The sequence below is a fragment of the Micromonospora sp. WMMD710 genome, from assembly GCF_029626045.1.
Classification (GTDB): Bacteria; Actinomycetota; Actinomycetes; order Mycobacteriales; family Micromonosporaceae; genus Micromonospora.
On sequence record NZ_JARUBD010000001.1, the window covers coordinates 6572431 to 6628959 of the forward strand.

The 56529-nt window shown below is 72.3% G+C and carries 56 protein-coding genes (2 of these 56 cut by a window edge); 32 read left to right on the forward strand and 24 right to left on the reverse strand.

Translation table 11 applies throughout. The features are described 5' to 3' along the window. Positions 1 to 412, reverse strand: the start of a protein-coding gene (locus tag O7620_RS30550; protein WP_278126593.1) for a diacylglycerol kinase family protein. It extends 539 nt beyond the left edge of the window; 412 of the gene's 951 nt are visible here — the first part of the coding sequence; its start codon is at positions 410 to 412; its stop codon lies off the left edge, out of view. 43 nt (positions 413 to 455) lie between these two features. Here O7620_RS30550 and O7620_RS30555 point away from each other — a divergent pair, with 43 nt between their 5' ends. Beyond that, positions 456 to 845: a hypothetical protein gene (locus O7620_RS30555; RefSeq protein WP_278126594.1), complete on the forward strand. Its 390-nt coding sequence runs from the start codon at positions 456 to 458 to the stop codon at positions 843 to 845. Between the two features lie 22 nt (positions 846 to 867). On the opposite strand, the gene O7620_RS30560 is transcribed toward O7620_RS30555, so the two are convergent. The 3 genes from O7620_RS30560 to sodN are packed head-to-tail and all read right to left on the reverse strand — an operon-like array spanning position 868 to position 2227. After that, positions 868 to 1272, reverse strand: a complete 405-nt coding sequence (locus tag O7620_RS30560; protein ID WP_278126595.1) for an ATP-binding protein — start codon at positions 1270 to 1272, stop codon at positions 868 to 870. Next, positions 1269 to 1826 (reverse strand): GNAT family N-acetyltransferase, encoded by a 558-nt coding sequence (locus tag O7620_RS30565; protein WP_151491577.1) that lies wholly within the window; start codon positions 1824 to 1826, stop codon positions 1269 to 1271. The genes O7620_RS30560 and O7620_RS30565 overlap by 4 nt, the downstream gene beginning before the upstream one ends. Next, a complete protein-coding gene (gene sodN, locus O7620_RS30570; RefSeq protein ID WP_151491578.1) occupies positions 1823 to 2227 on the reverse strand; it encodes a superoxide dismutase, Ni in 405 nt (134 codons plus the stop codon). The genes O7620_RS30565 and sodN overlap by 4 nt, the downstream gene beginning before the upstream one ends. A gap of 84 nt (positions 2228 to 2311) precedes the next feature. Between sodN and O7620_RS30575 the strand changes: the two genes are divergently transcribed. From O7620_RS30575 to O7620_RS30585, 3 genes are all read left to right on the forward strand, one after another. After that, entirely contained in the window at positions 2312 to 2662 is a 351-nt protein-coding gene (locus O7620_RS30575) for a S24/S26 family peptidase (RefSeq protein ID WP_151491579.1), read from the forward strand. A gap of 142 nt (positions 2663 to 2804) precedes the next feature. Beyond that, positions 2805 to 3983: an NADP-dependent malic enzyme gene (locus O7620_RS30580; RefSeq protein WP_151491580.1), complete on the forward strand. Its 1179-nt coding sequence runs from the start codon at positions 2805 to 2807 to the stop codon at positions 3981 to 3983. Between the two features lie 97 nt (positions 3984 to 4080). Further along, on the forward strand, positions 4081 to 5043 hold the full coding sequence (locus O7620_RS30585) for a zinc-binding dehydrogenase (RefSeq protein ID WP_151491581.1): 963 nt from the start codon (positions 4081 to 4083) through the stop codon (positions 5041 to 5043). A 136-nt stretch (positions 5044 to 5179) separates the two neighbouring features. Here the strand turns inward: O7620_RS30585 and O7620_RS30590 are convergent, their stop codons facing one another. The 3 genes from O7620_RS30590 to O7620_RS30600 all read right to left on the reverse strand — a co-directional run bounded on the left by O7620_RS30590 (position 5180) and on the right by O7620_RS30600 (position 7707). Then, on the reverse strand, positions 5180 to 6145 hold the full coding sequence (locus tag O7620_RS30590) for a dienelactone hydrolase family protein (RefSeq protein ID WP_278126596.1): 966 nt from the start codon (positions 6143 to 6145) through the stop codon (positions 5180 to 5182). A 114-nt stretch (positions 6146 to 6259) separates the two neighbouring features. Then, positions 6260 to 6784 (reverse strand): aminoglycoside adenylyltransferase, encoded by a 525-nt coding sequence (locus O7620_RS30595; protein WP_278126598.1) that lies wholly within the window; start codon positions 6782 to 6784, stop codon positions 6260 to 6262. 26 nt (positions 6785 to 6810) lie between these two features. Continuing rightward, complete coding sequence (locus tag O7620_RS30600) at positions 6811 to 7707, reverse strand: alpha/beta hydrolase (protein WP_278126600.1); 897 nt, start codon at positions 7705 to 7707, stop codon at positions 6811 to 6813. Positions 7708 to 7863: 156 nt separating this feature from the next. On the opposite strand from O7620_RS30600, the gene O7620_RS30605 reads away from it, so the two are divergent. Beyond that, positions 7864 to 8037: a hypothetical protein gene (locus O7620_RS30605; protein ID WP_278126602.1), complete on the forward strand. Its 174-nt coding sequence runs from the start codon at positions 7864 to 7866 to the stop codon at positions 8035 to 8037. Positions 8038 to 8061: 24 nt separating this feature from the next. On the opposite strand, the gene O7620_RS30610 is transcribed toward O7620_RS30605, so the two are convergent. Both O7620_RS30610 and pta read right to left on the reverse strand, forming a co-directional pair. Further along, complete coding sequence (locus O7620_RS30610) at positions 8062 to 9177, reverse strand: acetate kinase (RefSeq protein ID WP_278126604.1); 1116 nt, start codon at positions 9175 to 9177, stop codon at positions 8062 to 8064. Next, positions 9174 to 11243, reverse strand: coding sequence for a phosphate acetyltransferase (gene pta, locus O7620_RS30615; protein ID WP_278126606.1), 2070 nt, complete (start codon positions 11241 to 11243; stop codon positions 9174 to 9176). Before pta ends, O7620_RS30610 begins: the two co-directional genes overlap by 4 nt. 77 nt (positions 11244 to 11320) lie before the next feature. Between pta and O7620_RS30620 the strand changes: the two genes are divergently transcribed. From O7620_RS30620 to O7620_RS30635, 4 genes are all read left to right on the forward strand, one after another. After that, complete coding sequence (locus O7620_RS30620; RefSeq protein WP_278125338.1) at positions 11321 to 12214, forward strand: IS982 family transposase; 894 nt, start codon at positions 11321 to 11323, stop codon at positions 12212 to 12214. A 138-nt stretch (positions 12215 to 12352) separates the two neighbouring features. Then, positions 12353 to 13216, forward strand: a complete 864-nt coding sequence (locus O7620_RS30625; RefSeq protein ID WP_278126608.1) for a ParB/RepB/Spo0J family partition protein — start codon at positions 12353 to 12355, stop codon at positions 13214 to 13216. Between the two features lie 152 nt (positions 13217 to 13368). Next, entirely contained in the window at positions 13369 to 14280 is a 912-nt protein-coding gene (locus tag O7620_RS30630) for a hypothetical protein (RefSeq protein ID WP_278126610.1), read from the forward strand. Beyond that, positions 14280 to 16070, forward strand: a complete 1791-nt coding sequence (locus O7620_RS30635) for a hypothetical protein (RefSeq protein ID WP_278126613.1) — start codon at positions 14280 to 14282, stop codon at positions 16068 to 16070. The genes O7620_RS30630 and O7620_RS30635 overlap by 1 nt, the downstream gene beginning before the upstream one ends. Before the next feature lie 48 nt (positions 16071 to 16118). On the opposite strand, the gene O7620_RS30640 is transcribed toward O7620_RS30635, so the two are convergent. After that, the gene (locus O7620_RS30640; protein WP_278126614.1) at positions 16119 to 16667 is read right to left on the reverse strand and encodes a recombinase family protein; all 549 of its coding nucleotides are present in this window, start codon (positions 16665 to 16667) and stop codon (positions 16119 to 16121) included. A gap of 567 nt (positions 16668 to 17234) precedes the next feature. On the opposite strand from O7620_RS30640, the gene O7620_RS30645 reads away from it, so the two are divergent. After that, the gene (locus O7620_RS30645) at positions 17235 to 18059 is read left to right on the forward strand and encodes a site-specific integrase (RefSeq protein ID WP_278126617.1); all 825 of its coding nucleotides are present in this window, start codon (positions 17235 to 17237) and stop codon (positions 18057 to 18059) included. A 203-nt stretch (positions 18060 to 18262) separates the two neighbouring features. Here the strand turns inward: O7620_RS30645 and O7620_RS30650 are convergent, their stop codons facing one another. Continuing rightward, positions 18263 to 18526, reverse strand: a complete 264-nt coding sequence (locus O7620_RS30650) for a hypothetical protein (RefSeq protein ID WP_278126619.1) — start codon at positions 18524 to 18526, stop codon at positions 18263 to 18265. Positions 18527 to 19845: 1319 nt separating this feature from the next. Here O7620_RS30650 and O7620_RS30655 point away from each other — a divergent pair. Both O7620_RS30655 and O7620_RS30660 read left to right on the forward strand, forming a co-directional pair. Continuing rightward, positions 19846 to 20193 (forward strand): hypothetical protein, encoded by a 348-nt coding sequence (locus O7620_RS30655; protein WP_278126621.1) that lies wholly within the window; start codon positions 19846 to 19848, stop codon positions 20191 to 20193. A gap of 145 nt (positions 20194 to 20338) precedes the next feature. After that, positions 20339 to 20827 (forward strand): hypothetical protein, encoded by a 489-nt coding sequence (locus tag O7620_RS30660; protein WP_278126622.1) that lies wholly within the window; start codon positions 20339 to 20341, stop codon positions 20825 to 20827. Between the two features lie 30 nt (positions 20828 to 20857). Here the strand turns inward: O7620_RS30660 and O7620_RS30665 are convergent, their stop codons facing one another. The 3 genes from O7620_RS30665 to O7620_RS30675 all read right to left on the reverse strand — a co-directional run bounded on the left by O7620_RS30665 (position 20858) and on the right by O7620_RS30675 (position 21671). Beyond that, positions 20858 to 21244 (reverse strand): hypothetical protein, encoded by a 387-nt coding sequence (locus O7620_RS30665; protein WP_278126624.1) that lies wholly within the window; start codon positions 21242 to 21244, stop codon positions 20858 to 20860. Then, positions 21241 to 21426 (reverse strand): hypothetical protein, encoded by a 186-nt coding sequence (locus O7620_RS30670; RefSeq protein ID WP_278126626.1) that lies wholly within the window; start codon positions 21424 to 21426, stop codon positions 21241 to 21243. The genes O7620_RS30665 and O7620_RS30670 overlap by 4 nt, the downstream gene beginning before the upstream one ends. 89 nt (positions 21427 to 21515) lie before the next feature. Further along, entirely contained in the window at positions 21516 to 21671 is a 156-nt protein-coding gene (locus tag O7620_RS30675) for a hypothetical protein (RefSeq protein WP_278126628.1), read from the reverse strand. 271 nt (positions 21672 to 21942) lie between these two features. Here O7620_RS30675 and O7620_RS30680 point away from each other — a divergent pair, with 271 nt between their 5' ends. After that, the gene (locus O7620_RS30680) at positions 21943 to 23406 is read left to right on the forward strand and encodes an NF041680 family putative transposase (RefSeq protein WP_278121188.1); all 1464 of its coding nucleotides are present in this window, start codon (positions 21943 to 21945) and stop codon (positions 23404 to 23406) included. Positions 23407 to 23439: 33 nt separating this feature from the next. Here O7620_RS30680 and O7620_RS30685 read toward each other — a convergent pair whose 3' ends face one another. The 3 genes from O7620_RS30685 to O7620_RS30695 form a co-directional block, all read right to left on the reverse strand. Further along, positions 23440 to 24333, reverse strand: a complete 894-nt coding sequence (locus O7620_RS30685) for an IS982 family transposase (protein ID WP_278125338.1) — start codon at positions 24331 to 24333, stop codon at positions 23440 to 23442. A gap of 183 nt (positions 24334 to 24516) precedes the next feature. Further along, a complete protein-coding gene (locus tag O7620_RS30690; RefSeq protein ID WP_088987811.1) occupies positions 24517 to 24702 on the reverse strand; it encodes a DUF6104 family protein in 186 nt (61 codons plus the stop codon). A gap of 108 nt (positions 24703 to 24810) precedes the next feature. After that, positions 24811 to 28533: a multifunctional oxoglutarate decarboxylase/oxoglutarate dehydrogenase thiamine pyrophosphate-binding subunit/dihydrolipoyllysine-residue succinyltransferase subunit gene (locus O7620_RS30695; protein WP_278126630.1), complete on the reverse strand. Its 3723-nt coding sequence runs from the start codon at positions 28531 to 28533 to the stop codon at positions 24811 to 24813. 254 nt (positions 28534 to 28787) lie between these two features. Between O7620_RS30695 and O7620_RS30700 the strand changes: the two genes are divergently transcribed. After that, complete coding sequence (locus O7620_RS30700) at positions 28788 to 29126, forward strand: hypothetical protein (protein WP_278126631.1); 339 nt, start codon at positions 28788 to 28790, stop codon at positions 29124 to 29126. Next, positions 29123 to 29527 (forward strand): hypothetical protein, encoded by a 405-nt coding sequence (locus O7620_RS30705; RefSeq protein WP_278126632.1) that lies wholly within the window; start codon positions 29123 to 29125, stop codon positions 29525 to 29527. Before O7620_RS30700 ends, O7620_RS30705 begins: the two co-directional genes overlap by 4 nt. Positions 29528 to 29578: 51 nt before the next feature. Here O7620_RS30705 and O7620_RS30710 read toward each other — a convergent pair whose 3' ends face one another. The 3 genes from O7620_RS30710 to O7620_RS30720 form a co-directional block, all read right to left on the reverse strand. Beyond that, positions 29579 to 30400 (reverse strand): ABC transporter permease, encoded by an 822-nt coding sequence (locus O7620_RS30710; RefSeq protein WP_151492810.1) that lies wholly within the window; start codon positions 30398 to 30400, stop codon positions 29579 to 29581. After that, on the reverse strand, positions 30397 to 31332 hold the full coding sequence (locus tag O7620_RS30715; protein WP_151492811.1) for an ABC transporter ATP-binding protein: 936 nt from the start codon (positions 31330 to 31332) through the stop codon (positions 30397 to 30399). The genes O7620_RS30710 and O7620_RS30715 overlap by 4 nt, the downstream gene beginning before the upstream one ends. 140 nt (positions 31333 to 31472) lie before the next feature. Then, a complete protein-coding gene (locus tag O7620_RS30720) occupies positions 31473 to 32120 on the reverse strand; it encodes a hypothetical protein (protein WP_278126633.1) in 648 nt (215 codons plus the stop codon). A 151-nt stretch (positions 32121 to 32271) separates the two neighbouring features. Here O7620_RS30720 and O7620_RS30725 point away from each other — a divergent pair, with 151 nt between their 5' ends. From O7620_RS30725 to O7620_RS30765, 9 genes are all read left to right on the forward strand, one after another. After that, positions 32272 to 33051 carry a GNAT family N-acyltransferase gene (locus tag O7620_RS30725; protein WP_278126634.1) on the forward strand — a complete coding sequence of 260 codons (780 nt, stop codon included), beginning with the start codon at positions 32272 to 32274 and terminating at the stop codon, positions 33049 to 33051. Then, positions 33048 to 33986, forward strand: coding sequence for a lysophospholipid acyltransferase family protein (locus tag O7620_RS30730; protein WP_278126636.1), 939 nt, complete (start codon positions 33048 to 33050; stop codon positions 33984 to 33986). Before O7620_RS30725 ends, O7620_RS30730 begins: the two co-directional genes overlap by 4 nt. A 448-nt stretch (positions 33987 to 34434) precedes the next feature. After that, the gene (locus O7620_RS30735; protein ID WP_151492214.1) at positions 34435 to 35259 is read left to right on the forward strand and encodes a DUF4097 family beta strand repeat-containing protein; all 825 of its coding nucleotides are present in this window, start codon (positions 34435 to 34437) and stop codon (positions 35257 to 35259) included. Then, positions 35256 to 35864: a PadR family transcriptional regulator gene (locus O7620_RS30740; RefSeq protein WP_278126637.1), complete on the forward strand. Its 609-nt coding sequence runs from the start codon at positions 35256 to 35258 to the stop codon at positions 35862 to 35864. The genes O7620_RS30735 and O7620_RS30740 overlap by 4 nt, the downstream gene beginning before the upstream one ends. An 84-nt stretch (positions 35865 to 35948) precedes the next feature. Continuing rightward, positions 35949 to 36650: a response regulator transcription factor gene (locus tag O7620_RS30745; RefSeq protein WP_030336721.1), complete on the forward strand. Its 702-nt coding sequence runs from the start codon at positions 35949 to 35951 to the stop codon at positions 36648 to 36650. Then, positions 36647 to 38203, forward strand: a complete 1557-nt coding sequence (locus tag O7620_RS30750) for a HAMP domain-containing sensor histidine kinase (RefSeq protein ID WP_278126641.1) — start codon at positions 36647 to 36649, stop codon at positions 38201 to 38203. The genes O7620_RS30745 and O7620_RS30750 overlap by 4 nt, the downstream gene beginning before the upstream one ends. Positions 38204 to 38265: 62 nt before the next feature. Next, positions 38266 to 39825, forward strand: coding sequence for a trypsin-like peptidase domain-containing protein (locus O7620_RS30755; protein WP_278126643.1), 1560 nt, complete (start codon positions 38266 to 38268; stop codon positions 39823 to 39825). 173 nt (positions 39826 to 39998) lie between these two features. Further along, a complete protein-coding gene (locus tag O7620_RS30760) occupies positions 39999 to 40658 on the forward strand; it encodes a BON domain-containing protein (protein ID WP_278126644.1) in 660 nt (219 codons plus the stop codon). A gap of 154 nt (positions 40659 to 40812) precedes the next feature. Then, on the forward strand, positions 40813 to 41868 hold the full coding sequence (locus O7620_RS30765) for a glycosyltransferase family 4 protein (RefSeq protein WP_278127222.1): 1056 nt from the start codon (positions 40813 to 40815) through the stop codon (positions 41866 to 41868). 24 nt (positions 41869 to 41892) lie between these two features. Here O7620_RS30765 and O7620_RS30770 read toward each other — a convergent pair whose 3' ends face one another. Continuing rightward, the gene (locus O7620_RS30770; protein ID WP_278126645.1) at positions 41893 to 43329 is read right to left on the reverse strand and encodes a serine/threonine protein kinase; all 1437 of its coding nucleotides are present in this window, start codon (positions 43327 to 43329) and stop codon (positions 41893 to 41895) included. 164 nt (positions 43330 to 43493) lie between these two features. Between O7620_RS30770 and O7620_RS30775 the strand changes: the two genes are divergently transcribed. The 7 genes from O7620_RS30775 (at position 43494) to O7620_RS30805 (ending at position 52286) form a co-directional block, all read left to right on the forward strand. Next, a complete protein-coding gene (locus O7620_RS30775) occupies positions 43494 to 44327 on the forward strand; it encodes a patatin-like phospholipase family protein (protein WP_278126646.1) in 834 nt (277 codons plus the stop codon). Continuing rightward, a complete protein-coding gene (locus O7620_RS30780) occupies positions 44327 to 45343 on the forward strand; it encodes a 1-acyl-sn-glycerol-3-phosphate acyltransferase (protein WP_278126647.1) in 1017 nt (338 codons plus the stop codon). Before O7620_RS30775 ends, O7620_RS30780 begins: the two co-directional genes overlap by 1 nt. A gap of 9 nt (positions 45344 to 45352) precedes the next feature. After that, the gene (gene cutA / locus O7620_RS30785; protein ID WP_151492206.1) at positions 45353 to 45673 is read left to right on the forward strand and encodes a divalent-cation tolerance protein CutA; all 321 of its coding nucleotides are present in this window, start codon (positions 45353 to 45355) and stop codon (positions 45671 to 45673) included. 48 nt (positions 45674 to 45721) lie between these two features. Continuing rightward, positions 45722 to 49519, forward strand: a complete 3798-nt coding sequence (locus O7620_RS30790) for a hypothetical protein (RefSeq protein WP_278126649.1) — start codon at positions 45722 to 45724, stop codon at positions 49517 to 49519. Between the two features lie 131 nt (positions 49520 to 49650). Beyond that, positions 49651 to 50700, forward strand: coding sequence for an acyl-CoA desaturase (locus O7620_RS30795; protein WP_278126651.1), 1050 nt, complete (start codon positions 49651 to 49653; stop codon positions 50698 to 50700). Positions 50701 to 50841: 141 nt separating this feature from the next. Then, on the forward strand, positions 50842 to 51135 hold the full coding sequence (locus tag O7620_RS30800; RefSeq protein ID WP_151489267.1) for a 4a-hydroxytetrahydrobiopterin dehydratase: 294 nt from the start codon (positions 50842 to 50844) through the stop codon (positions 51133 to 51135). Further along, on the forward strand, positions 51132 to 52286 hold the full coding sequence (locus O7620_RS30805; protein WP_278126653.1) for an FHA domain-containing protein: 1155 nt from the start codon (positions 51132 to 51134) through the stop codon (positions 52284 to 52286). Before O7620_RS30800 ends, O7620_RS30805 begins: the two co-directional genes overlap by 4 nt. Before the next feature lie 122 nt (positions 52287 to 52408). Here the strand turns inward: O7620_RS30805 and rocD are convergent, their stop codons facing one another. The 3 genes from rocD to O7620_RS30820 all read right to left on the reverse strand — a co-directional run bounded on the left by rocD (position 52409) and on the right by O7620_RS30820 (position 55542). Further along, positions 52409 to 53623, reverse strand: a complete 1215-nt coding sequence (gene rocD, locus O7620_RS30810) for an ornithine--oxo-acid transaminase (RefSeq protein ID WP_192580206.1) — start codon at positions 53621 to 53623, stop codon at positions 52409 to 52411. Further along, entirely contained in the window at positions 53623 to 54438 is an 816-nt protein-coding gene (gene ddaH, locus O7620_RS30815) for a dimethylargininase (RefSeq protein WP_278127224.1), read from the reverse strand. The genes rocD and ddaH overlap by 1 nt, the downstream gene beginning before the upstream one ends. 318 nt (positions 54439 to 54756) lie before the next feature. Beyond that, entirely contained in the window at positions 54757 to 55542 is a 786-nt protein-coding gene (locus O7620_RS30820) for a DMT family transporter (RefSeq protein WP_278126655.1), read from the reverse strand. Between the two features lie 234 nt (positions 55543 to 55776). Here O7620_RS30820 and O7620_RS30825 point away from each other — a divergent pair, with 234 nt between their 5' ends. Then, on the forward strand, positions 55777 to 56529 hold the 5' portion of the coding sequence (locus O7620_RS30825) for a DNA-formamidopyrimidine glycosylase family protein (RefSeq protein WP_278126656.1). It continues 54 nt past the right edge of the window; the window shows 753 of its 807 coding nt (coding positions 1–753); the start codon lies at positions 55777 to 55779; the stop codon falls past the right edge of the window.

Genomic DNA, 56529 nt, shown 5'->3' on the forward strand with positions numbered 1-56529 from the left:
CCAGCCCGACCGTCCGGTGCCGACCCAGGCGCAGCCCTTCGAGGATCATGCTGGTTGCCTCCGGCCAGTCCCGGGGCAGTCCCAGGGCGCGGGCGAAGACGTTGGTCGAGCCGCCCGGGACGGTCGCCAGCGCGGGCAGCCGGTCGGCCAGCGTGGCACCGGCGGCACCGACCGGCGGGTCGGCCGACATCAGGCCGTTCACCACCTCGTTCACGGTGCCGTCGCCACCCAGGGTGACGACGAGGTCGACGCCCTCGGCGGCGGCCTCCCGGGCCAGCGCCATGGCGTGCCCACGACGGCGCGTGTAGCGCACGCTGAGATCGACTTCGCTGCGCAGCGCCCGGACAAGCACGTCCCGGCTGCGTTCGCTGGTGGTGGTGGCCTTCGGATTGACCACCAGGACGGCCCGCATGGGCGGCACTGTACCTCTCGGTAGCCCGGGTATCGTGGCGCGCGTGACCATCGACTCGGCCCCGATTCCCGTCACGCTCCGCTGGGCGGTCCGCTTGCTGTGGGCGGAGGCGGCCGTTGTCGGGCTGCTCGCCGTCTGGCTGATCTGGGCCGACCTCACGTCCACCACCACCGACCTGATGTCGGCGTTGCTGGTGACCGTGTTCGCGGCCGGCGCGGCGGTCGTGCTCTGGGCGCTGGGCCGTGCGCTGCTGCGCCGTCGAGCCGGCGCGCGGGCCCCCGCCATCGTGCTCCAGCTGATGCTGCTGCCGATCGGCTGGTTCATGATCCAGGGCGGGCTGGGTTGGTTGGGCGTGCCGCTGATGGCACTCGGCCTGCTCGTGGGTTGGCTGCTGGTCAGCCCACCGACGACCCGGGCTCTCGGCTTCGAGTGACCCGGTCGACCCGACGGGTTGGTCAGTAGCCGCCGGAGCGGCGGGTCAGCAGCGAGATCGTGGCCCGACCGTCGGCGGCCGTGGCGGACGCCGACGTGGTCAGCGCGGTGAGCACCTTCCAGGCGAAGGACGACTCGGCGGGCAACGTGGCGCCCCGCACGGTCGGCACGGTCACCTCGACGGTCAGCGCGTCCTCGGTGACCGAGAATCGACACTCCAACTCGGCGTCGCGGGTGGCGATGGCGAGCAGCATCGCGCACGCCTCGTCGACCGCGATCCGCAGATCCTCGATCTCGTCGAGTGCGAACTGCAACCGGGCCGCGAGACCGGCGGTGGCGGTACGGAGCACGCCGAGGTAACCGCCGTCGGCGGGCACCGTGAGGTGCACCACGTCGTCGGTCGCTGGCTGGCCGGTCAGTTGAGTCACGCCTCATCCCCCCGGTCGGGGACTCTACCCGGTCGGTCGCCGGCACGCGTGCCGGCGGCGGTGGCCTGCCCGGCCAGCTCGCGCAACGCGTCACCGCTGAGCCGGTACGGCACCCATTCGCTCATCTGCTCCGCCCCGATCGAGGCGTAGAACCCGGCGGCCGGATTCCAGTCGATCATCCACCACTCCAGCCGCCGGTAGCCGCGTCGTACGCAGATGTCGGCCAGGGTGGCGAGCAGCAGCCGGCCCGCGCCGGTGCCCCGGGCGGCCGGCCGGACGTAGAGGTCCTCCAGGTAGATGCCGTGCACGCCGGCCCAGGTGGAGAAGTTGAGAAACCACAGCGCGAAACCGACCGGCTCGTCGTGCCCGTCGACCGCGACGTGGCCGAAGAGCGCCGGAGCGGTCGCGAACAGGGCCGAGGTGAGCTGGTCGGTGGTGAGGTGGCACTGGTCGGGGGCGCGCTCGTACTCCGCCAGCTCGTGCACCATGGCGACGACGGCCGGCACGTCCTCGGGACGTACCGGCCGGATCGTCGGGATGACCGGGTTGGTCACGCCTTCTTGGTCTCCCAGAAGATCTTCGAGATCTCGTCGATCTTCGCGAGGAGCTGGTCGGCGGTGGCCGGGTCGAGGCTGCCCTTGACACCACCGGCGCCGGCGAGCTTGGTGGCCTCGTTGAACAGGGTGTGCAGGTTCGGGTACTTCTCGAAGTGGGGCGCCTTGAAGTAGTCGGTCCAGAGCACCCACAGGTGGTGCTTGACCAGCTCGGCGCGCTGCTCCTTGATGATGACCGCGCGGGTGCGGAACTCCGGGTCGGTGTTGGCCTGGTACTTCTCGCAGATCATTTTGACCGACTCGGCCTCGATCCGGGCCTGGGCCGGGTCGTAGACGCCGCACGGCAGGTCGCAGTGAGCGCTCGCGGTGACGCGGGGCGCAAGGATGCGGGGAAGTCGCATCGGGATCCTCCATGGGAAGTTTGCGATGATCAAAGGCGACATTACTCCTGGGAATGCTCCCCGAACCGGGTGGAGGTGAAACCAGTGCACGCCGATCACCCGGCGGAGGCGCCGCATCTGCGCGGGCCGCTGACGGCCGTTGCGGTGACCGGCCCGTCCATGGCGCCGACGCTGCGGCACGGCGACGCGCTGCTGGTCCGCCCGGGTGGCCGGCCGATCCGACCCGGTGACGTGGTGGTCGCCGTCTTCCGGACGCGTCCCGAGTTGCTGGTGGTGAAGCGGGCGGTCCGGCCGCAGGACGGCGGCTGGTGGCTCCGCGGGGACAACGACCTGGTCACCGACGACTCCCGGGCGTACGGGGTCGCCGACGTGCGGGGCAGGGTGGTGGCCCGCTACTGGCCACGCCCCGGACGGGTTCCTCGTCGCCCGGTATGACCCTGCTCACATCCGAGGGGCAGTGCCGACACTATGCTCGGAAAGTGCCCGGGTGACCCCCGCACCGCGTGCCACCGCTCGCCGCCCACCTCGCGGCCGGGCCGGCCGCCCCGTCTGCTCGACAGATCCTGGAGTCACCACCATGTCTTCGTCCACCATGGACCCCGCTGATCCCGTCTTCCAACTACATCTGGGCGGCAAGATGGCCGTCGCCTCGACGGTGCCGCTCACCAGCCGGGAGGATCTCTCCCTCGCGTACACCCCGGGGGTGGCCCGGGTGTGTGAGGCGATCGCCGCCGACCCCGACCTGGCCGATGACTACACGTGGGCGTCGCACGCCGTCGCGGTGGTCACCGATGGCTCGGCGGTGCTCGGGCTCGGCAACATCGGCCCGCGTGCGGCGCTGCCGGTGATGGAGGGCAAGGCGGTGCTGTTCAAGCAGTTCGCCGGGGTGGACGCGGTGCCGGTCTGCCTGGACACCCAGGACGTGGACGAGATCGTCGCGGTGGTGCGGGCGCTGGCCCCCTCGTTCGGTGGGATTAACCTGGAGGACATCAGCGCGCCGCGCTGCTTCGAGATCGAGCGGCGGCTCGACGAGGCGCTGGACATCCCGGTCTTCCACGACGACCAGCACGGCACCGCGATCGTGGTGCTCGCCGCGCTGCGCAACGCCGCCACCCTGCTCAACCGCAAGCTCGGTGACCTGCGGGTCGCGGTGAGCGGGGCGGGCGCGGCCGGGGTCGCCGTGACGAAGATGCTCATCGCCGGGGGCGTCAACCCCGACCAGGTGGTGGTCTGCGACTCCAAGGGAATCATCGGCCGGCACCGCACCGAGCTGACCGGCACCAAGGCGGAGCTGGCGGCGAGCACCAACGCCGACGGCCGCCACGGCGACATCACCGAGGCGCTGCGCGGCGCGGACGTGCTGATCGGCGTCTCCGGGGGGCAGATCCCGGAGGCCGCCGTCGCCGGGATGGCACCCGGCGGGATCGTGTTCGCGCTGGCCAACCCGACTCCTGAGGTGCACCCCGAGGTGGCCGCCCGGCATGTCGCGGTCGTCGCCACCGGGCGCAGCGACTACCCCAACCAGATCAACAACGTGCTGGCGTTCCCCGGTGTGTTCCGGGGCGCGCTGGACGCCCGCGCCACCCGGATCACCGAGGCCATGAAGGTCGCCGCCGCCGACGCCATCGCCGGCGTGGTGGCCGAGTCGCTGACCGCCGAGGCGATCGTCCCGTCGCCACTCGACCCGCGGGTCGCCCCGGCCGTCGCCGAGGCGGTCGCCGAGGCCGCCCGCCGCGACGGTGTCGCCCGCCGGTAGGGGGACCCCGCTCCACGCCGCCGACCCGCGTGAAGGGGCCTTCCTGGCATCTCCGGCCAGGGCGGGCCCCTTCTTAACGGGCGCTCAGCTTGTTACCGTGCCGATCATGCGTGCCGCCTTCGCCTCCCGCTTCGACGACGCCGACCCGCTCACCGCGCTCACCGTCGGTGAACGGCCCGAGCCGACCCACCCGGCCGACGACTGGGTGACCGTGGACCTGCGGGCCACCTCGCTCAACCACCACGACCTCTGGTCCCTGCGCGGGGTGGGGCTCACCGAGGCCCAACTGCCGATGATCCTCGGCTGCGACGCGGTGGGCGTGGACCCCGAGGGCAACGAGGTGGTCGTCTACCCGGTGGTGGTCACGCCGGGCGACCCGCGTGGGGTCTCCATCCTCTCCGAGTACTTCCCCGGCACCCTCGCCGAGCGGGTCGCCGTCCCCCGGTCGAACCTGATCCCGCTGCCCGCCGGCATGGCGGCGACCGACGCGGCGTGCCTGCCCACGGCCTGGCTCACCGCATGGCGGATGCTGACCACCAAAGGCCGCGTCGAGGACGCCGACAGCGTGCTGGTGCAGGGCGCCGGCGGTGGCGTCGCCACCGCCGCCGTCGCGCTCGCCGTCGCCATGGGCAAGCGGGTGTACGCGACCAGCCGCGACGCCGCCAAGCGGGAACGGATCACCGCGCTCGGCGCCACCGCCGTGGAACCCGGTGCGCGGCTGCCGGAACGGGTCGACGTGGTGATCGAGACGGTCGGCGCGGCCACCTTCGACCACTCGCTGAAGTCGGCCGCGCCGATGGCCCGGATCGTGGTCTCCGGTGCCACCGCCGGGCACGAGCCGACGGTCAACCTGCGTCGGGTCTTCGCCATGCAGCTGGAGATCCTGGGCACCTCGATGGGCACCCCGGGTGAGCTGTACGAGCTGTTGGCGTTCTGCGCCGACAACGCGGTGCGCCCGGTGGTGGACAGCGTGGTCCCGTTCAGCCGGGTCGAGAAGGCCTTCGCCCGCCTGCACTCCGGCGACACCTTCGGCAAGGTCGTCATCGACCACACGGCCTGACGCGCGTCCGGCCGCGCGGCCCGCGCCGCAAGATCGCACAACATCATGGAAACAGTGGCCTCAGAGTCGTGGGAGGCCACTGTTTCCTGGTTACTGCGCGATCATGAGCGGCCGGCGCGGCCGGCGCGTGCGGACGTCAGAGGTGATCGTCGAACGTGGCGATGTCGCCGCGCGTCGCGTCGGTGGAGATGCGCTTCTTGGCGGCGGCGTCGCCGTACAGCGACCAGCGCAGGAACTCGACGGACGTGTCCGAGACCACCCGCAACGTCGCGCCGTCGCTGAGCAGCGCCCGCCCGTGGTCGCCCTTGGGCAGGCTCAGCATCGCCTTCGGCCACGGCACCTTGTCGTACGCCGCCTTGCCCGCCGCGTAGTCCACGACCTCGTCCAGCTCCCCGTGCACGAACAACTGCGGCGCGGACGCACCGGCGAACGCGGTGCCCACGCCCAGCGCCGTGCCGGCGAACACCACCCCCGCGTCCAACCGCTCGTCCCGACTCGCGGTGAACAGGCCGATGGTGGTCACCCCGCCCGCCGAGTGCCCGGCCGCGGCCACCCGCTCGGCGTCCAACCGGCCCCGCAACGCGTCGCCGGCCTTGCCGTTCAGCGCGAGCACCTGGTCCAGCGCGTACGACACGTCGGCCGGCTGGTTGAGCACGTCGAGGACGTTGTTGTCCGCGCCCCGGGAGGTGTGCGGGAACGTCGGCGCGGCCACCACGAAGCCCGCCGCCGCCCACCGGGTCAGCAGCGTGGCGTAGTCGTCCGGTCGCCCGCCCAGGCCGTGACTGAACATGACCACCGGAAACCGGCCCTCCGCCGCGGCCACCGACCGCTTGGCGGCGCCGCCGGACTCCCCGTCGGCCGGATACCAGAGTGTCACCGGCAGCGCGCGACCCTCCCGGTTTAGCTTCAGCTGACGGACGCCGACCCCGAAGGCGCGCTCCGGGGCCTTTCCGGCCGGGACCTGCGGCGTCGGGGTGGCGGCGGGCTTCGGCTCGACCGGTGCCTGCCAGCTCTCGGCCTCGCCGGAGCCGCTGGAGCAGCCGACCAGACCGGCCATGAGCACGGCGCTGGCCAGCAGCGCGGGGGTGACGCGACGCGACATGGCCTCAATTGTGCCCTGCCCGGCCGGGCCGCCCGGCGAGGTTCGACGGGCTGTGTTCACCCCGTGACGGCGCCGAGGAACGACGCGCGCCCCTCCGCGAGCACCAGAGGCACGTCACCCGCCAGATCGGTGGGCCCGTAGCCGGGCCAGATCGTCGGTGTCCTTCGGTCGGCGGGGGCGCTCCGGCATCCAGACCGGGTACATCTGCTTGAACTCGATCTGGGCCGCCACCGAGATCGTCGGCACGGTGAGGGGACCGATCTGGCCGGGCGGAGCGTCCAGCAGCCCGACCGGCAGCGGGGTCCCGGCCCATGATCCGGCACCCACGGTGGGCCGCCCGGCGGCGTCCCGACCCAGGTACGCGACGCTCACCTCCACGTCACCGGTGAACAGGTCGAGCTGCACCTCCACCGGCATCCGCGGGTCGGGACGCCAACCGCGGGCCAGCAGCAGCTCGGCCAGCCGGTCCGCGTCGTCGCGCCAGCAGTACCAGTCGACGTCGACGTGCGGGCGGGTCACGGCGCCAAGCTGGAAATCCATCGCCCAGCCGCCGCGCAGCCACACCGGTATGCCGGCCGCCCCGGTCACCGCGACCACCTCGGCGATGCTCGCCAGTTGGCGGCGCGCGAGCTCGTCCACCGGGCCACCGTACGGCGTCGGCCGGCTCAGTGGGCCGGGCGGGACTCGTAACGGGTCAGGGTGGGGGAGCCGGCGTCGGCGGGGAGGCGGGCGCCGGCCGCCTGATCGCCGTAGAGGGTCCAGCGCAGGAAGTCGGTGGTGGTGGCGAGGACCGGGGCGAAACCCGGGTGGCCCGGCGTGAGGTACGCGCCATGGTCCTGGCCGAGCAGGCTGAGGAACGCGGCCGGCCCGGGGGTACGCCCGTACGCGGCCCGGCCCACGGTCACCGGCACCACCGCGTCGGCCGTGCCGTGCACGAAGAGCACCGGTGCGGGCGGCCCGGCGAAGCTGCCCGGCAGTCCACCGCCGGCAATGACGATGCCGGCGCGCAACCGGGCGGGATGGCCCTCGCTGAACATGCCGGAGGTGGTGAAGCCGCCCGCCGAGTGCCCGGCAGCGGCGATCGACGTCAGGTCGAGGTGGCCGGCCAGCGGATCACCAGGTGCGCGGTCGACGCGGCCCAGGTGTCGGATCAGCCGCCACCCGTCGGCCGGCTGGTTACGGACGTCGGCGCGGGTGAAGTGCGCGGCGCCCTGCCGGGTGTGCGGGTACGCCGGTGCGGCCACCACGAAACCGGCTGCCGCCCAGCGGGTGGTCAGGCCGGCGTGCAGGTCGGGTCGGCTGTACAGCCCGTGGCTGTAGACCACCACCGGAAACCGCCCGGAGGCCACCCCGTCGGTCGAAGCCGGATACCAGATCGTCACCGGCAGGGGGCGCGCCGAGCGCGGATCGAGGGTGAGCGTACGCACGCCGACGGCGTACGACCCCTCGGGCGCCCGGCGCGCCGAGACCGGCCCGGTGGCCTCGCCGGCCACCGCGGTGGCGGGCGCGCAACCAGCCAGCAGTGCTGTCACCAGTACGGCCATGAGCCGCCCCGCCCCCATCGTTCCACGGTAGGTGCCCGGGCGTGCGTAGCGGCCCCGCCGTCCGGCCGGGCTGTACCCGCCACCCGGCCGGGTCGCCTCCGCCGGCCGGGTCGACCCGCCGGGGCGACGTGGGCGGGGGCGGTGCTCCGCGAACGGCTTCGCTATGGTCACCGGATGCCTGAGAACTACACCGACCCCAGCGGCAACACCGAGGCGTTCCGCGCCTTCTCCCAGACGCCGGAGGCCGCCGGCCCGGCGGACGCGCCGTCCCGCCTGCCGCTCATCGTCGGTGCGGCGGTGGTCATCGTGCTGCTGATGGCCCTCGTCGCCTGGTTGGCGATGGGCTGATTTGGCGTACCCGGGACGGTGCGGTCAGGCCGCCTCGACCACGTCCCGGGTCTGCCGGGCGATCTCGCGTTCCTCGTCGGTGCGGATGACGCAGACGCTCACCTCGGCGCCGTCGGGTGAGATCACCCGGTCGCCCGTGCCGTCGTTGCGGGTGTCGTCGACGGCGATGCCGAGCCGGTGCAGGCCGGCCAGCGCGGCGGCCCGCACCGGCGCGGCATGCTCGCCGACCCCGGCGGTGAAGGCGATCGCGTCGACCCGGCCGAGCAGCGCGTAGTACGCCCCGACGTACCCGGTGATCCGCCGGCAGTACACGTCGAAGGCCAGCTCCGCCGCCCGGTCACCGGACGCCCGACGCTGGAGCACCTCGCGCATGTCGTTGGCGCCGGTGAGGCCGAGCAGGCCGCTGCGGTGGTTGAGCAGGTCGTCGATGTCGTCGACCGACAGCCCACCCTCCCGGCGCAGGTGGAAGATCACGGTCGGGTCGATGTCGCCGCTGCGGGTGCCCATCACCAGTCCCTCCAACGGGGACATGCCCATCGAGGTGGCCACGCTGCGGCCGTTGTGCACCGCGCAGGCGCTGGCCCCGTTGCCCAGGTGCAGGGTGATGGTGTTGAGCTGCTCGTACGGGCGGCCCAGCAGTTCGGCGGCGCGGCGGGAGACGTACGCGTGCGAGGTGCCGTGGAAGCCGTACCGGCGGATGTCGTACCGCTCGGCGGTGTCCCGGTCGATCGCGTACGTCGCGGCGGCCTCCGGCAGGGTGTGGTGGAACGCGGTGTCGAAGACGGCGACCTGCGGCACGTCCGGCAGTGCCGCGCGGGCCACCTCGATACCGGCCAGGTTCGCCGGGTTGTGCAGCGGAGCGAGCGGCACCAGGTCCCGGATCGCGGCCAGCACCGCCTCGTCGACCAGCACCGGCGCGCTGAACGTCCGGCCACCGTGCACCACCCGGTGCCCGACCGCCGTCAGCCCGGTGAGGTCCTGCTCGGCCAGGATCTGCCGGACCGCGCCGGCGTGGTCGGCCGGGCCGCCGCCGGGCTCACCGATGCGTTCCACGGTGCCCTGGTCGAGTGCCCGGTCGCCGTCGTAGCGGCGCCACTTCACCGACGACGACCCGCAGTTGAGCACCAGCACCCGACTCACGAGGCCTCCTCGGTGGCCGCCTGGATGGCGGTGATCGCCACCGTGTTCACGATGTCCGGCACGGTGGCGCCCCGCGACAGGTCGTTCACCGGTCGCCGCAGCCCCTGCATCACCGGGCCGACGGCGACCGCCCCGGCGGAGCGCTGCACCGCCTTGTACGTGTTGTTGCCCGTGTTGAGGTCCGGGAAGATGAAGACCGTGGCGCGGCCGGCGACCGGGCTGCCCGGCAGTTTCGTGGCCGCCACCGCCGGGTCGATCGCCGCGTCGTACTGGATGGGCCCCTCGACGAGCAGGTCCGGCCGGCGCTCCCGGACCAACGCGGTGGCCGTGGCGACCTTCTCCACGTCCGCGCCCGCGCCGGAGCTGCCGGTGGAGTACGACAGCATGGCCACCCGGGGTTCGATGCCGAACCGGGCGGCGGTGTCGGCCGACGAGATCGCGATGTCGGCGAGCTGGGCGGCGTCCGGGTCGCGGTTGACCGCGCAGTCGCCGTAGACCAGCACCCGGTCGGCGAGCAGCATGAAGAAGACGCTGGACGCCACCGAGACCTCCGGCACGGTACGGATGATCTCGAACGCCGGCCGGATGGTCGCGGCGGTGGTGTGCGTCGCGCCGGACACCATGCCGTCGGCCCGTCCGGTGGCCACCATCAGCGTGCCGAAGTAGTTCGCCTGGGCCACGATGTCGTGCGCCAGCTCGGTGGTGACGCCCCGGTGGGCGCGCAGCCGCGCGTACTCGGCGGCGAAGTCGTCCCGCCAGCCGCTGGTGACCGGGTCGACGACGCTCGCGTCGCCGAGGTCGATGCCCAGCTCGCGGGTGCGCCGGGCGATGTCGTCCGGCCGCCCGAGCAGGGTCAGCTCGGCGACCCCCCGGCGCAGCAGGATCTCCGCCGCCCGCAGGATCCGCTCCTCGGAGCCCTCCGGCAGCACCAGGTGCCGGGGCTGCGAGCGGGCCCGGTCGATCAACTCGTTCTCGAACATCAGCGGGGTGACCCGGGTCGACCGGCTGACCCGCAGTCGGCGGGCCAGGTCGTCGGTGTCCACGCAGCGCTCGAACGCCCCCAGCGCCGCCTCCACCTTGCGCGGGTTGGCGACGCTGGGCCGGCCCTCGATGCGACTGGACGCGGCCACCGTGTCGTAGCTGTCGCTGCCCACGGACAGCACCGCCAGCCCGGTGTTCAACCCTTCCACCAGCCGCATCACCCGGGGGTCGGGCTGCTCGCCGAGGGTCAGCACCAGCCCGGCCACCGACACCTGCCCGGCGACGTGCGCGGCGCTCGCGGCGACGAGCAGGTCGGCCCGGTCCCCGGGGGTGATCACCAGGGCGCCCTCGGTGAGGTGGCTCAGCAGGGTCGGCACGTGCGCGGCGCCGACCACGAAGTCCAGCACGTCCCGGCCGAGCGCGGCGTCGTCACCGGCGAGCAGGGTGGCGCCGAGCGCCGCCGCCACCTCGGCCACCGTCGGCGCCGACACGCTCGGCACCTCCGGGATGGCGTACGCGGGCACCGGCAGCTCGGGCGGCGTCATCGGCTCGGCGACCCGGTTGGCGATCACCGCGAGCACGGTCGCGCCCAGGTCGGCCAGATCGTGGTACGCCCCGCGCATCGCCGACGCGACGGCCGCCGGCGCCTGCCCGAAGCCGTCTACCACCGGTACCACCACGCTGCCGAACTCGGTGGCCAGCCGGGCGTTGAAGGCCAGCTCCCGGGGTCGGGCCGAGTCGCCCGGATCGTCGAAGTCGCTGCCCACCACGACGACCGCCGGGCACTGCCGCTCCACCGTCCGGTAGCGCTCCACGATCGCGGAGATCAGCTCTTCCCGCCGGCCGTCGGCGACCAGCGTGGCCGCCTCGGCGTACGTCGCCCCGGCCAGCTCGGTGAGCGGCAGCTCGACCCGGTAGCGCTCGCTGAGCAGGGCGAGGATCGGGTCCGGTCCGGTGTCGGCGACCAGCGGCCGGAACACGCCGATCCGCCCCACCTGACGGGACAGCAACTCCGCCAGCCCGAGGGCGACGGTCGACTTGCCCCCGCCCGACCCCACGCTAGTCAGATACACACTTCGGGCCACAGCCCCACCCTAGACGGGTAGTTCCGAAGTCAGGGGTCGATGTCTGGGCATGAAGAGAGGGCATCCAAGATCATGTTGTGACGCAAGACCTGGATACCCTCTTGACCGCACTGTACGTGAAGATCGACGACAGCATCCGCACGCCCCGGTGGCGGGGCCGGCCGCCGCTGTTGACCGACTCCGAACTGGTATGCCTCGCGGTGGCGCAGGTCCTGCTCGGCGCCCGCTCGGAAGCGCATTGGATCCGCTACGCCCGTATTCATCTCGCCGGCATGTTTGCCTACCTGCCGCAGCGGCCGGGCTACAACAAGCGGCTCCGTGCGGCGCTTCCGCTGGTCAAGAAGGTGATCCGGGACCTGGCGCGCGACAGTGACTTCTGGTTCGACAACCACTGGATCGTCGATTCCACCCCGATACCCTGCGGCATGTCGCGCCCGACGGCGCAGCGTTCGGACCTGGCCGGCTGGGCCGGATACGGCTACTGCGCCTCCCATTCCCGCTTCTTCTGGGGCCTCCGGCTCTACCTGGTCTGCACCCCGACCGGGATGCCGATCCTGTGGGCCCTGGCGAACCCGAAGATCGGCGAGCGAGAGGTCCTCGCCGCGATGCTCGACGTCGAGGCCGCCGTGGTGGCCGAGCACGACGGGATCCTGCTGATCAGCGACAAGGGATTCGCCTCCACGCCGTTCGAGCGGCAGTTGGCCGAACAGGGCATCGAACTACTGCGCCCGTCCCGCAAGAAGGAGAAGACCCGCTACGGCGAGCCGATGCTCAAGAAGGTCCGACAACTGATCGAGTCGGTGAACGACACCCTCAAGGGCCAGCTTGACCTGGAACAACACGGCGGACGGACCTTCGCCGGTGTGGCCGTCCGTGTCGCCCAACGCCTGCTCGCCATGACAGCGGCGATCTGGCACAACAACAAGACCAGCGCGCCCGTCACCCGGTCACTGATCGCCTACGACCACTAACCGGAATTCGGAACAACTCGTCTAGATCGCGGGGCGGCCTCAGCCTGGACAGCATCTCGGCCGCCCCGCTCCAACTCCCGAAGGAGTCGCCCCATCATGCCTGATTCCACGGAATCGACCGATCACTACCAACTGCCGGTGGCTGCGGTCGCACCGATGCGTCCGGAATCGGTGCGCCTCGACAGCGTGCTGACCCACCCAGCCAACCCTCGCAAGGTCCTGAACGACCTGGGCGATCTGGAGGCGTCAATCCGTGAGGTTGGTGTCATCCAGCCGCCGGTGGTGCTGCCCGCCTCTCGGGTCGCTGCCGCGTGGCCGGCCCACGCGGCGAAGCTCGTCGACGCGCAGTGGGTGGTGCTGGTGGGCGCCCGTCGGCGAACAGCAGCCGGCAATGTCTACGGCGACGACCCGGATGCGACGCTGAACGTGTTGGTGCGCGAGGACGCGATCGCCGACGACCCGCTGGCGCAGTTGGACGTGATGACCGCGGAGAACGTGGCCCGGTCGCCGCTGAGTCCGGTGGAGGAGGCCCGCGTGTTCGCCGAGCAGGAGGCCGCCGGCCGTAAGCAGAGGGAGATCGCCGATCGGGTGGGCTGCTCGCAGTCGCACGTTTCGAAGCGCCTGAAGCTGCTCAGGCTGCCCGAGGTGCTGCTGGCCGAGCTCGAAACCGGCCGGGTCCCCGACGACGAGGACCTGGAGCCGGCCGGCCGGGCGAAGAAGAAGCAGGCCCTGCAGATTAAGGACGCGTTGGCGCTCGTCGACGCCGCCGGCGACGACCAGGAGGTGGTGCTGGCCGCCTACGGGTTGAGCCAGGACAGTCGGTATCACCACTGGTCTGCCGCGAACCTGGTGTCGGAGGTACGCCGCCAGCAGGAGCGGCAAGCGGTCATCGACGCCGCGGGTAAGAAGTTGGCCGCCGAGGGCGTCCCGGTTATTGAGCCGATTCAGCGGTTCTCGGCCAGGACTACTCGCAGTACCGGCTGGAGGGGGCCAAAGCCGTAGCGGCGGCCCGCAAGGCCGGCGCTCTGGCGGCTGGGGTCGACTCGTGGGGCAGCGTCACCTACTACTCGACTGCCGGGAAGCCTAGGAAGGCGGACAACCGCAGCGCGGCCGAGCAGCAGCGCATCACTGACGAGCGGGAGCGTCGCAAGGCGATGACCGCCCGGTCCGAGGCCGCCGCTGTGCTGGCCGCGACGGCCCCGAAGCTGCCGCCGTCGGCTGCGGACATCGTGGACGCGTGGCTGTGGGCACCAGGCAGTGATTGTGCGCAGCTCGCCCACAAGTGGCTGCTCGCCGCTGAGGTCGGCCCGGATCCGGCCCTGCCGAACTACAAGTGGTGGGAGAAGGTCCGCCGCTCCGGCTGGCACACCCGGGTGCACGCCGCGCACGCCCTCGGCCTGGCCCGCCGGGAAGTCCAAGCACGTGCCACCCACCGGACCTGGACGCACGACGACGCCAGTTGGCTGGCCCGACTGGTCGAGCACGCCGGCTACACCCCCAGCGCGTGGGAGCAGGCCCGTCTCGATGCCATCAACCCGCCCGAGAGCGAGCCGGCCGTCCCGGCCGGTCCGCAGCGGGTGGCGTTGTCCTTCGACGACGTCGACGCGTGCTGCTGGCTGCTGCACTACGACGGGCAGGACGAGCCGGCCGCGTACGCTGAGCACCTCGGCGACCCTGACGGCGTCGACGACGCCCAGGCATGGGCGGCCGAGGGTCTGGCCGACCGGTATGGCATCGAGGTCACCGCCTGGGCTGAGGGGCAACTTGTGCCCGGCCGGCCGGCGTACCTCGCGGTGCACGCCGGCGACCCCACCGCCGCGGCGGTCGAGTCGGGGCCGGTGGGGGAGTGGCGGCTGCTGCACGATCCGGTCGAGGCCGCCTGGCTGCTGCTGGCCGACGACAAGCCCCACGCCGACCACGACGCCCTGGGCGTCGCTGACGTCGAGCAGGCGTTCACGTGGGCCACCGGTGTGCTGAGCGACGCCGGGGTGACCTGTTACGGCTGGAGCGGGCGGGCCGACGGCGCGACGCTCGAGTACGTGGCCGACCTGACTGGGGAGTGCTGATGATCGTCGAGGCGAGCGGCCCGGAGGAGATCCGGGCCGCGTTCGCCGCCGCGATTAGCGCGGCGGGGGACCGGGTCGACGAGGTCGGCGGGATCGCCGGGGTGCTCGACGAGGCCGCCGACCGGTACGAGTCGCTGGACATGCAGCCCTCCACGGTGGAACACCTGCGCGACGCGGGCCGGGCCTGCGGCACTGCCCAGGCGGCCGTGGCCACCGCCGCCGAGCACCTGCGCACCGCGTTGGCCGACTTCAACGCCTGCGACGGCCAGGTGGCTGACGCGGTCGCCGACGCCGGCGGCAACCTCGCCAGCCACGACGTCCTGGTCGGTGGCGACGCCGCCGGGCCCGCGCCTGATCACGTAGAGGAGACGAGCGTGACCGCGACGCCACCGGCCGGATCCGGTTCGGGCGCGAACGACAGAGCGCGAGACCGGCTGCGGGTCAGTGATCGGATGGTGCTGCGCGACGCGGAGACGTTCGCCGGCTCGGCCTCGGCGGCAGGCGACGAGGGACTGATGGTCCTCGCCGCGGCTGTGGATACCCCTGATGGTCGGGTCGTGCACGTCGCGGTCCCGGTCCATGAGGAAGACAAAGGCGACTGGAAGGGCGCACACGCGCCGGCCCAGGAGTCCCGGGTCGACCCGGAGGACGGCGAGACCTACGAGGTCGACACCCACTCGGACGTGACCGCTGTCATCGACGCCGCCGCTGTCGCCGAGCTGCCGGCGCGCGTCGATGACGTCATCACCACGGCGGCCCGGATGGACCGCGAGTACCGCCAGCTCGTCAGGCAGTCTGACCGGCTGCACGACGAGCGGATGCACCTGGAGATGGCCCGGTTCGGTGACGTCGCCGACGCCGACCTGCAACTGCGGCTCGACAGCAGCGAGAAGCAGCACCACCTGTACCAACAGAAGCGGCGCACGTATATGCAGGACTGCGTCGACGCGCTCAGCGCTGACGATCGCGCCCGGTACGACGACCTGCAACGCCGGGTCACTGCCGCCGGCGGTGACTGGTTCGCGCCCGGCCGGGAGGACCTGGCGGCCGAGGTCTGCGGCCTGAGCGTCCCCGAGTACCACGAGCTGGTCGCGATCCACGCGAAGCCCTACCGCACGCGTACCCGCGCCGAGCAAACGCGCCACGACGCGCTCATGGGTGACTGCAAGCCACCGCTGTTGGCCGAACAGGCCGCGATTGTCTACGGGCTCAGCGTGGATGAGTACCGGGAGTTGGAGGCGTTGGACAAGCTCGGTGACCCCCAGCCCGCTGGACCGTACCGCCAGGGCCGTGGGCGAACTCCGCAGCAGCAGGCCCGCTACGAGACGCTGACCAGCTCACCCCGGGGCGCCACCGGCGCCACCCCGACGCGGACGGCGCAGCTGCGCAGCCGCTTCGACACCTACCAGGACGCCCACCACTCCGACCGGCTGACCTGGACCGCCGAGCGTCAGCAACGGGCCGACCTGGCCGGCCGGGCCCGACCCCTGGATGACGCCGACGCCGTCCGGCTGGAACAGATCACCACCGAGTACGACCAGATCACTGACCGCTGTGCGGCGCTGGGCGGCGAAACCACCGCCCGCGCCGAGATCCCCGGGCACCACAACGCCAAACTCGTCATCGAGGCCGTCCAGCGTGAAGAAGAGGGCGGCGTGGACTACCACGTCCACTGCGTGCCGCCCAACGCCGCCGACGACTGGTCGCCCGGCGGCGACCCGTACCGGACCACCGCCGTCGGACTGCGCAAGCTCGCCAAGACACTCGCCGCTCTCGAAGCCGGCCTGTGAGGACCAACGCTGGGTCTCGACGGGCACAGCCGGACACCGTACGTGCCCTCACCACGCGCTCGCTGCCCCACCCCCAAGATCATCCTTAGCGTTAATTCCTGGACGGATCTTCCTCAACCCCGGAGGCGCTGACCGGCGAGCACGAGCTGCCGCACCCGGCTCGTCGCCGCGAGCGGCAACACGGCCCTTGAGGACCAACGGCGCTGGATCCGGCGCTAAGCCGTAATCGCCTGGTCGGGGGGGTTGTAGTGCCCGGTAGAGGGTGGAGCGGCCGACGCTGAGGTGTCTGGCGATGGCGGTGACGGATTCGCCGCGGGCTTGGCGTGCGCGGGCGATGGCGAGAATGTCGTCGGTGACGGTGGTGGGGCGTCCGCCGTGTCGGCCGGCGGCGGCTGCGGCGCGTAGTCCGTCGAGGGTGCGGTCGCGGATCAGTTCGCGTTCCATCTCGGCGGCGAGGGCGGCGACGGCGAACAGGAGCCGGTCGGCGAGGGTGGCGCCGCCGGGGCGGTGCACGCCGGCGCAGATGCCGGTGAGGATTTCCAGGGTGATGTTGCGGGCGTGGAGCTCGTCTTCGAGGAAGACGAGCAGTTCCTTCACTGAGCGGGCGCGACCCGGTCGGGGCGGTGGATGACGAGGGTGTCGCCGGGGCGCAGGGTGTCCAGGGCAGTGCGCAGTTTGGGACGGTCGCCGCGGGGTGCTCGCGGTTTCGATGATGATCTCGCGGCAGTGCGCGGCGTTGATGTCGTCGAGTTGGGAGTCGTGATCTTGCTCGCGGGGTGCTGACCCGGGCCCGCCCCGGATCTTGTAGAGACTTCCCCGCTTGGGAAGGATCGAGAGATGGCAGGAACGAAGCCGTATCCGCAGGAGCTGCGGGAGCGGGCGGTTCGTGTCGGGGAGCCCCTTGAGGCCGTCGCAGACCACGATGAGCCTCGAAGTCGTGCGGGAGATCCTGGTCGGGGTTGCGCCACTTGTCGGCGCCGACGACCCAAATCTCCTTGCAGCGCAGCTGCTCGCGCAGAGCCTGGAAGGTGCAGATCTCGTACACGCTGCGGACCACCCGCCGGCCGGCCTTACCAGCGTCCTTGTAGACCAGGGTGGTCCAATCGCCGAGCACGCCCTTGTGGCTGGGCACGATCTCCCCGGCCGGGTAATAGGGCCCCCACCGTGGGGGGTGTCGCTGGCGACGGCCTGGAGAAGCTGCTGCGGGAGTGGCTGGTCTCCTACGCCTCGCCGCACACCCGGGACGCCTACCAGCGGGACCTGCGGCACTGGCTGACCTTCCTCGCCGTTTCCGGCGTCGACCCGCTCACCGAGGCCCGCCGGGTGCATACCCACGCCTGGCTCCGCGCCCAGGAAGCCACCGGCCGCGCCTCCGCGGCGACCCGGGCCCGCCGCCTCGCCGCCGTGTCGGCGTTCTACTCCTGGCTGATCGCCGAGGACCGCACCGACCGGGCCAACCCTGCCGCCATCAACCCCAAGCAGAAGCCGAAGACCGACCCGACCCGGCCGAGCACTCCCGGGCTGTCCCGCGCCCAGGCCGAGGCGCTGCTCGCCGCCGCCGCCGCCGACACCGGCCCCCAGGCCGCCCGCACCGCCGCGATCGTCGCCCTGCTGCTCTATGGCGGGCTGCGCGTGGGAGAGCTCGTCGGCGCCGACGTCGAGCAGCTCGGCTACAACCGCAACCACCGTGTCCTGCGCTTCACCGCCAAGGGCGGCGGCCCGCACCTGGTCGCGTTGCCCGCCCCGGTCACCCGCCGCCTGGACGCCTACCTCGCCGGCCGGCCCGACCTTGCCGAGGCCCGGGTACCGGTGCCGGCCGGACAGGCCGGGGCCCGGCCGCGCCGGCCCCTGGTGGCCACGGCCAGCGGCGCCCGCGTCGACCGGGGCGCGGTGTGGCGGCTGCTGCGCCGCCTCGCCACCACGGCGAAGATCCCGGTGAAGATGAGCCCGCACGTGCTGCGCTACACCCTGTGCCACCCTGGCCCGTGACGCCGGCGCCCGCCTGGAAGACGTCCAGGAGCAACTCGGGCACGCCGACGCCCGCACCACCCGCCGCTACGACCACGGCGGTCAGCGCCTCGACCGGGCGCCGGCCTACACCCTCGCCGCGTACCTCACCGCCGCAGGCGACGAGCATTCCGCGGAATCAGCAGAGGGAGACCGGTAGCCCCGGCCGGAGCTACGGTCCGGGTCTACTGCGTGGGCGGGAGCATCCCCGTGAGGCGATCATGACGCTGGACGACCTCCTGGACCGCGGACTGCAGCGTCTCCAGCTGGAGGCGGAAGTCCCGCTCGGTCATCCCGTACTGGTCTTGCTCAATCGCGGTCAGGTGCAGCGTGGTGACGGTGCTCGCCACGTGCGCGGCCTCCGCCGCGAGAGACAGGAACGGGTGGTCCGGCTGCCCGGAATCTTTTAGGAGCTGCCCCAGCTCCCTCCAGGTCCTGGTGAGCCGCATCGCGGTGAGAAGCAGGAACGGGGTGGGGTCCTGGGTCGAACCGCTCTGCCTTCCACGTCACTAGACCTGATCATGCCTAACGGGACTTCTCCGAGCGTTGGTCCTCAAGGGCCGAATCGGTAGAGCCCCGAACCATGACTGGTCTGGGGCTCTACCGATTTCGCCAAATGGGGCGCATCTTGCGTATAGAGGGGTTCTTCCTACCCAAGCGCGGGGCCTACTACGCCAACTCGGCGCGGAGTATAGCCGCGCCTCTTCGCTATGCCCCCGCCCCTTAGCGCTGCCAGCCGCTAGACCTCTGCCTGTTGGTGCTTTGCCGTGTTCCGTATGGAGTTCCGTTTTCCGTTTGAGAATTACGGTGTGAGTCCGAGGTGGGGATTGGATTGACGCTACCCAACGCAGCTACACTTGGCAGCCGTGACGCAGCGGTATGGGCTGCTGACATCGACGCGGATGGGAATGGGGATGGCCGACCGGTACCCCTGAAGAAATCAGCAACCGGTACTCCCCGAGGATCAGGGACCGTACCCCTGAAGAAATCAGCAACCGGTACTCCCCGAGGATCAGGGACCGTACCCCTGAAGAAATCAGCAACCGGCACTCCCCGAGGATCAGGGACGGGGGCCAACGGTGACGTGGCGAGCGGCGTGGTAGCGGCAGGCGCCGCCTGCTGACTGATACTGGGGCGATCTGCTCTTGAGGGAATTATCGGGGGGGTTGATTTTGGCCTCTCCACAGGATGCGGCCGACTTCTTCTTGATCCTTTGACCGTGTTTGGGTCAAACAGATTTAGGTACCATTCCTTGCTGGGATGAATGTATCCCGTTTCAGGGTTGACCTTAAAGCGAATATGCCACTTGTTCAAAAATTCCCTGAAGTTACCATACAGGTCAGGGTTACCGTTAGCGGTGGTACTGAGTAGTGTCATCGAAAGGACATCCTCACGGCTGTCCTTTTCCGAAAGGCCCTGCGGACGGGGAAAATGCCCGTTTTTTTCTCGAAACTTGCTAATCTCTACAAGCTTTGCATCAAAATGTCGCTGCCCTCTCGCTTGCTTATCCTGTTGCTTCGCTTTTCTTCGTTCCATCAATTTTTGATTTTCCGGCATTCTTTTCCCTTCTTCGGCCTGAGGGGCAATTCCAACCCGCCCTTCGCCTTTTGCTCAAGCAGCGCTGGAACGATGCCTCCGCGATGAAACGCACCCTTTCATCTTGAGCAGATGAGCCATACGGTGGAAACGGTCCCTGGATCGCCTCCGAGCGGGGCGCAGCCGCAGTGCCCAACAGTTCAACGGATCATGCCCAAGCACAGGTTCACGGGTGGGGACCGGTCCGGCCGTCACGCTGCGCGCCGCTGCCGGCCGCCTGACGCAGCACCCCGGCAAGATCGGCTACCTGGTTCGTAGCACGATCCGTGCCGCTGCCCGGCACCTCACCGGCAGCCCTCGCTGCTACGACCTCGCCGACGCGACCATCAGCGTGCTCGGGGACCACCTCACCGAGCAGGCAGAGCCGGCGTTCCAGCAGATGGCCGCCGGGGAGCTGATCACTTGGTACGGCCAGTGCGCTCCCCTGCGCACCATCACCGTTGCCCTGTACGCCGCTGCGGCCCGATACGACGGCAGCGACTTCGACCCGACCGAGGACGTCGCCGCTCTCCCGGCGTAGACGCGAAGCGGGCCGACCCCGAACGTGGGTCGGCCCGCCGTCAACCTTCGCCCGTCCCCGAGCACCCCGCCGCTGGCCAGCGGTGCGCCTCGGTGATCACGGGCACCAGGCCGCCACCGGACCACAGCCATCGCGGGAGATCACCATGACCAGCAGCCCCCGGGCCGACGCCCGCACCATCCTCGCCACCGCCACCCCGGCCACTCACCGCCCTCTGCTGGCCTGGGCCGTCGGGATCACCGCGTGTGGGCACGCCATCGACCCCCTGACCTACTGGCGCACCCGAGATGCCAGCCGATTTGCCCCTGACTACACGGGACAGACGCTCCCCGCCGGCCGGATGCTCCGGCTCACCCGGGCACGGATCGAGATCACCGACGGAGACCTCCACCAACCGTTGCGGTTGGCCTGGACCGACCTGGGCGACGTGCTCGATAACGGCCGGGTCACCGACGAGCTGATCGGGCGCTGCGAACAGGCCGTCATCGCCTGGCGCGACCACCCGGGCGGATTCCGTGGTGCAGGCTGGACCGACGTCGTCGACGGCTGCTCCCAAGCCGGCCAGGCCGTGTGGACGGCGTGCCGGCCGGCCGACCCCGGTGAGCAGCTCGACCTGTTCGCCCTCACCCTCTGAGGGGTGGCCAGCGGCGCCGAGCCGTCGGAGTCAGATCGCGATGACCGGGCCGCCGCCGGCGATGCCGCCGTACAACCCAGGCTGGCCGGTCAGGACGTGACAGCCCAGGTCGATGGCGGCGAGCACCGCGCTGGCCGCATCGACCCGGCCCACGGTGTCGAGGGTGACCGCGAGAGCGCGCCAACTGTCCGGATCCGGACTGAGCACCTCAGCGGCGCGGTGGGCGACGAGCAGCGCCAGGCGGTCCTGGTCGGCGACGACCCGGGCCGCCTCGGCGAGACACAGCACCGGCAGACCGAACATGGAGCCCTCTTCGTCGGCGACCTCGGCGATGACCTCGCCGACGTCGATCGACTCGCGGCAGAACGCGATGATCGCGGAGGCGTCGAGGATGACCCTGACGGTCGGGTCGGTCACGCGGCGCGTGCCGGCAGGCCCAGCTGCTCGCGGGCCTCCGCCTCAAGCGCCGGCGTCCACCGGGCGCGGGCGTCGTCCAGGCGGCGACGGGCACGCGCCCGGCCTTCGTCGGTCACGACGATGCCGGCCGCAGCGAGCATCGCCGTGGTGTCGGTGGCGGTGTCCGGAACCTGGTCGGCCATCTCTACAGAATACCCCTGGCCAGGCCAGATACCCATGGCCAGACCAGCAGCAACCCAACGACATGGTGAGGCTGCCGTGTCAGGTGTAATCAGCGGCGAGCCTGATTGATCACCGCACCCGGTCTGGCGACCATCAGCGGAAGAACCCGGCAATGCCCGTCGATCCAGTCCCGGGTGACCGGGCACAACCAGCCGGCCACCTCGATCGCGGTAGCGCGTAGGTCGGCGACCGGCCGGTTGAACATGGGCTCGTGGTGAGCCATCCGATTGCGGGCCTCATGGAGTCGACCCACCGCGCTGTGCACCGCTCGACGGCGCTGACCAGGAAAAGCCCGGTGCAAGCACCCACGCCACAGCGTGGCGTCGTAGCGGGTGGCCAGGAGGAACCGCCAGAAGCCTAGACCTTGATCTTTAACCCTCTGAGGTCCTGCGGGGACCCCGAACGATCACGGAAGCAGCCCTTGGTTGATGATCTTCTTGTCTAGGGAAGAACATCAATAACCAAGGGCTGTTCTGGTGATCAGTGTGCATGACCGTGGTTCGGCTGATGCCGTTGGGGACCTGGACCGGTTCCGGCGGGAGTTCTACGACTGCTTGACCGCTCGGGCTGACGCGTTGTTCGACCTGACCGACGCGGTGTTGTGCGCCGACGGGCCGGTCCGGTCGCTGGTGGAGTTGTCGCTGGTGGGTGAGCACCGCCGGGGTCACGGGGCGTTGTATGACGCCCTCGCCTGCGGGAAGTTGGACATTGACCGGTTGCGCACCGCTCTCGCCGGGGTGCCGCTGCCCCGGGCAGCCGACGGCCGTCTCGTCCTGGCGGTGGACATCACCTGCTGGCTGCGGCCGGACGCGCACACCTCACCACAGCGGATCCTGTGTCACACCTACGGACGCGGCAAGGATCAGACCATCATGATCCCGGGCTGGCCGTATTCGATGGTCGTGGCCCTGGAGTCGGGCCGTAGTTCGTGGACCGCACCGTTGGACGCGGTGCGGCTGGCGCCTGGCGACGACGCGGCCACGGTCACCGCTGGGCAGCTGCGAGACATCGTGGGGCGTCTGATCGCGGCCGGGCAGTGGCAGGCTGGGGACGCGGAGATCCTGGTCGTGGCCGACGCCGGCTACGACGCGCCCCGACTGGCGTTCCTCCTGCGTGACCTGCCCGTGCAGGTCCTCGCGCGAATGCGATCGGATCGGGTGCTGCGTCGGGCAGTGCCGCCTCGGCGGCCGGGAACGGTCGGCCGTCCGCCCCGCCACGGCGGCGAGTTCGTCTTCGGTGATCTCGCCACCTGGGGTGAGCCGGACGCGGCCACTGTCGCCGACACCCGTCTCTACGGCACGGCGTGGGCCCGCGCCTGGGACCGGTTGCACCCTCGGTTGACCCACCGATCCGCCTGGACCGCCGCGGCTAAAGTACTGCCGGTCATCGAGGGGACCGTCATCCGCCTGGAAGTCGACCACCTACCCAGCGGCGCTACACCGAAGCCGGTGTGGCTGTGGTGGTCCGGCGTCGACGCCACCTCGGATGACGTGAACCTGCTCTGGCAGACGTTCCTACGCCGCTTCGACATCGAACACACGTTCCGCCTGTTCAAACAGACCCTCGGCTGGACCTGCCCGAAGATCCGCACCCCGCAAGCCGCCGACCTATGGACCTGGCTGATCCTCGCCGCCCACACCCAGCTCCGTCTGGCCCGCGCCCTCGCCGCCGACCTGCGCCGCCCCTGGGAGCAACCCGCACCACCGCAGCGCCTGTCACCCGCCCGCGTCCGCCGAGGGTTTCGGCACCTCCGCGCGAAGGCGACCTGCCCGGCCGGTGCACCCAAACCCGCCCGGCCAGGCCCGGGGCGACCACCCGGCCGCCGCAACACCCACCCCACCCCGCGATACGACGTCCACATCGCGACCACCACGAACGCCAAAACATCGGCCACAAAGAAGACGAAGACTGTCAATCCCCGGCCACGCCGCACAGGTTAAAGATCAAGCTAGACGAGTTGTTCCGAATTCCGGTTAGTGGTCGTAGGCGATCAGTGACCGGGTGACGGGCGCGCTGGTCTTGTTGTTGTGCCAGATCGCCGCTGTCATGGCAAGCAGGCGTTGGGCGACACGGACGGCCACACCGGCGAAGGTCCGTCCGCCGTGTTGTTCCAGGTCAAGCTGGCCCTTGAGGGTGTCGTTCACCGACTCGATCAGTTGTCGGACCTTCTTGAGCATCGGCTCGCCGTAGCGGGTCTTCTCCTTCTTGCGGGACGGGCGCAGTAGTTCGATGCCCTGTTCGGCCAACTGCCGCTCGAACGGCGTGGAGGCGAATCCCTTGTCGCTGATCAGCAGGATCCCGTCGTGCTCGGCCACCACGGCGGCCTCGACGTCGAGCATCGCGGCGAGGACCTCTCGCTCGCCGATCTTCGGGTTCGCCAGGGCCCACAGGATCGGCATCCCGGTCGGGGTGCAGACCAGGTAGAGCCGGAGGCCCCAGAAGAAGCGGGAATGGGAGGCGCAGTAGCCGTATCCGGCCCAGCCGGCCAGGTCCGAACGCTGCGCCGTCGGGCGCGACATGCCGCAGGGTATCGGGGTGGAATCGACGATCCAGTGGTTGTCGAACCAGAAGTCACTGTCGCGCGCCAGGTCCCGGATCACCTTCTTGACCAGCGGAAGCGCCGCACGGAGCCGCTTGTTGTAGCCCGGCCGCTGCGGCAGGTAGGCAAACATGCCGGCGAGATGAATACGGGCGTAGCGGATCCAATGCGCTTCCGAGCGGGCGCCGAGCAGGACCTGCGCCACCGCGAGGCATACCAGTTCGGAGTCGGTCAACAGCGGCGGCCGGCCCCGCCACCGGGGCGTGCGGATGCTGTCGTCGATCTTCACGTACAGTGCGGTCAAGAGGGTATCCAGGTCTTGCGTCACAACATGATCTTGGATGCCCTCTCTTCATGCCCAGACATCGACCCCTGACTTCGGAACTACTCGTCTAGAAGATCGCGAGACCCCCCACCCGGGCCCTCCGACCCTCCCGCCTCGGTGATCAAGAGGTTTGCGTCACGATCGGGGCCGCTGGTGACGCAAACCTCTTGATCACCACCGGGGGGTTCAGGCGTCGTCGTCGTCGGGGTCGTCCAGGCGGGCCAGGTAGGTGGCCAGGCGTTCGATGGGGGTTTCGAAGTCGGGGTTGAGGTCGACGAAGTCGCGCAGGCGCTCACCCAGCCACTCCAGGGTCACCTGCTCGTCGCCCCGGCGCTCGACCAGCTCCTCGATGCCACGGTCGGTGAAGTACACGGCGTACGTCCTCATGCGTCGGCCCGGCGCGGGCCGGGCGGTTGGACCGACGGAGCGGGGCAGGACCGTCGTGAACGGCCCTGCCCCGGCTCTCGCGGTGCGATCAGGTCACGGGCGGGGGAGAGCCGCCTCGATCAGCGCGGTCTGCTCGACCTCGTGGGTCTTGGCCGAGCCGACCGCCGGGGCGGCCGCCGCCGGGCGGGAGATCCGCCGCAGCCGGACGTCCGTGAGGTGCTCCAGCAGGTTGAGCGCGACGAACGACCAGGCGCCCTGGTTGGCCGGCTCCTCCTGGACCCAGGCGAAGTCCTCCGCGTTCGGGAACTGCGCCAGGGCGGCCCGGATCTCCTCCACCGGCAGCGGGTACAGCTGCTCGATCCGGATGATCGCCGTGTCGGTGACGCCGCGCTCCTGCCGGGCCTGGAACAGGTCGTAGTAGACCTTGCCGGAGCAGAGCAGCACCCGCGTCACGGCCTCCGGTGCCGGTGCGGCCGTGTCGCGCAGCACCGGCTGGAAGGTGCCGGTGGTGAAGTCCTCCACCGGGGAGACACAGAGCTTGTGCCGCAGCAGCGACTTCGGCGTGAACACCACCAGCGGCTTGCGCTTGGGCGACAGGGCCTGGCGGCGCAGCAGGTGGAAGTAGTTCGCCGGGGTCGTCGGGATGGACACCCGCATGTTGTCCTCGGCGCACATCTGCAGGAACCGCTCCGGCCGGCCGGACGTGTGGTCCGGACCCTGGCCCTCGTGGCCGTGCGGCAGCAGCAGGGTGACCGCGGAGCGCTGACCCCACTTCACCTCGCCCGACGAGATGAACTCGTCGATCACCGACTGGGCGCCGTTGACGAAGTCGCCGAACTGGGCCTCCCAGGCGACCAGGGCGTTGATGTTCTCCACCGAGTAGCCGTACTCGAAGCCCATCGCGGCGTACTCGCTGAGCAGCGAGTCGTGCACGAAGAACCGGGAGCGCTCGCCATCGCCGGTGAGCGACTTCAACGGCAGGTAGTCCTCGCCGGTGCGGGAGTCGACCACCGAGGCGTGCCGCTGGACGAACGTACCGCGACGCGAATCCTGCCCGGCGAGCCGGACGGTGACCCCGTCGTGCAGCAGCGCGCCCAGCGCGATGATCTCGCCGAAGCCCCAGTCGATGTTGCCCTCGACGGACATCTTGGCCCGCCGGTCGAGCAGCTGCTGGATCCGCTTGTGCGGGGTGAAGCCCTCCGGCAGGTTGATGTGCGCCTCGCCGATCGCCTTCACGACGGCGGCGTCGGTGGCGGTGTCGACCTGCGGCTCCGGCTCCTCCTCGCGGCGCGGCCGGTTGAGCTGGCGCGGCGCGGCGGCGGCGTCCCGGGTGGCCTTGAAGACCTTCTCCAGCTGCGACTGGTAGTCGCGCAGCAGCTCCTCCGCGTCCTCCACGGTGATGTCGCCGCGACCGATCAGCTCCTCGGTGTAGAGCTTGCGCACCGAACGCTTCGAGTCAATGATCTTGTACATCTGGGGGTTGGACATCGACGGGTCGTCGCCCTCGTTGTGCCCGCGCCGGCGGTAGCAGACCATGTCGATCACGACGTCCTTGTTGAACGCCTGCCGGTACTCGAAGGCCAGCCGGGCCACCCGGACCACGGCCTCCGGGTCGTCGCCGTTGACGTGGAAGATCGGCGCCTGGATCATCCGGGCCACGTCGGTGCTGTAGAGACTGGACCGGCTGTACTCCGGGGCGGTGGTGAAGCCGACCTGGTTGTTGACCACCACGTGCACGGTGCCACCGGTGCGGTAACCGCGCAGCTGCGACAGGTTGAGGGTCTCGGCGACCACGCCCTGCCCGGCGAACGCGGCGTCACCGTGCACCGCCAGCGGCAGCACGGTGTAACCCTCCAGCTTGAGGTCGATCCGGTCCTGCTTGGCCCGGACGATGCCCTCCAGCACCGGGTCGACGGCCTCCAGGTGCGACGGGTTCGCCACCAGCGACACCTTGACGTTGTGCTCGCCGTCCGGGGTGGTGAACTTGCCGTTCTGGCCCAGGTGGTACTTCACGTCGCCGGAGCCCTGCGTCGAGCGCGGGTCCAGGTGACCCTCGAACTCGGAGAAGATCTTCTCGTACGGCTTGCCGACAATGTTGGCGAGCACGTTGAGCCGACCCCGGTGCGCCATGCCGATGACGACCTCGTCCAGCCCGCTCTCGGCGGAGGACTCCAGCACCTCGCCGAGCAGCGGGATCAGCGATTCGCCGCCCTCCAGCGAGAAGCGCTTCTGGCCGACGTACTTGGTCTGCAGGAAGGTCTCGAACGCCTCGGCGGCGTTGAGGCGGTTGAGCACGTGCTTCTGCTCGTCGGCGGACGGCTTCTCGTACTTGCGCTCGATCCGTTCCTGGATCCAGCGCCGCTCCTCCGGGTCCTGGATGTGCATGTACTCGATGCCCACCCGGCGGCAGTACGAGTCGCGCAGCACGCCCAGGATCTCGCGCAGCTTCATCCGCTGGCGGCCGGCGAAGCCGTTCACCGGGAACTCGCGGTCCAGGTCCCACAGGGTCAGCCCGTGCTGGAGGACGTCCAGGTCGGGGTGCTTGCGGATGGTGAATTCCAGCGGGTCGGTGTCGGCCATCAGGTGGCCGCGCACCCGGTACGCGTGGATCAGTTCGTGCACCCGGGCGGTCTTGTTGATCTGACCCTCGGAGTTGACCGCCACGTCGCGGACCCAGCGCACCGGCTCGTACGGGATGCGCAGCGAGGTGAAGATCTGGTCGTAGAAGCCGTGCTCGCCCAGGATCAGCTCGTGCATGACCTTGAGGAACTCGCCGGACTGCGCGCCCTGGATGATCCGGTGGTCGTACGTGCTGGTCAGCGTGATGATCTTGCTGACCGCCAGCTCGGCGAGGGTGGCCTCGGACATGCCCTGGTAGGGGGCCGGGTACTCCATCGCGCCGACACCGATGATCGCGCTCTGCCCCTGCATGAGCCGCGGCATCGAGTGCACGGTGCCGATGCCGCCCGGGTTGGTCAGCGAGATCGTGGTGCCGGAGTAGTCCTCCATGGTCAGCTCGTTGCGCCGCGCCCGCCGGACCACGTCCTCGTACGCCTGCCAGAACTGCCGGAAGTCCATCTGCTCGCAACCCTTGATGGAGGGGACCACCAGGTTGCGGGTGCCGTCCGGCTTGGCCAGGTCGATCGCGATGCCGAGGTTGACGTGCGCCGGGCGGACCACCGCCGGCTTGCCGTTGGCCTCCGCGTAGGAGTTGTTCATCTCGGGGTGCTGGACCAGCGCCCGCACCATCGCGTAGCCGACCAGGTGGGTGAAGCTGACCTTGCCACCTCGCCCGCGGGCGAGGTGGTTGTTGATCACGATGCGGTTGTCGACCAGCAGCTTCGCCGGGACCGCGCGGACGCTGGTCGCGGTGGGCACGCTCAGCGAGGCGTCCATGTTCTGGACGATCTTCGCGGCGACGCCACGCAGCGGCGTGGTCTGCGGACCGTCAGCGGTCGGGGCGGCGGCCTTGGCGGCCGGCTTGGCGGTCTTCTCCGGCGCGGCCTTCGTCGGTGCGGACGCGGCGGCCGGCTTGGCCGGGGCGGCGGGCTGTGCGGCGGCGGCCGGCTGGCTGACCGTGGCGGCCGCCTCCGGCTGGCCGTCCGGCTCGGGCGCGGCGGCCGGCTTGCCCGACGCCTCAGCGGCGCGCGGTGTGCCGGCGCCCGGTGCCGGTCGATAGTCGGCGAAGAAGTCGTGCCAGGCCGAATCGACGCTCGTTGGGTCGGCGAGGTACCGCTGGTACATCTCCTCGACGATCCACTCGTTCGGGCCGAAACCCGCCAGTGGGTTCTCCTGCGAAGTCTGCTGGGTCGACACGGCCGGTAATCGCCTCTTTCACGCGGGTTGTGTGTCACGCGGTGTCCGTCGCGTCCAGTAAAGGACCACGGACAGGACGACTCCCAGGCTACGCCGTACGGATCCCGCAGGCATTTCCGCCTCGGTCGGGTGGCCGGTTTCACAGAAGATGCCAGAAGTTCAGCAACCCCTGCGTGGTCGGCCACCGGCTGGTAGGGCGGGACTGAGTACGGGTGCGGATGTCCGAAGCACGGCCGTGCGTGAGGATCGGGCCCATGGATCGCCAGGGGGTACGGGGGCGCTACGGCCGAAGTATGGCGGTGGCGGCCGGCTGGTACGTCACCGTCATCGCGGCCGTGGCGGTGGGCACGACGAGCGTGCCGAGCGCGTCGCAGACCGACTGCTCGGCCTGGTTCAGCTGCCTGTCGCCGGCGGAGTCGCTGGCACTGGTGGGCCTGGTCTGGGGCGGCCCGGTGCTCGTCGGGCTGCTGATCGTGACGGCGCTGGTCAGCGCGCTGGTCGTCCGCCTGATCCCCTCGGCGGTGCTCGCCGGCACCGCGTCCGCGGCGGTCAGCATCGTGACGTGCGCCGCCGCGTACCTGGTGACCACATGAAGCGGACCGGCCTCGGATGGCTCTTCTTCGCCTGGCTGTATGGGGTGCCGTTCCTGCTGGTGGTGGGCCTGATCCGGCGGACGGCCGCGCCGTACACGCCGACCCTCGGCGAGGCGCGGGCGTTCGGCGCGACCACGGACGCCGTGCTGATCGCCGGGCTCGTGCTCAACGTGCTGCCGGTACTCGGACTGTGGCTCGCCGGCCTGGCCGGTGAGGAGAGCTGGCGCCGGCACTTCCGGTGGGCGGTCGGCGGGATGGTGCTGGTCTACCTGGTGGTCGTCCTCGTCAGCCGCGCGGCCACCGGGCTCCTGATCGGCCACACTCCCGCCGACCAGGAGCCCGGCCCGGCGATCACGCAGTGCATCCCGCGCAGCGGCGGCCGAGGCTGCCCGGGCGGGTGACCCGACGGACCGGGGTGGCGGCCGTGCCGCCGCCACCCCGGGACCTGTCGGTCAGGAGATGTCGCGCCGACGCAGCAGCAAGCTGCCGGCCACGCCGGTGACCACCGCGTACCCGATCAGCACGGCGGCGCCGGCCCAGCGCGGCGGGTTGCCGGGAATCTCCGTCCCGGTGACCATCAGCGACGAGGCCAGCGACGGCACCAGCAGTTGCAGGTTGTTGATCCAGTCACCCCACCGGTTGGCCAGGATGCTGATCACCAGGATGGCGCCGATCGAGCCGCCCAGGTAGAGCAGGATGCCGGTCACGGTGGCGCCGATCTGGCTGCGGATCAGCACGCCGATGCCGACGCCGAACACCGCCCAGAGCAGGTACGCGAGCAGGTTCAACCCGATCGCCCGCCAGGCCGCGTCGTTGCCCAGTTGCGACTCCACCCCGACCGCGTTCAGCACCGCCGACCCGGCGATCAGGTTGAACACGGTGGTGACCAGCCAGAACAGAAACGCCAGCACGCCCGCCGCGACCAGCTTGGCGATCATCACCGCGGTGCGGTGCGGTGCGGTGAGGAACGTGGTGGTGACCGTCTGGTGGAAGAACTCGCTGGTCACCACGATGATGCCGAGCAGCATGATGATGAGCAGGCCGAAGAACTGCCCGGTGGTGAACAGGTTCGACGAGAGCGCGTCGGGGGTGGCCGCGGCCTCGAACTGGGCGGCCTGGTCGCCCACCTCGGCGGGGTTGGTGCTGGTGAGGGCATCGGCCTGCAACCAGTTGATGAGCAGCGTGAGCGCCCACAGCGGCAGGCTGATCAGCGCGAAGACCCACCAGGTGTTGGTCGTACGGATCTTGAGCAGCTCGGATCGGACCAGGTTCATCGAATGCCCGCCTTTCCGGCCGTCAGCTCCAGGAAGACCCGTTCCAGATCGGGCCGTTCGGTGGTCAGTTCGTGCAGCTCGACGCCGGCGGCCAGGGCGGCCCGGCCGATCGTCGGGGCGTCCACCCCGGAGACCAGCAGGACGCCGTGCTCGTCGGTGGTGACGGTGGCCGACTGCGCCTTCAGCGCGGTGGTCAGCGCCTCGGCCTGCGGAGTGCGGACCCGCACCTGGGCGCCCTGCGCCATCGACCCGAGGACCTGCTCGACGGGACCCTGCCGGACCAGCTGCCCGGCCGCGATGATCACCACGTCGTCGGCGAGCAACTGCATCTCCGACAGCAGGTGGCTGGAGACCAGCACGGTGCGGCCCTCGTGGGCGAGGTTCTTGAGGAACCCGCGCATCCACCGGATGCCCTCCGGGTCGAGGCCGTTGGCCGGCTCGTCGAGGATCAGCACCCGCGGGTCACCGAGCATCGCGGCGGCGATACCGAGCCGCTGCTTCATGCCCAGCGAGTAGCCCTTGAACTTGCGCTTCGCCGCCGGGGTCAACCCGACCAGCTCCAGCACCTCGTCGGCCCGCGTCCTGGGCAGTCCGGCCGCCGCGCAGATCACCCGCAGGTGGTTGATGCCGGTGCGGCCCTTGTGCGCGCTGGACGCCTCCAGGATCGCGCCGACGTGCCGCAGCGGGTCGGCGAGGTCGGCGTACCGGTGGCCGCTGATGGTGGCCGTGCCGGCGGTCGGCGTGACCAGGTTCAGCAGCATCCGCAGCGTGGTCGTCTTGCCGGCGCCGTTCGGGCCGAGGAAGCCGGTCACCCGCCCCGGCGCGACGGTGAAGGACAGGTTGTTCACCGCCCGGACGTTCTTGTACTGCTTCGTCAGACCGGACACCACGATCTGACCGTCGCTGGTGGGGCTTCGCTGCCCGTCAGTCATCGTTCTCCTCCCGTGCGTGGCGTCGAGGTACGCCGTGGCACAGCGTGACGGTCCCGGGCAACAAGGTCAATCAGGCGCGGTCCGTACGGCGTGGTCCGTCTCCGGGCGGAGACACCTCATCCCCGCGGACGACATCGGGGTCAGCGGGCGATCCAGGTGGCCCGGGCCACGCCCAGCAGCGCGCCGTCCGGTCCGTACAGGCTGGTGTGCACCAACGCCTTGCGGCGGTCCACGCCGATCAGCGCACCGGTCACCACGCACTCGTCGCCCGGCGCCGGCCGCGCCGCGATCATCGCGGCGATCCGGCCGAGCAGGTACGGGCGGCCCGGCGCGAGCACCGTCCAGCCGCCGGGGCAGTCCAGTGCCGCCCAGAGGGTGGCGTCGCTGACCTGATCGGGTGCGCGCACCGGCGCGGCGGTCCGGCCGTCCGGCAGCCGACCCGGGAAGATCCGCAGCCCGTCGGTCCGGTCCGGCCCGCACACGTAGCAACCCGGAAACGGATGCTCGACCAGGCCGGGGTAGCGGGCCGCCGCGGCGACCGCGGTGTCCAGGTCGACCGGGGGTACGACGGCATCGACCGTCTCGACGGGGCGTACCACGGCCACCAGCTCGCCGGCCGGATCGCGGACCTCGCCGCCGGTGAGGCTCAGCTCGGTGTCCAGCGGTGGCGGTCGGCGCAGCGTCACCTCGACCGGCCCGGTGCCACCGGCCGCGGCGGCGAAGACCCCCGCACTCCAGCCGCCGTTGCCGGAGCCGGGAGGCCCGTTGTAGCGGGACCCGATGAGCATCGTCGACCTCCGGTGGGGGCGTGCCGGCGCCGTCGCCGGTCCGTCCCGCAGCCTCGCACGGCCGACGTGGGACGCATCTGCCGGCCGGCGTTCATCCTGCCGACACCAGTGGTGCCCGTGGATGGCAACCCGAGGCACTTACACAGATCCCATGGCCGTTCTGCATGCCGCTGGCGCACCCCTGACGACCAGCGGATACACCCTGCTGATCGCCGACGACCCCACCCAGGTCGCGGCCGCGCAACGCCTGCGCCACGAGGTGTTCGCCACCGAACTCGGCGCCACCCTCCTGCCCGGTGCGGCCGGGCTGGACGTGGACCCCTTCGACGCACACTGCGACCACCTCATCGTCCGGGAGGACAGCACCGGCGAGGTAGTCGGCACGTACCGGCTGCTGCCGCCGGGCCGCACCGCCCGGCGGTACGCCGAGGACGAGTTCGACCTCGCCGCGCTCGACCCGCTCCGCGACGACCTCGTCGAGGCGGGACGGTCCTGCGTACACCCGGACCACCGCTCGGGCGCGGTCATCAACCTGATGTGGGCGGGCATCACCCGGTACCTGCACCTGCGCGGCTCCCGCTGGCTCGGCGGCTGCGCCTCGGTGCCGGTGGCCGACGGCGGTCGTACGGTCGCCGGGGTGTGGGCACAGGCGCAGGCCCGGCACCTGTCGCCGCCGCCGCTGCGGGTCCGCCCGTTGCGTCCCTGGTTCGCCGAGCCGGCCGCCGCCGTCGACGCGGCGACGGCGGGCGAGCCGGCCGGCCGCGTCGCCGTGCCGCCGCTGCTGCGTGGCTACCTGCGGCTCGGCGCGTGGATCTGCGGCGAACCGTCGTACGACCCCGACTTCGGGTGCGCGGACTTCTACGTGCTCTTCTCCCTGGATCGGATGAACCCGCGCTACCTGCGGCACTTCCTGGGCGAGGCGGAGCAGTGACCGCCGTTGCGCACGACCTGTGGCGGCCCTCCTCCGGATGCGACGAGGAGTGCCTGCCGGCGGCCGGCGAGGTGCCCACCGTGCCGGTGGCCCGCCGGGTGCTCCGGCTGGTCGCGGCGGCCGGCATGCTGCTGGCCGGTGTCGGTCTGGTGGTGCTGCTGCCCGTACTCCCGTCCCAGGAGCGGCAGGCGGCGATGCGCGGCTGGGCGCGGGGCACCGCGCGGGCGTTCGGCGTCCGCCTGGTGATCCGGGGACGGCTGCCCCGCCGGCGGGCGCTGCTGGTCGCCAACCACGTGTCGTGGCTGGACATCCTCGCGGTACTGGCGGTGGCACCGACCCGGATGGTGGCGAAGCGGGAGGTCCGATCCTGGCCGGTGGTCGGCATGCTGGCCGCCGCGGCGGGCACGGTCTTCGTGGACCGGTCACGGCCACGGGACCTGCCGGCCACCGTGCGCCGGCTCGCCGACGCGCTGCGCGCCGGCCGGTCGGTGGCGGTGTTCCCGGAGGGTACGACCTGGTGTGCGGGTGACGGTGCGGCCGACTGCCGCCCCAGCGGAGGGTTCCGTCCCGCGATGTTCCATGCGGCCATCGACGCGGGCAGCCCGGTGGTGCCGCTGCGGTTGGGCTACCGGTGCGAGGTCACCGGCTCGCCGACCACGGCGGCGGCCTTCCTCGGGGCGGACACCCTGCTGCGTTCGGTTGCCCGGGTGGTCTCGGCACGGGAGCTGGTGGTCTCGGTGACGATCGCCGGCGCACTGCACCCGGCCCGCGACGCCGACCGGCGGTTGCTGGCCCGGGCTGCCGAGTCGGCCGTACACCTGGTGCCCGCGGCGGGTGCCGCCACGCGGACCCGGCTGCGGCCGGTGCCCACCCTGCCACCGGCCGTCACGGCGCTGCCGCCGGCCATCGGCCAGGACCTCGACCTGGCGGCCTGAGGAGCCCGCCCCGCCCCCGGCGCGCCGCGTCCGCCCCCGGCGCGCCGCGTCCGCCCCCGGCGCGCCGCGTCCGCCCCCGTCGCGCCGCGCCCGCCCCCGTCGCGTCGCGCCGCGCCGCACGCCCCACGCCCCACGCCCCACGCCCCACGCCAAGATCGTGCTCGATCCAGGATGTAGTGGCCTCGGGGGCGCGGGATGCCACTACATCCAGGATCGAGCACGATCTTGGTGGCGCGGGCAGGCCCGCGGCCCGCGGCCCGCGGCCCGCGGCCCGCGGCCCGCGGCCCGCGGCCCGCGGCCCGCGGCCCGCGGCCCGCAGCTCCGCGCTCCCTCGGGACGTCGGTGGGCAGCGGGTCGACAACTCGCGACAGTCTTGTGTGTCGCGATGTATCGCGTTAGTGTCTTCTCGTTGGGCGCGCCGTCGGCGCGTCGTCGAGGGGAGGACGCCATGGCCGGTTGGACGGTCGAGAGCCCGCAGCGGCTCACCATGGACGGTCCGGTCATCCGGCTGGACGTTCAACTCGTCAGTGGACGGCTCAACGTGGTCGCCACCGACGGCCCGACCCGGATCGACGTCACCCAGGTCGGTCGCCGGCCGGTCCTGATCGACCACTCCGACGGCCGGCTCAGCATCCGGCAGGAGCGCGGACGGGGCTGGTCGGACGTCATGCGATGGTTCCGGATGATCCACCGCTATCCGCGGGTGGACGTCTCCGTCGCCGTGCCGGCCGACGTCCTCGCCGATCTGGGCCTGGTCGCGGGCTCGCTGGTCGCCTCCGGCCTGCGCCGGCAGACCACGGTCCACGTCGTCGCCGGCCAGATCACCCTCATGGGCCTGCGCGGCAACACCTCCGCGAAGATCACCTCCGGGCCGGTGGAGGCACTCGGGGTCCGCGGCGACCTCGCCCTGGAGACCGTCTCCGGCGAGGTGATCCTCGCCGACAGCGCCGCCGAGCGGGTGCAGGCGCAGACCGTCTCCGGCGCCATCACCTGCGACCTGGACAACCCCCGGCGCAGCGAGATCCGGCTCAGCACCATCTCCGGCAGCATCACCGTCCGGGTCCGCGAGGACAGCGACCTCGCCGTCCGACTGAACACCGCGTCCGGCCGGATCACCAGTGGGTTCCCGCAGGTGCGCGGTTCGCGGTTCCCGACGCCGAGCAGTGAGGGGGTGCTCGGCGCCGGTGAAGGTAAGCTCTGGGCCTCCGCGACGTCGGGAAGCATCGCCCTGCTGGCCCGAGCAGTCGACGACGATTCCGAGGAGCTGCCGTGACCGCCGTGTTCAGCCACGGGCGGCTCCGGCTCTACCTGCTCAAGCTCCTCGACGACGGGCCCAAGCACGGCTACGAGCTGATCCGCCTGCTGGAGGACCGGTTCCTCGGGCTCTACGCGCCCAGCGCCGGCACCATCTACCCCCGGCTGCAACGGCTGGAGGCCGAGGGGCTGGTCAGCCACACCGCGGCCGGCGGCCGCAAGACGTACGACATCACCGACGCCGGCCGTGCCGAGCTGCGGCAGCGGGCCGACGAGTTGGCCGCGCTGGAGGCGGACATCGCCGCCTCGGTGGCGGACCTGTCGACCCTGGCCGGCGAGATCCGCAGCGAGGTACGCGGTTCGGTCCGCGACCTCAAGCGGGAGCTGACCGAGGCGACCCGGCAGACCCGGCGTACCCGGTGGGAGGCACCCCCGCCGCCCCGGCCGACGCCGGCCGACGGGCCGCGTGCCACTCTGCTCGACGACTTCGACCAGCGGCTGGTCGCGTTCACCGCCGAGGTCGGCCGGCTGGCGCGGTCCCGGCAGTTCAGCGACACCCAGCTGCGTACGGCGATCCGGCTGCTCGACGGAGCCCTGGACGGGTTGCGCCGACTGCTGCGCTGACGTCCCCGAGGCCGGTCGGCGACTCACAGGTTTTTTGCAGGAAGCGTCCAGCGCCGGCGCAGTGAGGTCACCGATGATGGGCACATGCCCGCTACCCAGACCGAGGCGCGACTTCTCGTCGTCGAGGACGACCCCAACATCCTCGAACTCCTCTCCGCGAGCCTGCGCTTCGCGGGCTTCGACGTGGCCACCGCGACCAGCGGCAGCGCGGCCCTGAACGCCGCCAAGGACCACCGGCCCGACCTGGTCGTGCTCGACGTGATGCTGCCGGACCTGGACGGCTTCGAGGTCATCCGGATGCTCCGCGAGGGCGGTACGCGTACCCCGGTGGTCTTTCTGACCGCCCGGGACGCCACCGACGACAAGATCCGCGGGCTGACCCTGGGTGGCGACGACTACGTCACCAAGCCGTTCAGCCTGGAGGAGCTGACCGCCCGGATCCGCGCCGTGCTGCGCCGCACCACCACCGGCGAGCAGGCTCCGTCCCGGCTCACGTTCGCGGACCTGGAGCTGGACGAGGAGACCCACGAGGTGCACCGGGCCGGGCAGCGGGTGCAGCTCTCGCCGACCGAGTTCAAGCTGCTGCGCTACCTGATGCTCAACGCCAACCGGGTGCTGTCCAAGGCGCAGATCCTCGATCACGTCTGGAACTACGACTTCCGGGGCGACGACAACATCGTCGAGTCCTACATCTCGTACCTGCGGCGCAAGGTCGACACCACCCAGCCCCGACTGATCCACACTCTCCGCGGCGTCGGGTACGTCCTGCGCAAGCCGGCGGCGTGAACGCGGTCCAGCAGGCAAAGGGCCGGGTGCGGGGCGTTCCGCTGCGGGTGAAGCTGGTCACCTCGGTGCTGGCCCTGGTCGCCATCGCGCTGCTGGTGATCAGCTCGCTGACCGCCTATCTACTGCGCAACTACCTGGAGGGCCAGGTCGACGGGCAGGTCAGGTCCACCGCCCAGGGCCTCGGCCAACTGCTCCCCAAGCTGCGCAGCCGTGAGGTCGGCGCGATACTGCCCAGCGACTATGTCGTCATCGTGGCCGACGAACAGCAGGTCTACGCGCCCAAGTACGACGACCGCCGTCTCAGCCTCGCCCAACTGCCCGCCTTCCCCACCAGCCGCGCCGGTTTCGAGGCGGAGGAGGGCGAGCCGCAGACCGTCCTGTCGCAGGACGGCCGCACCCGGTGGCGGGTCTACTACGCGGCCCAGCCGGACGGCTCCGTGCTGGCCGTCGGGCAGCCGCTGACCGACGTGGACCGGGCGGTGAAGCAGCTCGTCTGGATAGACCTCCTGGTCGGCGGCGCGGTGCTGATCATGTTGGCCTCGGTGGGCGCGGCGATCGTCCGGACCAGCCTCAAGCCCCTCGTCGAAATCGAACAGACCGCCGCCGCGATCGCCGGCGGCGACCTGACCCGCCGGGTGCCCGACCCCGAGGAGGGTCAGGAACACCCCACCTCGGAGCTGGGCCGGCTGTCGCGCGCGCTGAACGCGATGCTCACCCAGATCGAGGCGGCGTTCACGGCCCGAGCCGCCTCGGAGACCTCGGCGCGCTGGGCGGAGAGCGCCGCCCGGGATGCCGCGGCCGCCGCTCAGGCGTCCGAAGCGCGGGCCATCCGGTCGGAGGAGCGGATGCGGCAGTTCGTCGCGGACGCGTCGCACGAGCTGCGGACCCCGCTGACCACCATCCGCGGTTTCGCGGAGCTGTACCGCCAGGGTGCCGCGCGGGCCCCGGAGGAGACCGCCGGCCTGCTGCGCCGCATCGAGGACGAGGCGGCCCGGATGGGGCTGCTGGTGGAGGATCTGCTGCTGCTCGCCCGGCTGGACCGGGAACGGCCGCTCTCCCTGGCGCCGGTGGAGCTGCCGGTGCTCGCCTCCGACGCGGTGCACGCCGCCCGGGCGATGGCCCCGGACCGGCGGATCGACCTGGAGATCGAGCCCGGATCGGGACCGCTCCTGGTCTCCGCCGACGACGCGCGGCTGCGTCAGGTCATCGGCAATCTGGTGACCAACGCGCTCACCCACACCCCGCCGGACGCCGAGATCCGCCTGCGGCTCCGCGAGGAGAAGGGCAACCTCGCCGTGGTGGAGGTGGCCGACACCGGTCCGGGCCTTTCGCCGGACCAGGCGGAACGGGTCTTCGAACGGTTCTACCGGGCCGACGCGGCGCGTACCCGGCGGGCCGACGGCAACACCGGCACCGGGCTCGGCCTGGCCATCGTGGCGGCCCTGGTGGCCGCCCACCACGGCACCGTCGAGGTGGCCGAGACGCCCGGCGGCGGGGCCACCTTCCGGGTCCGGCTGCCCCTGCTGTCACCGGTCGAGGAGGCCGGCGAGTGACTTTCAGCCAACTTCCAGGGCGGTTCCAGCTTGATCGCAGTGCCGGGGGAGAAGGTAGTGACATGACCGAGTTCGAGTCCGACCCGCAGCGCCGGCCGGCCCCCACCGACGCCGAGCCGTCGCACCCCACCGCCGAGCTGCCGCGCGACGAGCGCGCGCAGTCCGACTCCCCGACCACTCCCGTTCCGGTTATCTCGACCACGGGTGACGCGCCGACCACCGCCGCCACCCCGGCCGTCCCCGCCGGCACCGCCGCGCCGACCACGGCGTACGCCGGCCAGCCGGCCTCCGGACAGCAGCCGACCGGGTACGAGCCGCCGACCGCCACTCCCTCCGCCCCGCCGTACCCGGTCTCCGGCCACCCGGCACCCGGCCAGCACGGCTACCCGCAGCCGACGGCCGGCCGGTATCCCGGCGCCCCCTGGTACGCGGGCCAGCAGCAGTCCGGCTGGGCCGGCGGGGGCCAGCCGGGCGTGGCCTACCCGCACCAGCAGCACGCGCAGCAGCCGGGGCAGCCGGTGCCGCCGTGGGGCCCGCAGGTCGCGCCGCCCGGCAGCGGCCCCCGGCCGGGCCGCATCGCCAAGTTCGCCGGCGCCGGTGTCGCCGTGTTCGCCCTGATGCTCGGCTCCGGCGTGGCCGGCGGAGCGCTCGCACTCGCGCTCGACGGGGACGGCGGCGGTGTCACCCGCACCTACTCGGCCGCCCCGGTGATCAACAGCGCGGACCTGCCGAAGATCGCCGCGGCCGTGCAGGACAGCGTCGTCTCGATCACCACCGACAGCGGTGAGGGCTCCGGGGTGGTGCTCAGCGCCGACGGGTACGTGCTCACCAACAACCACGTGGTGGCCTCCGCCGCCGGCGACACCGTCCGGGTGGTCTTCGCCGACGGCACGAGCGCCGAAGCGAAGATCATCGGTACCGACCCGAAGACCGACCTGGCCGTGGTCAAGGCCAACGGCGTGAGCAACCTCAAGCCGGCCAAGTTCGGTGACAGCGACGCCATGCAGGTCGGCGACCAGGTGCTCGCCCTGGGCAGCCCGCTCGGCCTGCAGGGTTCGGTGACCTCGGGCATCCTGAGCGCCCGGGACCGCACCATCCGGGCCGGCGAGGGTCAGCCGCAGGACCCGAGCCAGCAGAGCCAGGCCGTCAGCTCGATCTCCGGCCTGCTCCAGACCGACGCGCCGATCAACCCCGGCAACTCCGGCGGCGCGCTGGTCAACACCCGGGGCGAGGTGATCGGCGTGAACACCGCCATTGCCACCTCCGGGCAGAGCACCGGCAACATCGGTGTCGGGTTCGCCATCCCCAGCAACAAGGCCAAGGACGTCGCGGGCAAGCTCCAGCGCGGCGAGAAGGTCAGCCACCCGTCGCTCGGGGTGGGCGTCAACCAGGCCGAGGGCGGTGGCGCGCTCGTCGCGTCGGTCACCGCGGGCAGCGCCGCCGAGAAGGCCGGCCTGCAGCGGGGCGACGTCGTCACCAAGTTCGGCGACAAGACGATCAACGACTCGGACGATCTGGTCGGCGCGGTGCAGGCCGGCAAGGTCGGCGACAGGGTCGAGGTGCAGTACAAGCGCAACGGTGTCGAGAAGACGGCAACCGTGACGCTCGCCGAGACGTCCTAACCAACAACTGAACCTGCCTCCTCCCTCCGGCGGCGGGTGGCGGGGCCGAGGGGGTCGGCTCCGTCACCCGCCGCGCTTTTCCCTTCGACGGCGGTTCACCCGGATCGGGTGAACCGCCGTCACCCGTACACCCGGCAGGTTCGGTGCACGAGGCGAGACGGAGGTGGAGGCCGGTGGATGTCCGTGACGACCAGCGGATCCAGCGCGACGTCCTGGCCGAACTGGCGTGGGACGCGCGGCTGCGACCGAACGAGATCGGCGTGACCGTCGACCAGGGGGTGGTCACCCTGACCGGGTTCGTGGACAGCACCGCCCGCGGCTGGGCGGCGACCCGCTGCGCGCAGCGCGTGCGCGGGGTGCGGGCGGTGGCCGACGAGATCGAGGTGCGGCTGACGAGCACTCCGGGACGTACCGACGCCGAGATCGCCATCGCCGCCTCCCGCGCGCTGGAGTGGGACAGCTTCGTCCCCGCCGAACGGCTGGACGTGACCGTGGCCAACGGCTGGCTGATGCTGCGCGGTGAGGTCGAGTTCGGCTGGCAGCGCCGCGCCGCCGAGGGCGAGGTGCGTCGGTTGGCCGGGGTGCGGGGGATCACCAACCTGATCGAGGTACGCCCACCGCAGCCGCCCGTCGGCGAGCGGCTGCGCCACGACGTCGAGCGCGCGCTGCTGCGCACGATCGGCGCGGACCGGGTGACCGTGGAGGTGGACGGCGACACGCTGGTCCTCGCCGGAGTGGTCCGGTCGTGGTGGGAACGCGACCAGGTCGAGCGGGTGGCCTGGTCCGCCCCGGGGGTGCGGGTGGTCCACGACCAGCTCCTGGTCGGCGGGTGAGCGTCCGTCTTGTCCGGTTTACCGGAGACGCCACGGGGAAACCGCCGCGGACCACGCCGACCGGCGACACCGGACCGGGGATCAACGGGGAGGACTCGTGGCCGTGACCCACCCGCCTGCCGACCGCTCGGGCGAGCGGTCGTTGCGCATCGCGATGGTGGTCCCGCCCTGGTTGTCCGTACCGCCCCCCGGCTACGGCGGGCTGGAGCAGGTGGTCGCCGCGCTGGTGGACGCGTTGACCGGGCACGGGCACGCGGTGACCCTGTTCGGCGCCGGCGGCCAGCACGGCACCGCCGCCGCCGGTTTCGTCTCCACCGTTCCCGAGGTCCAGTACGAGCGGCTCGGCGAGTCGCTGCCGGAGCTCGCCCACCTGGCCCGGGTGAACCGGCTGATCACCGCGGCCGACTTCGACGTGATCCACGACCACACCACGATCGGTCCGCTGGTCGCCGGCCGCCGGGCCGTCCCGACGGTGGCGACCGTGCACGGCAACCCGGTGGGGGAGTACGGCGACGTGCTCGGCGACGCCGACCAGGAGGTGGCCCTGGTGGCCATCTCGCATGCCCAGCGCCGGTTGAACCCCGGCCTGCCCTGGGCCGGCACGGTGCACAACGCGCTGGACATCCGTGGCTTCCCGCGCAAGACCGAGCCCGGTGCCGGGCCGGTGTTGTGGCTGGCGCGGTTCAGCCCGGACAAGGGCCCGGACGTCGCCATCCGGGCGTGCCGGGAGGCCGGGCTGCCGCTGCTGCTGGCCGGCAAGTGCAACGAGCCCGCCGAACGCCGCTACTACGAGCAGGTCGTCGCGCCGCTGGTCGACGACGACGTGACCGTCATGCTCAACGCCGACCGCGCCGAGACCCTGCGGATGCTGGTCGACGCCCGCTGTCTGATCATGCCGATCCAGTGGGAGGAGCCGTTCGGCATGGTGATGCTGGAGGCGATGGCGACCGGTACCCCGGTGGTCGCCCTCGACCGGGGTGCCGTGCCGGAGCTGGTCCGGCCCGGGGTGACCGGGCTGGTGTGCGACCGTCCGGACGACCTTTCGGCGGCCCTGGTGGCGGCGCAGCGGCTCGACCCGGAGGACTGCGTGGCGCACGTCGCGGAGAACTTCTCGGTCGAGCGGATGGCCTTCGGCTACGAGGAGGTCTACCGGCGCTTCGCCGCGAGCCGGTACGCGATCCGCGCACCGGCCCGGGCACCGGCCCGCTGACCCACCCGGGTGCCGGCCGCCGGGTCAGACCTGCGCCGCACCCAGTTCGGCGATGGCGGCGTCCAGGCGTTGCGCGTACGCCGGACTGATGCCGCCCTCACCGAGGCGGACCGCGACCTTCTCGCGCAGCCGGGCCACCGGCGGTGCCAGCTCGTCCCGGCCGGAACCGACCGCCGCGGTCAGGTTGCGCAGCTCGTTGCGCAGGTCCAGGCCCACGTCGGAACGGATCTCGCCGGCGTTTAGCCCGTCGCCGATCAGCCGGTCGACGCGGTTCGCGGCCTCGACCAGGGTGCCCGGGTCCGAGCTGGGCGAGCCGGCACTCGACCGCGCCGACGGCGACGGGGTCGGGAGCCGGGGTGCCTCGGTGACCGGCGGGTCGGACGACGGGGGTGCCACCGGGCCGGTCGACGGCTGCGTCCGGGGTGCCGGCCGCTCGTCGGGCAGCAGGGCCACCCCGGCCAGCGCCACGCCGACCGCGAGGACCGCCGGAACCAGCAGCAGCGCGACCCTTCGACGTGACCGTCCGGCCGCCACCTCGGACGGCGCGTCCGCCGTCGTCGGCTCGGTGACCGGCTCAGGTGGCAGGGCCAGGGTGGACACCGGGACCGCGGTGGTCGAGGGCTCGGCCGGCAGCAGTTGGTCGCGCAGGGCGGTGGCGACCTGCCGGGCCGTCGGCCGGCCGGCCGGATCCCGGGAGAGGCTGCGCAGGCAGATCCGGGCCACCGCCGGCGGCAGCTCCGGCAGGTCGGCCAGGGTCGGCGGCGGGCCGCCGGCCAGCGCGGCGCTGAGCTGCTCCCAGGTGTCCGCCGGGTACGGAACCCGGCCGGTGAGCGCCTCGTGCAGCAGTACGCCCAGCGAGTACACGTCGCTGGCCGGCTGGGCGGGGGCGCCGTCGAGCCGTTCCGGGGCCACGTACGCGGGGGTGCCGAAGGTGCCGCCGTCCTCGTCCTCGTCCGGCGCGCCGATCCGGGTGGCGATGCCGAAGTCGAGCACCTTGACGCCCGTCGCGGTCATCATCACGTTGGCCGGGGTGATGTCACGATGCACGATGCCGAGCCGGTGCGCGGCGGCCAGCGCGTCGGCGATCTGCGCGCCCACCTGGACCGCCTCGGTCCACGGCAGAGGCCCCTCGGTGAGCCGCAGCTCCAGCTCCTCGCCGCTGAGCAGTTCCATCACCACGAACGAGGTGATCGAGCCGTCCGGGTCGACCGTCTCGCCGTAGTCGTGCACCGAGGTGACGTGCGGGTGCACCAACTGCGCGGCGGCGCGGGCCTCCTCGCGCACCATGTCCCGGAAGCGGGCGTCGGCGGCCAGCGACGGTGCGAGCACCTTGAGCGCGACGACCCGGTCGAGGACCTCGTCGCGGGCACGCCAGATGACCGACATTCCGCCGGCGCCAACCTGGTCGACAAGCCGGTACCTGCGGGCCAGTAACCGGCCCGGGTGCAGCGCTGCCTTCACGGATCGCACCTGCCTCGGGGTGGGGGCCGTATCAGGTTGCGCGAATGTGTCCAGCCTGTCAACGGCGTCACCGCCCGCCGTCGACCGGCGGCGTCCGCGCTGCGCCGAATGCCGGGTGGCAGCGTCCCGCCGCCCGGCGGCGGGCCCGTGCCAGGATGAGAGGCATGGCGGGGGGACCGGTGGCGTTCGTACTCGGCGGCGGGGGAGTTCTCGGCGCGGTCGAGGTGGGCATGTTGCGCGCCCTGTTCCGCGCCGGCATCCAACCCGACATGGTGCTCGGCACCTCCATCGGCGCGGTCAACGGCGCGCTGGTCGCCGCCGACCCGTCGGAGGCGGTGACCGACCGGCTGGTCCGGCTGTGGGCGTCGCCGGAGGCCAGCGAGGTGTACGGCGACTCCGTCGCCCGGCAGTTGCGCCGCTTCGCCGCCCGCACCCACCTGCACTCGCCCCGACCTCTGCGCCGGCTGCTCGAATCGGAGCTGGGCGTGGACACCACGTTCGCCGACCTGCGGGTGCCGTTCCGCTGCTGCGCCGCGCACATCGAGCGGGCCGCCGAGCACTGGTTCGACAGCGGGCCGGTGGTGCCGGCCGTGCTGGCCTCGGCCTCGGTGCCGGGCCTGCTGCCACCCATGGAGATCAACGGTGCGCACTACGTGGACGGTGGCATCGTCAACTCCATCCCCATCGGCGAGGCGGTGGCCGCCGGCGCCGGCCGGATCTTCGTCCTCCAGGTGGGCCGGATCGAACGCGAGCTGACCCCGCCCCGACGGCCGTGGGAGATCGCCCAGGTCGCGTTCGAGATCTCCCGCCGGCACCGCTTCTTCCGGGAGATGGCCGCGCTGCCCGAGGGGGTGGAGGTGCACGTCCTGCCGACCGGTGGGCTGAATCCGCGTGACGACACCCCGTGGGCGTACCGGGACATGGCGGCCGTGGGTCGGCGGATCAGTCGGGCCTACACCGCCTCCCGCCGCTACCTCGCGACCCACGTGGAACGCTGATGCCGCTGCCCCCCAGGTGGCTACGCCGGTTGTTGATCGCCCCCGCCGTGGTGCTGCTCGCGTTCCTCGTCGTCACCACGCTGCCGGTCTGGGCGCTGCTCGCCGCGGCTGCCTCCCCACTGGTCCGGGGCCGGCTCCGCCCGCTGCGGCTGCTCTGGATCGGCTGCGTCTACCTTGTGTGGGACGCTGGCGCGCTGCTCGCGCTGTTCCTGCTCTGGGTGGCCTCCGGGTTCGGCTGGCGGACCCGGTCGCCGGCCTTCCAACGCGCGCACTACGTGCTGGCCGGCTGGTTCCTGCGGGTGCTGTTCTGGCAGGCCCGCTGGACGCTGCGGCTGCGCATCGACGTGGTCGGCACGGACCCGGACACCGCGTTGCCCGGCCGGCCCGAGCTGGTGCTCTGCCGGCACGCCGGGCCGGGTGACTCGTTCATCCTGATCCACGGGCTGGTCAACTGGTTCCACCGGGAACCGCGGATCGTGCTCAAGGACAGCCTCCAGTGGGATCCGGCGATCGACGTGCTGCTCAACCGGCTGCCCAACCGGTTCATCGCGCCGACACCGGAGCGGGGTGAGGAGACCGTACGCCAGGTCGGGCACCTGGCCGACGGCCTGGATGACAACGACGCCTTCGTGATCTTCCCGGAGGGCGGCAACTTCACCCCCAAACGGCGGCTGCGTGCCATCGCCCGGCTGCGCTCCCTCGGCCTGGAGCGGATGGCGCAGCGCGCCGAGCGGATGCGTCACGTGCTCGCCCCGCAGCCCGGCGGAATGCTCGCCGCGCTCGACGCCGCCCCGGACGCCGGGGTCATCTTCGTCGCGCACACCGGCCTGGACCGGATGCTCACCGCCGCCGATGTCTGGCGGGAACTGCCCATGGACAAGCGGATCGTGATGCGGTTCTGGTCGGTGCCGCCGGAGGAGGTGCCGACCGGGCGACAGCAGCGCATCGACTGGCTCTATGACTGGTGGGCGCAGATTGACACCTGGATCGCGGCCAATCGGGACGCCGCCGCGTAGGGTGCGCTCGTGGACCAGATCTGCGTGGTGACGACGGTGGTGGATGCGCGTTCGGTTGCCGACGTGCTGGCGGCCGCGGCCGTCGCCGGGCGGCTCGCCGCCTGCGCCCAGGTCGGCGGGCAGGTGGACAGCACCTACTGGTGGCGCTCCGGTGTGGAGACCAGCACCGAGTGGTCGGTGCAGTTCAAGACCGCACCGGACCGGCTCACCGCGTTGGTCGACCAGATCCGGGTCAGCCATCCGTACGAGGTACCGGAAATCCTGGTGTCCAGGGTGGACAGCGGTGACCCCGGCTACGTCACCTGGGTACACGAGCACACCCGACCGTGAGTACGCGCACTCTGGGCGGCACCCGGGACGGGTTCCGATGATGTGCGGGTGGATGACACCCGCTATCCCTGCCCCGCCTGCGGCGCCCCGGCTGACCTGAACGCCGGCTGCGCCGGGTGCCGCCGCCCACCCGACCCGGTCGCCGCCGAGGTGGTCCGGCTGGGTCGGGAGGTCGCTCAGCTCAAGCCGCAGGTGGAGCAGGCCCGCCGGACGTACACCGAGCTGGCCGGGCGGCTGGCGGCCACGTCGCGGCGGCGGGCGGAGCTGGCGGCGCTCGTCCGTGCCGCGGTGGCGGTGCCCGTTGCGGGGCCGGCGCCGGTGCCCGCTCCGGCGGCTCCGGGGGTGGCGGAGACTCCGGCGGCTCCAGGGGTGGCGGAGACGTCGACCCGGACGATCCAGGGTCTGCTCTTCGTCCTCGGTGGACTCCTGCTGGGCACCGCGGCGGTGGTGTTCACGGCGGTCGCCTGGGCGTCGGTCGGGGTCGGTGGACGGGCGCTGATCCTGGCGGCGTTCACCGCGCTCGCACTGACCGTGCCGCTGCTGGCGGTCCGCCGGGGGTTGCGTGGCACGGCGGAGACGTTCGCCGCGGTGGGGCTGCTGCTGGTGGTGCTCGACGGGTACGCGGCCTGGTCGGTGAACCTGGCCGGAGTCGCCGGCTGGCCGGGCACCCGGTACGCCGCGCTGGTCGGGGGTGTCAGCGCGGCGGTCGCCGTGGCGTACGGCCGGTCCAGTGGACTGACCGGGCCGTGGTTCGCCGCGTTGCTGGGCGCGCAGCCGGTGCTGCCGCTGCTCGCCGCCAACGCGCGGCCGGACGCCGACGGCTGGGCGCTGGTCCTGCTCGGGGTGGCGCTGCTGGATCTGGCCGTGTTGGCGGCGCTGCGCGGCCGACCGGGGACGGCGCTGCTCGTCGGTCGGGTGGTGGCCGGCGCCGGGCACGTCGCGGCGCTCGTGGGTGCCGCTGGCTGCGCCGTCGTGTCGTTGCTGCTCGGCCGCGCCGCGGGCACACCGCTGCTGGCCGGGGTGCCGCTGCTGCTGGTCGTCCTGACCGCGCTCGCCGCGGCCCGGCTGGTCGGCGGCGCGACGCTGCGGACGGTGGCCGCCGGGCTGCTGGTGCCGGTGCTGGCTCTCGCGCTGCTGCGTCCGGTGGTCGAGCTGCGGCCGGCGCTGCTGCTGCTCGCGGCGGCGGTGGTGGCCGTCGGCCTGGCCGCCGCGGTGCGCCTGCTGCCGGCGTCACCCGGATTGCGGGGGGCCGAGCCGAAGCGAGCCGAGCCGGCGGGGGCCGGCCCGGGCGGGGCCGGCTCGGACATGGCCGGATCGAGCGCGGCCGGCTCGGGCGTGGCCGGGTCGGGCGCGGCCGGGTCGAGCGCGGCCGGGTCGAGCGCGGCCGGGTCGAGCGCGGCCGGTGCCCGCGACTGGCGGATCGGCCCGCGAGTGGGGGCGCTACTGGTCGCCGCTGGTACGGCGCAGATCGCGGCGCTGATCACCGGTGTCCTGGCGGTCGCCGCCGCCAGCCGGTCGCTGCCACCGTGGGGCGGGGCAGACGCGGGTCCGGACCTGGACTGGGGCTGGCAGCTGGCACCCGCCGTGGCGCTGGCGCTCGGCGCGACGGCGCTGCTGGTGCCTCGGCGGGCGTGGGAGGTGCTCGCCACGGCCGGCGCGGTGGCGGTGCTGCTCGCGGTGCCGGCCGGCTGGACCGCGTCCTGGTCGGCCGTGCTGGCCGTGGACCTGGTCGGCGGGGCCGCGCTGCTGCTCGCCGTGCTGGCCCGCCCGGCGACCCGACCCGCCGTGCTGTCCACCCGCGCGCTGGGCGGCGCCGTCCTGCTCGGGCACGGACTGCTGGTGGCCCTGGCCGATCCGGTGGGTGCTCTCGTGGCGCTCGGCGTCATCGCCGTGGCCGGTCTGGCGCTCGCCGCGCGGCAGGCCGCCGGCCCGTACCGGCGGGTGGCCGGCGGGGGGCTTCTCGTCGCGCAGCTCGCACTGCCCGGGATCGCCGCGGTGGCGTCGTTCGCGGCGGGCGCGCCGCCCTGGTGGCAGGTCCGGCTCGCGCTGGCCGCCGCCGGGCTGCCGCTGGTCGCGGTCCTCGCGGCGCGTCGTCACCGGATCGGGCTGACCGGGTACGCGGTGACCGGCGGGGTGGCCGCGGTGACCGTACCCGGGCTCGCGCCCCTGGTCGCGGCGGGCGACGAGCCCCTCGCGCTGTACGCGGCACTGGCGGCGTCGGGCGTCGCGCTCGTCGCCCGGTGGGACCGGCCGACGACCGACATCGGAACGCCGCCGGTGGTCGACGGGTCACCGGCGGCCGGGGAGCCGTCGGTGGTCGGGGGGTTGCCGGCGGCTGGGGGGCCGTCGGTGGTCGGGGGGTTGCCGGCGGCTGGGGGGCCGTCGGTGGTCGGGGGGTTGCCGGCGGCTGGGGGGCCGTCGGTGGTGGGCCGATCGCCGGCGGTCGGGGGGCCGTCGGCGATCGGCCGTCCGGGCGTGCTGGTGGTGGCGGGTGCAGTGCTGGGGGCGGTGGCCGTGCTGGCGGCCCTGCCGACGATGCTGTCCGCGCTCGTGTCGCCGTACGGCAGCGGGGGCCGGCTCTGGTCGGGGGTGCCGACCGTCGTCGCCGACTCGGTGGCGTACCCCGTCGGGCTGGCACTGGTCGCACTGGCGGTGGCCGCCGTCCTGGCGGGTCGACCGAGCCGCCTCCCGGTGCTGGCCGCGCTGCCGTTCGCCGCCGGGGCACTGCCGGTGCTGCTCGTCGCGGTCGGTGTGCCCTGGCCGGTGCTCCCGGGTGCCGTGCTGCTCGCCGGTGTGGCCGCGCTGCTGCTCGCCGCCCTGGCCGCACCGCGCCCGGCGCTCGCGCCGACCGCCGTACCGGTGGGGGCGGTGCTGGTCGCCTCCGGCGTGCTGGGGCTGTTCGCCACCCGGGCCGGCACGCTCGCCGCCGAGGCGGTGCTGCTGGTGACGGCGGTGATCGTCGCGGTCGGGGCGCGGACGGTCGAGGTGCGGGTCGCGGGGTACCTCGCGGCGGTGGGCGCCGCATCGGCTCTGGCGGTGACCGCACCGCTCGCCGCCGGGCAGCCGCTGCGGTCGGCGGCGTACCCGTTGCTGGCGGTGGCCGCGCTGGTCCTGGCCGTCGCCGCCGCGACCAGCCCGGCGCGGGCGGTCGCCGCGACCAGCCGGACGGCGACGGCGCAGGCCCGACCCGGACGTGTGCTGGACGCCGCCGCGCAGGCGGTGGCGCTGGTGGCGGCCGTGCTCGCCGTCGAGGTGGCGCGGCACCTCGCAACCGTCTGCGTGCTCTGGGGTGTCGCCGTGGCGTTGCGGCTGCTGCGTCGGGGCGAGCCGGCCGGACGCCGGTGGACGTTCGCCGGCATCGCCGCGGGCAGCGAGCTGGTCGGGGCGTGGGTGCTGCTGGCCGCCGGCGGGGTGACGGTGCTGGAGGCGTACACCCTGCCGGCCGCGGCCCTCGCCCTCGGCGCGGGCCTGCTGGCCCTGCGGACCAGGCCGGGGCTGACCAGCTGGCCGGCCCTCGGCCCGGGGCTTGTCGCGGCGCTGCTGCCGAGCCTGGTGTCGGTGCTGGCCGGGCCGGATCCGCAGCCGTGGCGGCGGCTACTGCTCGGTGCGGCGGCGTTGAGCGTGGTGCTGGCCGGAGCGGCCCGCCGCTGGCAGGCTCCCGTGCTGCTCGGCGGCGCCGCGCTGACCCTGCTGGCGCTGCACGAACTGATCCGGGGTTGGGACCTGCTGCCCCGATGGATCTACCTGGCGCTCGGCGGGCTGGCGCTGGTCGGGCTGGCCGCCACCTACGAGCGGCGCCGACGCGACCTGGCCCGGCTGCGGGCCGCCGTGACCAGGCTCGGCTGAGTCGTGGGGGGTAGGGCCCGCCCTACCCCCCATTCGGGGGTTGTCAGGGTTACTCAGCGCGACCGCTGCCCGGACACTTGACATTAGGCCCGAACCAACCCGGTACGGGCGTAAGTGGAACGGGAGCAGCGATGGCGCTCGGAGCGGTGGCAGAACCGCCGGTACGACGGCGAGGTAGTGACTACGCACAGTTGTCCCGACGGATCAGCCAGGCGGGCCTGCTGGAGCGGCGCCCCGGCTGGTACGTCACCCGCATCGTGCTCACCCTCGGCGCCTTCGTGGCCGGCTGGGTCGCCGTCCTCCTGATCGGTGACTCCTGGTGGCAGCTGCCGCTCGCGGCCGTGATGGCGGTCGCCACCACCCAGGTCGCGTTCCTCGGGCACGACGCCGGGCACCGCCAGATGTTCCGTCGGCGCGGCCCGAGCGAGCTGGTCGGGTTGTTCGCCGGCAACGTCGCGGTCGGGATCAGCTACGGCTGGTGGGTCGACAAGCACAACCGGCACCACGCCAACCCGAACCACGAGGACGAAGACCCGGACGTCGGCGCGGGCGCCCTGGTGTGGACACCCGAGCAGGCGATCGAGACCCGGGGCTTCGGCCGGTGGATGGCTCGGCGGCAGGCGTACTTCTTCTTCCCGATGCTGCTGCTCGAGGGCCTGAGCCTGCACGTGGCGAGCATTCGGGCGATCATCGGCCGGGAGAACGGCCGGTACACCGTCCCGATGCGGCACCGGGCCGTCGAGGCGGCGCTGCTCGGCGTGCACACCGTCGGGTACGTGGCGCTGCTGCTGGCGGTCATGTCGCCGGTCAAGGCGCTGCTCTTCGCCGTCGTGCACCAGGCGCTGTGGGGCCTCTACATGGGCTGCGCGTTCGCGCCCAACCACAAGGGCATGCCGATGCCGACCGCCGAGGACGAGCTGGACTTCCTGCGTAAGCAGGTGCTGACCTCCCGCAACGTGCGCGGCAGCCGGCTGGTGGACACCGCGCTGGGCGGGCTCAACTACCAGATCGAGCACCACCTGTTCCCGAACATGCCCCGGGCCAACCTGCGCCGGGCCCAGCCGATCGTCCGCGCCTACTGCGTCGAGCAGGGCATCGCGTACGCGGAGACCGGGCTGGTCGAGTCGTACCGGCAGGCACTCGGCCACCTGCACGAGGTGGGCCGGCCGCTGCGCGGCTGATCCAAAGGCCGCTGCGCGGCTGTTGCGAGGACTGATTGGGGTGGCATCTGACGATGCCGCCCCATCGTCGTTGATCGTCCGGTGAGCCGGACCTCGGCGGCGCGTACGGCCCGCCGTACGCGCCACCGGTAGGGTCTGCTCATGGCAGACCTGCTCACCGCGGACGCGGTGCGAGAAGAGCTGGGCCGGTTGCCCGACTGGTCGGGCGACCCGACCGGCATCGGTCGTACGGCCCAGCTCGGCAGTTTCCCGGCAGCCATCGCGGTGGTGGACCGGGTGGCGACGGTGGCCGAGGAGCTTGACCACCATCCCGACATCGACATCCGGTGGCGGACCCTGACCTTCCGCTGTGTCACGCACTCGGCCGGTGGGGTCACCTACCGGGACTTCGAGTTGGCCCGGCGGATTGACGACATCGTCCGGAGTGCGGCATGAGATTCGAGATCAGCAAGGTTCTGGACGCCATCGAGGGGCGGGTCTGCACGGACCCGTCGCTGGCTCGGGCCGTGGTCGACCTGGCCGAGATCATCCGTTACCAGGACATCGACGGCGGTCGGCCGGCCAGCCTGCTGCGCCTCGGCATGGTCATCGACGCGCTCTCCCGCGAGCTGGAGGAGGACAGCGTCCAGGTCTACGCGGTCGTGCACCGGGCGCTGCTCTCCGACGCCGACCTCACCTCGAACGAGCGGATGGTGGTGCGCCGCTGGGCCGACGACGGCCTCGTCGAGGTGCTCGACAACCCGGGCGACCGGATGCTGGAGGTGGCCGACCTGCTCGGTCTGCCGGTGCTCAGCCGGGTCCGCTTCGACGGGCTGCGCGGCCGGTTCCCGTGGCTGGTCGAGCAGCCCGGTCGGGTCGTCGCCCCGGTGCCCGGCGCCGGCGGGCCGGTGTTCATCGCACACGTCGGCGGCGGGCACTCGCCGGTGGCCGGCAAGCGTTCGCCGACCGGCGTGAAGCTGCTGGCCCGCCAGTGGCGCTGCCCGGAGTCGGGCTGCGCGCTGTTCGGCGGCGGTGGCGGGGGTGGCGCGTTCGCCGACCTGGCCGGAGGAGCGGACCGCAGCCCGGCGGCGCAGCCACCGCCCGCGCTGCGCAACGGCGCACCGACCTGCCCCCGGCACGGCGTACGCCTCGGTGACGGCGGCCCGCGTCCGCGTACGGAGGTGCTGGCGGTGCGCGTCGGCGGGCTGGTCCGGCGGCGGTTCGTGCTCAGCGACGAGCAGCCGGTGGTGGCCGGCCGGGCTCCGGAGCAGGACGGCGGGATCATGCTCGGGCAGTGGCTCAACGACGAGGCCCGGCGGTGGATCAGCCGGGGTCACGTCCGCTTCGAGCTGCGGGTCGGCGAGGTCATCGTCACCGATGTGAGCACCAACGGCTCCGGCATCCGCCCGGGCGGTTCGATGGCCGAGTCGGACCGCATCCCGCTGGCCCCGCAGCAGTCCCGGGTGCTCGGCGAGAACGACATGGTGGAGCTGTACCCCGGGGTGCAGATCGGTCGGGCCGAGGAGCTGCCGACGGGTGCCCCGTTCACCCCCACGTCGGTGATGGCCGAGGCCCCGACGATGGCGATGCGCCTACCCCGCCCCTGACGCGCCCCTGCGGTGCGGTGCGGTGCGTCAAGATCCGCACAAGAACAGGGAAGGTGCTGCCTCGACACCGTCCGAGGCAGCACCTTCCCGGTAGTTGCGCAGATCTTGGCCAGCGCGGTCCGTCAACCGGCCAGCACGGCGGCGAGCTGGGCCACCGCCAGGTCGATCTCCTCCTCGGTGATGACCAGCGGCGGGGCGAGCCGGATGGTGGAGCCGTGGGTGTCCTTGGCGAGCACGCCACGCTCGGCGAGTCGTTCGCACGCCTCCCGCCCACTCATCAACGCCGGGTCGATGTCCAGACCGGCCCACAGGCCACGGACGCGTACCGCCACCAGGCCCTTGCCGACCAGCCCTTCCAGGCCGGCCCGCAGCCGCTCGCCAAGCTCGGCCGAGCGGCGCTGGAACTCGCCGGTGGCGAGCAGCCGGACCACCTCGATGGCGACCGCGCAGGCCAGCGGGTTGCCGCCGAAGGTGGAGCCGTGCTGGCCGGGCTTGAGCACGCCCAGCACGTCGGCGTTCGCGGCCACCGCGGAGACCGGCACGATGCCGCCGCCGAGCGCCTTGCCCAGCAGGTACATGTCCGGCACGACGCCCTCGTGGTCACAGGCGAAGGTCGCGCCGGTACGCCCCAGGCCGGACTGGATCTCGTCGGCGATGAACAGCACGTTGCGCTCGGTGCAGACCTCGCGTACGCCCGGCAGGTAGCCCTCCGGCGGCACCACCACGCCCTGCTCGCCCTGGATCGGCTCCAGCAGCACGGCCACGGTGTTCTCGTCGATCGCGGCGGTCAGCGCCTCCAGGTCGCCGTACGGCACGACCGTGAAACCGGGGGTGTACGGCCCGAAGTCGGCGCGGGCGTCCTCGTCGGTGGAGAAGCTCACGATGGTGGTGGTCCGGCCGTGGAAGTTGCCCTCGGCGACCACGATGTTGGCCTGCCCGGCGGGCACACCCTTGACCTGGTAGCCCCACTTGCGGGCCACCTTGATCCCGGTCTCCACCGCCTCGGCGCCGGTGTTCATCGGCAGCACCAGGTCCTTGCCGCACAGCTCGGCCAGCTCCCGGCAGAAGTCGGCGAACTGGTCGTGGATGAACGCCCGGCTGGTCAGGGTCAGCCGGTCCAGTTGGGCGTGCGCGGCGGCGATCAGCTGCGGGTGCCGATGGCCGAAGTTCAGCGCCGAGTAGCCGGCCAGGCAGTCCAGGTAGCGGCGGCCGTCCACGTCGGTGAGCCACGCGCCCTCGGCGGACGAGATCACCACCGGCAGCGGGTGGTAGTTGTGCGCCGTCCAGCGCTCGGCGTCCCGGACCGCTCCCGGCGTACGCAGGATGTCATCCACGATCACTTGCTTGCCTTTCCCTGACGGAGTCGCAGCGTGCAGCACTTCGGTCCGCCGCCGGCCTTACGCAGCTCGGACAGGTCGACACCGATGGTCTCGTAGCCCCGGTCGCGCAGCGTGGCGGCCAGGTCGGTGGCCTGCGCGGGCAGCACCACGTGCCGGCCGTCGCTGACCGCGTTCAGGCCCAGCACCTCCGCGTCGGCCATGGTGGCGTGGATCGCGTCGGGGAAGAGCCGGCGCAGTACGGCCTGGCTGCCGGGGGAGAACGCCTCCGGCAGGTACGCGACGGTCCGCTCGTCGAGCACGGTCAGCGCGGTGTCCAGGTGGTAGAACCGCGGGTCGACCAGCTGCATGGTGATCACCGGGTAGCCGAAGACCTCCTGCAACTGGGCGTGCGAGGCGTGCGCCGTGCGGAAGCCGGTGCCGGCCAGCAGGTGGTCGCCGGCCAGCAGGACGTCGCCCTCACCCTCGTTGACGTGCTTCGGGTCGTACATCTCGAAGCCGGCGGCCTCGAACCAGGCCCGGTAGGCCGGCGCCTCGTCGGCGCGCTGCGGGTCGCGGAACTGCACCGCCATCGCCTTGCCGTCGATCACGGTGCCACCGTTGGCGGCGAACACCATGTCGGGCAGGCCGGGCACCGGAGTGATCTCCTCGACGGTGTGGCCCAGGTCGCGGTACGTCTGGCGCAGCTGCTCCCACTGGCGGACGGCCAGCGCGGCGTCGACCGGCGCGCTCGGGTCCATCCAGGGGTTGATGGCGTAGTCGACGGCGAAGTACGTCGGCCGGCACATCAGAAGGCGCTGGCTGGTGGCGTCCATCGTCATTGTCCTGCTCCCAGGGGTCGGGCGCGCCCGGCCACCGTGGCCCACGGGCTGGCGCCGTTGCTCAACGTTATGCGGCGCCAGTGGCAGGATCCACCATCGAGAGTTGCGCAGACCGAACATTCGTTGCGTCTGCGCCACAGTCGGTTGCGATTCGTTGCGTCTGCGCTTCGCCGTACCCCGGAAACACTTCAGGGGCGGCGAATCGCCGCCCCTGAAAGGGTGTTGCCCCCGGTGAACCACCGGATCGTTCGGGCTGCCGGCGAACCGCCGGGTCTTTCGCCGGTGGACCACCGGCGAGCCGAACAGTGCCCGCTAGAACCGATCGACAAACTGTGAGTCAAGCCACTCGCGGAAGCGCTGCACCCAGTCGCCGTCGGTGGTTGGCCAGACGAACTGGCCGGTCATCGCCAGTACCCCGAGCACCACCGCGGTCAGACCGATCAGCACGCCGAACAGCGCGTCGGTCTTGCCGGCGACGTGCCGGCGGCGGGTGGCCATCAGGCCGAGCACCGACAGCACCGCGCCGACCGCGCCGAGCCCGATGCCGTACCCGGCCAGGGTGCCGGTCAGCACGAACAGCGCACCGGCGACGGACACGATCAGGCCGAGGGTGGCGAGCAGGCTGGCCCGTGGCTTCGGGCCGCGCGTCACCGGCGGCTCCGGTGCGGTCCGCTCCGGCGTCGGGTCGACCGGCCGGTCGGTGGTGTCGGCCGGCCGCGTGGCCCGGTCCCGGTCGAGGTCGACGTCCCGCTCGGCGGTGCGATCACGCGTCGGGGTCGGCGTGGCGACGGCTCGGGCGTCGCCCTCCACCGGCCGGGCGGTCGCGGCCCGGGCCACGGCCGCGCGCTCGGCGGCCCGTCGCTCGGCTTCGCTGGTCTGGTCGCCGGTCGCGGCGGTGCTGCGGTACGTCGTCTGGTCGGCGTCCCGGTCGGTGACCACCGGTCGGCCGGCGGCCTCGCCGTCGGACCGGCCCTCGGCCAGCGTCGTGTTGTCTCGGTTGGTGACCGGGGTGTCGCGGCCGTCCACGCGGCCGTCGAGGTTCTCGTCCCGCGTCGGTGCCGGCTCGGACCGGCGGGACAGCGAAGGAATCCTGACCACTACACACCTCCTGTTGAATGCGTGGTGGCCGACGGAAAGGGTGGCACCCACGCGGTGTCGACCCCCAAATACCCACCTGGGCGTTTCCTGACACCAATCCCGGGTACGGCTCCCGACGCGCGCCCTGATCGCCTGGGCCGCGTTCGTGGCCGGCGTCAGGGGGCCGCGCCCGGGCTGACGTCGCCGCACAGCTCGCCCGATCCGGCCGAGCGCCGCTGGCTATCCTTGGCACCCGTGCCAGAGGGACACACGATCCACCGCCTGGCGGCCCGCCACGCCGACCTGTTCGCCGGCGACAAGCCGCACGCCAGCAGCCCGCAGGGCCGCTTCGCCGAGGGCGCGGCCCGGCTCTCCGGCACGGTCCTGGAGAGCACCGAGGCGTACGGCAAGCACCTGCTGCACCACTACGCCGGCGAGCTGACCCTGCACGTGCACCTCGGGCTGTACGGCACGTTCACCGACGGGTCGGGGGAGCCGCCGGAACCGGTGGGCCAGGTGCGGCTGCGGTTGGCCAGCGACCGGCACTGGCTGGACCTGCGCGGCCCCACGGCCTGCGAGCTGCTCGCCCCGCCCGAGGTGGCGGCCCTGCGGGCCCGCCTCGGGCCGGACCCGCTGCGCGCCGACGCCGATCCCGAGCGGGCGTACGCCCGGATCTCCCGCAGCCCGACGCCCCTCGCCGCGCTGCTGCTGGACCAGTCGGTGGTGGCCGGCACCGGGCTGATCTTCGTGACCGAGGCGCTGTTCCGGGCCGGGTTGCCGCCGACGTTGCCCGGCCGCCTCCTGACCCGCGACGGCTGGGACGTGCTCTGGGCCGACCTGGCCGCGCTGATGCGCCTCGCCGTCGCGCACGGCCGGATCGACACCGTCCGCGACGCGCACCTGCCGGAGGTCATGGGCCGGCCGCCCCGGATGGACCGCCACGGCGGAGAGGTGTACGTCTACCGCCGCCCCGGCGCGCCCTGCCACGTCTGCGGTACCGAGGTCAGC

Coding starts and splice junctions, on each gene's coding strand:
- sodN (WP_151491578.1), bottom strand. CDS start 2,227: ATGCGACTTCCCCGCATCCTTGCGCCCCGCGTCACCGCGAGCGCTCAC.
- O7620_RS30580 (WP_151491580.1), top strand. CDS start 2,805: ATGTCTTCGTCCACCATGGACCCCGCTGATCCCGTCTTCCAACTACAT.
- O7620_RS30590 (WP_278126596.1), bottom strand. CDS start 6,145: ATGTCGCGTCGCGTCACCCCCGCGCTGCTGGCCAGCGCCGTGCTCATG.
- O7620_RS30600 (WP_278126600.1), bottom strand. CDS start 7,707: ATGGGGGCGGGGCGGCTCATGGCCGTACTGGTGACAGCACTGCTGGCT.
- O7620_RS30605 (WP_278126602.1), top strand. CDS start 7,864: ATGCCTGAGAACTACACCGACCCCAGCGGCAACACCGAGGCGTTCCGC.
- O7620_RS30630 (WP_278126610.1), top strand. CDS start 13,369: ATGACCGCCCGGTCCGAGGCCGCCGCTGTGCTGGCCGCGACGGCCCCG.
- O7620_RS30635 (WP_278126613.1), top strand. CDS start 14,280: ATGATCGTCGAGGCGAGCGGCCCGGAGGAGATCCGGGCCGCGTTCGCC.
- O7620_RS30650 (WP_278126619.1), bottom strand. CDS start 18,526: ATGCGGCTCACCAGGACCTGGAGGGAGCTGGGGCAGCTCCTAAAAGAT.
- O7620_RS30660 (WP_278126622.1), top strand. CDS start 20,339: ATGACCAGCAGCCCCCGGGCCGACGCCCGCACCATCCTCGCCACCGCC.
- O7620_RS30670 (WP_278126626.1), bottom strand. CDS start 21,426: ATGGCCGACCAGGTTCCGGACACCGCCACCGACACCACGGCGATGCTC.
- O7620_RS30675 (WP_278126628.1), bottom strand. CDS start 21,671: ATGTTCAACCGGCCGGTCGCCGACCTACGCGCTACCGCGATCGAGGTG.
- O7620_RS30700 (WP_278126631.1), top strand. CDS start 28,788: ATGGATCGCCAGGGGGTACGGGGGCGCTACGGCCGAAGTATGGCGGTG.
- O7620_RS30705 (WP_278126632.1), top strand. CDS start 29,123: ATGAAGCGGACCGGCCTCGGATGGCTCTTCTTCGCCTGGCTGTATGGG.
- O7620_RS30710 (WP_151492810.1), bottom strand. CDS start 30,400: ATGAACCTGGTCCGATCCGAGCTGCTCAAGATCCGTACGACCAACACC.
- O7620_RS30715 (WP_151492811.1), bottom strand. CDS start 31,332: ATGACTGACGGGCAGCGAAGCCCCACCAGCGACGGTCAGATCGTGGTG.
- O7620_RS30720 (WP_278126633.1), bottom strand. CDS start 32,120: ATGCTCATCGGGTCCCGCTACAACGGGCCTCCCGGCTCCGGCAACGGC.
- O7620_RS30725 (WP_278126634.1), top strand. CDS start 32,272: ATGGCCGTTCTGCATGCCGCTGGCGCACCCCTGACGACCAGCGGATAC.
- O7620_RS30735 (WP_151492214.1), top strand. CDS start 34,435: ATGGCCGGTTGGACGGTCGAGAGCCCGCAGCGGCTCACCATGGACGGT.
- O7620_RS30745 (WP_030336721.1), top strand. CDS start 35,949: ATGCCCGCTACCCAGACCGAGGCGCGACTTCTCGTCGTCGAGGACGAC.
- O7620_RS30755 (WP_278126643.1), top strand. CDS start 38,266: ATGACCGAGTTCGAGTCCGACCCGCAGCGCCGGCCGGCCCCCACCGAC.
- O7620_RS30765 (WP_278127222.1), top strand. CDS start 40,813: ATGGTGGTCCCGCCCTGGTTGTCCGTACCGCCCCCCGGCTACGGCGGG.
- O7620_RS30775 (WP_278126646.1), top strand. CDS start 43,494: ATGGCGGGGGGACCGGTGGCGTTCGTACTCGGCGGCGGGGGAGTTCTC.
- O7620_RS30780 (WP_278126647.1), top strand. CDS start 44,327: ATGCCGCTGCCCCCCAGGTGGCTACGCCGGTTGTTGATCGCCCCCGCC.
- O7620_RS30795 (WP_278126651.1), top strand. CDS start 49,651: ATGGCGCTCGGAGCGGTGGCAGAACCGCCGGTACGACGGCGAGGTAGT.
- O7620_RS30800 (WP_151489267.1), top strand. CDS start 50,842: ATGGCAGACCTGCTCACCGCGGACGCGGTGCGAGAAGAGCTGGGCCGG.
- O7620_RS30805 (WP_278126653.1), top strand. CDS start 51,132: ATGAGATTCGAGATCAGCAAGGTTCTGGACGCCATCGAGGGGCGGGTC.
- ddaH (WP_278127224.1), bottom strand. CDS start 54,438: ATGGACGCCACCAGCCAGCGCCTTCTGATGTGCCGGCCGACGTACTTC.